The organism is Pseudoalteromonas sp. OANN1, from assembly GCF_024124685.1.
Classification (GTDB): domain Bacteria; phylum Pseudomonadota; class Gammaproteobacteria; order Enterobacterales; family Alteromonadaceae; genus Pseudoalteromonas; species Pseudoalteromonas piscicida.
Map to the genome: position 1 here is coordinate 115,344 of NZ_JAMXSE010000003.1, position 57,671 is coordinate 173,014.

48 protein-coding genes (2 of these 48 cut by a window edge) are annotated in these 57,671 nt (G+C 40.8%); 44 read left to right on the top strand and 4 right to left on the bottom strand.

Going from position 1 to position 57,671, the window contains the following annotated elements; translation table 11 throughout:
* The 34 genes from NH462_RS03895 to NH462_RS04060 form a co-directional block, all read left to right on the top strand.
* Positions 1–512, top strand: the final stretch of a protein-coding gene (locus tag NH462_RS03895) for an oligosaccharide flippase family protein (RefSeq protein ID WP_253104218.1). It extends 880 nt beyond the left edge of the window; 512 of the gene's 1,392 nt are visible here — the last part of the coding sequence; its start codon lies off the left edge, out of view; the stop codon is at positions 510–512.
* 2 nt (positions 513–514) lie between these two features.
* The gene (locus tag NH462_RS03900) at positions 515–1,687 is read left to right on the top strand and encodes a glycosyltransferase (RefSeq protein ID WP_253104474.1); all 1,173 of its coding nucleotides are present in this window, start codon (positions 515–517) and stop codon (positions 1,685–1,687) included.
* Positions 1,684–3,258 carry an asparagine synthetase B family protein gene (locus NH462_RS03905; RefSeq protein ID WP_253104221.1) on the top strand — a complete coding sequence of 525 codons (1,575 nt, stop codon included), beginning with the start codon at positions 1,684–1,686 and terminating at the stop codon, positions 3,256–3,258. Before NH462_RS03900 ends, NH462_RS03905 begins: the two co-directional genes overlap by 4 nt.
* 248 nt (positions 3,259–3,506) lie before the next feature.
* Complete coding sequence (gene wecB, locus NH462_RS03910; protein ID WP_045962977.1) at positions 3,507–4,589, top strand: UDP-N-acetylglucosamine 2-epimerase (non-hydrolyzing); 1,083 nt, start codon at positions 3,507–3,509, stop codon at positions 4,587–4,589.
* Positions 4,589–5,665, top strand: a complete 1,077-nt coding sequence (locus NH462_RS03915; RefSeq protein WP_253104224.1) for a glycosyltransferase — start codon at positions 4,589–4,591, stop codon at positions 5,663–5,665. The genes wecB (NH462_RS03910) and NH462_RS03915 overlap by 1 nt, the downstream gene beginning before the upstream one ends.
* Before the next feature lie 19 nt (positions 5,666–5,684).
* Entirely contained in the window at positions 5,685–6,458 is a 774-nt protein-coding gene (locus NH462_RS03920; RefSeq protein WP_253104227.1) for a WecB/TagA/CpsF family glycosyltransferase, read from the top strand.
* Between the two features lie 7 nt (positions 6,459–6,465).
* Positions 6,466–7,746, top strand: a complete 1,281-nt coding sequence (gene tviB / locus NH462_RS03925) for a Vi polysaccharide biosynthesis UDP-N-acetylglucosamine C-6 dehydrogenase TviB (RefSeq protein ID WP_253104230.1) — start codon at positions 6,466–6,468, stop codon at positions 7,744–7,746.
* Between the two features lie 16 nt (positions 7,747–7,762).
* Positions 7,763–8,710 (top strand): Gfo/Idh/MocA family oxidoreductase, encoded by a 948-nt coding sequence (locus NH462_RS03930; RefSeq protein WP_253104233.1) that lies wholly within the window; start codon positions 7,763–7,765, stop codon positions 8,708–8,710.
* Positions 8,710–9,288, top strand: coding sequence for an acyltransferase (locus tag NH462_RS03935; RefSeq protein ID WP_045962981.1), 579 nt, complete (start codon positions 8,710–8,712; stop codon positions 9,286–9,288). Before NH462_RS03930 ends, NH462_RS03935 begins: the two co-directional genes overlap by 1 nt.
* 12 nt (positions 9,289–9,300) lie before the next feature.
* A complete protein-coding gene (locus NH462_RS03940) occupies positions 9,301–10,383 on the top strand; it encodes a DegT/DnrJ/EryC1/StrS family aminotransferase (protein WP_253104236.1) in 1,083 nt (360 codons plus the stop codon).
* Positions 10,384–10,407: 24 nt separating this feature from the next.
* The gene (locus NH462_RS03945; protein ID WP_253104239.1) at positions 10,408–11,337 is read left to right on the top strand and encodes a glycosyltransferase family A protein; all 930 of its coding nucleotides are present in this window, start codon (positions 10,408–10,410) and stop codon (positions 11,335–11,337) included.
* 2 nt (positions 11,338–11,339) lie between these two features.
* A complete protein-coding gene (locus NH462_RS03950) occupies positions 11,340–12,491 on the top strand; it encodes a hypothetical protein (protein WP_253104242.1) in 1,152 nt (383 codons plus the stop codon).
* A 52-nt stretch (positions 12,492–12,543) separates the two neighbouring features.
* A complete protein-coding gene (locus NH462_RS03955) occupies positions 12,544–13,710 on the top strand; it encodes a nucleotide sugar dehydrogenase (RefSeq protein WP_253104245.1) in 1,167 nt (388 codons plus the stop codon).
* Positions 13,711–13,785: 75 nt separating this feature from the next.
* Entirely contained in the window at positions 13,786–14,265 is a 480-nt protein-coding gene (rfaH, locus tag NH462_RS03960; protein ID WP_253104248.1) for a transcription/translation regulatory transformer protein RfaH, read from the top strand.
* Positions 14,266–15,388: 1,123 nt separating this feature from the next.
* On the top strand, positions 15,389–16,504 hold the full coding sequence (locus tag NH462_RS03965) for a polysaccharide export protein (protein ID WP_253104251.1): 1,116 nt from the start codon (positions 15,389–15,391) through the stop codon (positions 16,502–16,504).
* 12 nt (positions 16,505–16,516) lie between these two features.
* The gene (locus NH462_RS03970) at positions 16,517–16,951 is read left to right on the top strand and encodes a low molecular weight protein-tyrosine-phosphatase (RefSeq protein ID WP_253104254.1); all 435 of its coding nucleotides are present in this window, start codon (positions 16,517–16,519) and stop codon (positions 16,949–16,951) included.
* A 14-nt stretch (positions 16,952–16,965) separates the two neighbouring features.
* Positions 16,966–19,188: a polysaccharide biosynthesis tyrosine autokinase gene (locus NH462_RS03975; protein WP_253104257.1), complete on the top strand. Its 2,223-nt coding sequence runs from the start codon at positions 16,966–16,968 to the stop codon at positions 19,186–19,188.
* Positions 19,189–19,213: 25 nt separating this feature from the next.
* Positions 19,214–20,158 carry a polysaccharide pyruvyl transferase family protein gene (locus NH462_RS03980; RefSeq protein ID WP_253104260.1) on the top strand — a complete coding sequence of 315 codons (945 nt, stop codon included), beginning with the start codon at positions 19,214–19,216 and terminating at the stop codon, positions 20,156–20,158.
* Between the two features lie 8 nt (positions 20,159–20,166).
* Positions 20,167–21,387 carry an O-antigen polymerase gene (locus tag NH462_RS03985; RefSeq protein WP_253104263.1) on the top strand — a complete coding sequence of 407 codons (1,221 nt, stop codon included), beginning with the start codon at positions 20,167–20,169 and terminating at the stop codon, positions 21,385–21,387.
* On the top strand, positions 21,380–22,519 hold the full coding sequence (locus NH462_RS03990; protein ID WP_253104266.1) for a hypothetical protein: 1,140 nt from the start codon (positions 21,380–21,382) through the stop codon (positions 22,517–22,519). Before NH462_RS03985 ends, NH462_RS03990 begins: the two co-directional genes overlap by 8 nt.
* Positions 22,516–24,003: a lipid II flippase MurJ gene (locus tag NH462_RS03995; RefSeq protein ID WP_253104269.1), complete on the top strand. Its 1,488-nt coding sequence runs from the start codon at positions 22,516–22,518 to the stop codon at positions 24,001–24,003. Before NH462_RS03990 ends, NH462_RS03995 begins: the two co-directional genes overlap by 4 nt.
* A gap of 61 nt (positions 24,004–24,064) precedes the next feature.
* On the top strand, positions 24,065–25,135 hold the full coding sequence (locus tag NH462_RS04000) for a glycosyltransferase (protein ID WP_253104271.1): 1,071 nt from the start codon (positions 24,065–24,067) through the stop codon (positions 25,133–25,135).
* A 3-nt stretch (positions 25,136–25,138) separates the two neighbouring features.
* Positions 25,139–26,176 (top strand): polysaccharide biosynthesis protein, encoded by a 1,038-nt coding sequence (locus NH462_RS04005; protein WP_253104274.1) that lies wholly within the window; start codon positions 25,139–25,141, stop codon positions 26,174–26,176.
* On the top strand, positions 26,177–27,283 hold the full coding sequence (locus tag NH462_RS04010) for an NAD-dependent epimerase/dehydratase family protein (protein WP_253104277.1): 1,107 nt from the start codon (positions 26,177–26,179) through the stop codon (positions 27,281–27,283).
* Positions 27,284–27,289: 6 nt separating this feature from the next.
* Positions 27,290–28,420 carry a UDP-N-acetylglucosamine 2-epimerase (non-hydrolyzing) gene (gene wecB, locus NH462_RS04015; protein WP_253104280.1) on the top strand — a complete coding sequence of 377 codons (1,131 nt, stop codon included), beginning with the start codon at positions 27,290–27,292 and terminating at the stop codon, positions 28,418–28,420.
* Positions 28,420–29,634, top strand: coding sequence for a glycosyltransferase family 4 protein (locus NH462_RS04020; protein WP_253104282.1), 1,215 nt, complete (start codon positions 28,420–28,422; stop codon positions 29,632–29,634). The genes wecB (NH462_RS04015) and NH462_RS04020 overlap by 1 nt, the downstream gene beginning before the upstream one ends.
* Positions 29,624–30,232 carry a GNAT family N-acetyltransferase gene (locus NH462_RS04025; RefSeq protein WP_253104285.1) on the top strand — a complete coding sequence of 203 codons (609 nt, stop codon included), beginning with the start codon at positions 29,624–29,626 and terminating at the stop codon, positions 30,230–30,232. Before NH462_RS04020 ends, NH462_RS04025 begins: the two co-directional genes overlap by 11 nt.
* A gap of 5 nt (positions 30,233–30,237) precedes the next feature.
* Positions 30,238–31,401, top strand: a complete 1,164-nt coding sequence (locus tag NH462_RS04030) for a DegT/DnrJ/EryC1/StrS family aminotransferase (RefSeq protein ID WP_253104288.1) — start codon at positions 30,238–30,240, stop codon at positions 31,399–31,401.
* Positions 31,394–31,987, top strand: coding sequence for a sugar transferase (locus NH462_RS04035; RefSeq protein ID WP_253104290.1), 594 nt, complete (start codon positions 31,394–31,396; stop codon positions 31,985–31,987). Before NH462_RS04030 ends, NH462_RS04035 begins: the two co-directional genes overlap by 8 nt.
* Positions 31,988–32,276: 289 nt before the next feature.
* Complete coding sequence (locus NH462_RS04040; RefSeq protein ID WP_253104293.1) at positions 32,277–34,238, top strand: nucleoside-diphosphate sugar epimerase/dehydratase; 1,962 nt, start codon at positions 32,277–32,279, stop codon at positions 34,236–34,238.
* A gap of 345 nt (positions 34,239–34,583) precedes the next feature.
* Positions 34,584–36,695 carry a YjbH domain-containing protein gene (locus NH462_RS04045; protein ID WP_253104296.1) on the top strand — a complete coding sequence of 704 codons (2,112 nt, stop codon included), beginning with the start codon at positions 34,584–34,586 and terminating at the stop codon, positions 36,693–36,695.
* A gap of 930 nt (positions 36,696–37,625) precedes the next feature.
* The gene (locus NH462_RS04050) at positions 37,626–39,239 is read left to right on the top strand and encodes a hypothetical protein (RefSeq protein ID WP_253104299.1); all 1,614 of its coding nucleotides are present in this window, start codon (positions 37,626–37,628) and stop codon (positions 39,237–39,239) included.
* Positions 39,240–39,537: 298 nt separating this feature from the next.
* Entirely contained in the window at positions 39,538–41,154 is a 1,617-nt protein-coding gene (locus NH462_RS04055; RefSeq protein WP_253104301.1) for a hypothetical protein, read from the top strand.
* 843 nt (positions 41,155–41,997) lie between these two features.
* Positions 41,998–42,675, top strand: coding sequence for a hypothetical protein (locus tag NH462_RS04060; protein WP_253104306.1), 678 nt, complete (start codon positions 41,998–42,000; stop codon positions 42,673–42,675).
* Between the two features lie 10 nt (positions 42,676–42,685).
* Here the strand turns inward: NH462_RS04060 and NH462_RS04065 are convergent, their stop codons facing one another.
* On the bottom strand, positions 42,686–42,976 hold the full coding sequence (locus tag NH462_RS04065) for a ribbon-helix-helix domain-containing protein (protein WP_017217090.1): 291 nt from the start codon (positions 42,974–42,976) through the stop codon (positions 42,686–42,688).
* A gap of 21 nt (positions 42,977–42,997) precedes the next feature.
* On the opposite strand from NH462_RS04065, the gene NH462_RS04070 reads away from it, so the two are divergent.
* On the top strand, positions 42,998–43,393 hold the full coding sequence (locus NH462_RS04070) for a VOC family protein (RefSeq protein ID WP_253104310.1): 396 nt from the start codon (positions 42,998–43,000) through the stop codon (positions 43,391–43,393).
* 521 nt (positions 43,394–43,914) lie between these two features.
* Here the strand turns inward: NH462_RS04070 and galU are convergent.
* Together galU and NH462_RS04080 are read right to left on the bottom strand one after the other, a co-directional pair.
* Positions 43,915–44,811, bottom strand: a complete 897-nt coding sequence (gene galU / locus NH462_RS04075) for a UTP--glucose-1-phosphate uridylyltransferase GalU (protein ID WP_253104313.1) — start codon at positions 44,809–44,811, stop codon at positions 43,915–43,917.
* 584 nt (positions 44,812–45,395) lie between these two features.
* Positions 45,396–47,894 (bottom strand): S8 family serine peptidase, encoded by a 2,499-nt coding sequence (locus tag NH462_RS04080; protein ID WP_290442352.1) that lies wholly within the window; start codon positions 47,892–47,894, stop codon positions 45,396–45,398.
* A gap of 627 nt (positions 47,895–48,521) precedes the next feature.
* Here NH462_RS04080 and NH462_RS04085 point away from each other — a divergent pair.
* The 9 genes from NH462_RS04085 (at position 48,522) to NH462_RS04125 (ending at position 56,462) form a co-directional block, all read left to right on the top strand.
* Positions 48,522–50,045 (top strand): curlin, encoded by a 1,524-nt coding sequence (locus tag NH462_RS04085; RefSeq protein ID WP_010368513.1) that lies wholly within the window; start codon positions 48,522–48,524, stop codon positions 50,043–50,045.
* Positions 50,046–50,161: 116 nt separating this feature from the next.
* Positions 50,162–50,551, top strand: coding sequence for a CsgE family curli-type amyloid fiber assembly protein (locus NH462_RS04090; RefSeq protein WP_290442353.1), 390 nt, complete (start codon positions 50,162–50,164; stop codon positions 50,549–50,551).
* A gap of 1 nt (position 50,552) precedes the next feature.
* The gene (locus NH462_RS04095) at positions 50,553–51,002 is read left to right on the top strand and encodes a curli assembly protein CsgF (protein ID WP_253104319.1); all 450 of its coding nucleotides are present in this window, start codon (positions 50,553–50,555) and stop codon (positions 51,000–51,002) included.
* A complete protein-coding gene (locus tag NH462_RS04100; protein WP_253104320.1) occupies positions 51,003–51,776 on the top strand; it encodes a CsgG/HfaB family protein in 774 nt (257 codons plus the stop codon).
* Between the two features lie 246 nt (positions 51,777–52,022).
* Positions 52,023–53,366 carry a UDP-N-acetylmuramate:L-alanyl-gamma-D-glutamyl-meso-diaminopimelate ligase gene (gene mpl / locus NH462_RS04105; RefSeq protein ID WP_253104321.1) on the top strand — a complete coding sequence of 448 codons (1,344 nt, stop codon included), beginning with the start codon at positions 52,023–52,025 and terminating at the stop codon, positions 53,364–53,366.
* Positions 53,367–53,371: 5 nt separating this feature from the next.
* Positions 53,372–53,995, top strand: a complete 624-nt coding sequence (locus NH462_RS04110; RefSeq protein WP_010368503.1) for a flavin prenyltransferase UbiX — start codon at positions 53,372–53,374, stop codon at positions 53,993–53,995.
* 6 nt (positions 53,996–54,001) lie between these two features.
* Positions 54,002–54,922, top strand: coding sequence for an ABC transporter ATP-binding protein (locus NH462_RS04115; protein ID WP_010605732.1), 921 nt, complete (start codon positions 54,002–54,004; stop codon positions 54,920–54,922).
* A gap of 2 nt (positions 54,923–54,924) precedes the next feature.
* The gene (locus NH462_RS04120) at positions 54,925–55,692 is read left to right on the top strand and encodes an ABC transporter permease (protein ID WP_039494290.1); all 768 of its coding nucleotides are present in this window, start codon (positions 54,925–54,927) and stop codon (positions 55,690–55,692) included.
* A gap of 104 nt (positions 55,693–55,796) precedes the next feature.
* Positions 55,797–56,462 carry a methyltransferase domain-containing protein gene (locus tag NH462_RS04125; protein WP_069020868.1) on the top strand — a complete coding sequence of 222 codons (666 nt, stop codon included), beginning with the start codon at positions 55,797–55,799 and terminating at the stop codon, positions 56,460–56,462.
* 43 nt (positions 56,463–56,505) lie between these two features.
* Here the strand turns inward: NH462_RS04125 and NH462_RS04130 are convergent, their stop codons facing one another.
* Positions 56,506–57,671: the 3' portion of an EAL domain-containing protein gene (locus NH462_RS04130; protein ID WP_253104322.1), read on the bottom strand. Its footprint extends 757 nt past the window's final position; 1,166 of the gene's 1,923 nt are visible here — the last part of the coding sequence; its start codon lies beyond the right edge, outside the window — the gene reads right to left on this strand; the stop codon is at positions 56,506–56,508.

A 57,671-nucleotide genomic window follows, 5' to 3' on the forward strand; every position in this document is an offset into this window, starting at 1 on the left:
TGATACTGATTGCTATGCCTATTATGGCCTTAACTTTGCCGTTTTTACCTGAGATATTCGCAGTGGTTTTCGGGGAAAAGTGGACTGAAGCGGGGGAGATTGCTCAGTTTATTGCTATATGGATTTACTTTGTATTTACTGCGTCTCCAATTAGTACCGTTTTGGTTGCAATGGAAAAGCAAAAGCTAGCGGCTTATTTCGATTTTGGTTCTTGTATCGTTCGTCTGGGTAGCGTAGTGCTGTTATCTTCCATGGCTTTTAAAGATGCAATTATGTACTTTTCAATTATCAATGCACTTGTAGTAAGTGCCTTCATCTTATTGGTTTTTTCTCAGCTCAATATTTCGATAGTAGACTTGATTGCGCCGCATTTAAAAGCGTTTGCTGTTTTATGTTTGCCAAGTTTTGTGATTATTCGTTTACTTGCCGAGCAAAGTGATTTCATTGGTTTTCTCAGTGCAATGTTTGTCGTGTTGCCATTAACATTACTGATGATAAGGAAAAAGATTTGAAAGTGCTCGTTTTACCTTCTTGGTATCCACCGTACAAAGGGGAGTTTATTCAGCAACAGGCGGAAGCGCTGGCTGAACAGGGACATGATGTCATAGTGCAAAGCGTAGAGCGTGTTTCACCAAGAGAGCTACTGCGATGGTTGAGTGCTTGGTGTTGGTTGTTTTCCGGTCGTTATACGTTATCGCAAGAAGGTCCGTTGACTGTCGCACGGGCGCCATTACCTGGTATTCCAAAGTTTTATGCATTATATGCTGAGCTGTTTGCATTTAAATCTAAGCAGTTATTTAAACGTTACAAAAAGGCGATGCAGTACCAGCCAGATGTGATCCACGCACATAGTTTAATATGGGCCGGATATGCAGCGAGCAAAATCGCCAAAATGTTTCCGGTTAATTATGTGGTCACAGAGCATCGAGGGAGATTTATTAATAATCAGTACGTAAATGAGAGTGAAAAAAAGGAAATGTCACTGGTGCAGGTTAAAAAAGCGCTGCAAGGGGCAAGTAAAGTCCTATGCGTCTCATCTAAGCTTATTCCTTACCTACAGAAAGTGTGTCCTGAGGCTCAGCTTGAAGTGCTTGCCAACATGGTAGATGTGGATCGTTTTACAATGAAACGTTCAACAGTACACCAAGCTTGTCAGTTTATCTGTGTTGCGCATGTTACGCCCCTAAAAGGTCATGAAACTTTGCTTCAAGCCTTCGCGAGCTTAGCATCCAAAGATAAAGATGTCTCATTAACGATAGTTGGTGATGGTTGGTATTTAAACCGAGTCAAAGAGTTGGCTGTAGAGTTGAACCTAGAGAACCGAGTCAACTTTACGGGTAACTTGACGGCGAGTGAGGTTGTGAATGCGCTTCAGCAGGCAGATGTTTTTGTTCTTCCAAGTCAATACGAGGCCTTTGGGGTGGTATATATCGAAGCAATGAGTGCAGGCTTACCGGTTATCGCCACGAATACTGGTGGGGCTGTGGACTTTGTAAATAAAGAAAATGGCATTTTGGTTGAACCAAATAATATCGAGTTACTTGCAAATACGATGCAGTATATGAGGGATAACAGAGCACAATACTGCAGCCAAACTATTGCAAAGCAAACTAAGCAGCGTTTCTCAACTGTTCACATTGCCAGTCAACTTAGTAAGCACTTACAGAGAGTATCGGAAGTCAAATGATGTATAGCGTAATAACAAACCATGTAAAAGCATTTGATGTCCTCGGAAGTCCCTACTTAGAGCAAAAAGGGCTCGATAGTAGTGAGTTTGGTCGTGAGCTTTTCGAACGACACTCCCTTTCTTCATTATCTGGCTTTTTTGCATTGCTCAGCCATGAAGATGAGTTTGTGAGGCTTGTAGTTGATAGAGTCCGCTCGATTCCATTATTTTATACAGTAATAAATGACAAAATATTGTTCTCCTCTGATTATGCTTGGCTGCATTCGGAGTTACAGCAAAATGAAGAGTGTGAGCAGGGCAAGGCTGAGTTCGCATTAACTGGCTATGTGTGTGCAGATAGAACGCTATCTAAGCAAATAAAGCAAGTTGAGGCGGGCCAAGAAGTCATCATTTGTAAGCGCACTGGGAAAGTTAGTAAATCAAACTATTTCCTATTCCAACATCATGAGCCTGAGGTTCAGGCTGAGTCTCTATATGTTGAACAGTTAGACATGGCTGTGAGGGCTGTATTCAAACGGCTTATAGAATTTGCCGCTGGACGCCAAATTGTGCTGCCGCTTTCTGGTGGGTTTGACTCTCGACTCATCGCTTCAACGATAAAACAGCTTGGCTATCAAAATGTCGTCTGTTTTTCCTATGGCTTAACAGGAAATAAAGAAGCAACGCTGAGCAAGCAAATTGCTACTGGGCTGGGCTTTCAATGGTACTTTGTTGAGTATAACGAAGATAAATGGCGCAATGCTTGGTTTAGTGACGAAGCCGATGAGTTTCGAGAGATGGCCTCTAATGGTGTGTCTTTACCACATATACAGGATTGGTTGGCGGTCAGAGAATTAAAAGACAAACAGTTAATTTCAAGCGATGCCGTTTTTGTACCTGGCCACAGTGGCGATTTTGTCGCAGGCTCTCATATCCCAGACATTGTTTTTGAACAACAGCAGTTCTCAAAGTCTGACCTAACCTCACAATTGCTCACGGATCACTATAAGAATGTGCCAAGGCGACTTATTGAAACGCAGACATTTAATCGAATAAAGGTAAGCCTGCAGCAGCAATTATCAGATGGCGATGTTCTTAATGCAGAAGCGTTTGCAAATCAATATGAACTTTGGGATTGGCGAGAAAGACAGGCAAAATACATTATCAATTCGGTTCGTGTGTACGAGTTTTTTGGCATGCAGTGGTGGTTGCCCTTATGGGATAAGGAGTTTGTTGAGTTTTGGTGTGAAATGCCACTGCAATACAGGAAAAAACGCCTTTGGTATAACGCCTATGTTGCTGACAGATTCAAATCTGTAGTTGGCGCCCAAAGTGAAATAGCGGATAAAAATGCGGCGGATTTCAGCTTTGCTCGTAAGTTAGCGCATAGGCTTTATCGAGTGATGCCTACACCGCTCAAACAGTTTATCTATGGTAAAAAACTCAGAAAAGACTTTGATAATCACTTTTTGGCATTTGGGGCGTTACTTTCTGATGAGCAAAAAGATGCATATGCCAAGTTTGGTTACACTATGATTGGAGTTTATTCCTTACTGTTCTTACAATCGCGCTGGGGAAATAAAGAGAGCTAGCAGAAAGTATTGTTGATTGCATTCTTTAACAGTTTTATTTCTGATACATGTTATATTCGCTCAACTTTATAAGCAGATTGTGACTTTTGTAGGCAATTAACAGCCTACCGGTTGTATCATTGCTTGGTAATAAGGTAAAATCCGTCGGTTCACGGGCTGTGTAAAACGCGGTTTTGTAGGAAAAGTAGAAGGCCTTATGAAATAGGTCTCCTACGAGGAATATTCTCAACTAATTTGGCTACATATTTATGAAAGTTGTAACAGTAATTGGGGCAAGGCCGCAATTTGTCAAAGCCGCTACATTTAGTCGCGCAGTCAGAGAGCACAATCAAACCAGCCAAAAAGCAGTGCAAGAAGTGATAGTTCATACGGGGCAACATTACGACGCCAATATGAGCGATATCTTTTTTGAAGAGATGCAAATTCCCAAGCCAGATTACAGCCTCGGAATTGGTGGTGGCACCCATGGGCAAATGACCGGCCGTCAGTTGGAAGAGATTGAGAAGGTACTATTAGAAGAAAAGCCTGACTGGGTTTTGGTTTATGGTGATACCAATTCGACACTAGCTGGTGCATTAGCTGCAGCAAAGCTTCATATTCCGGTTGCTCACGTTGAAGCTGGGCTACGTAGTTTTAATATGAGGATGCCTGAAGAGATTAATCGCATCCTAACTGACCAAATCAGCAAAATTCTATTCTGTCCTACAGATACCGCTGTGCAAAACTTAGTACGAGAAGGTTTTAAAGACAAAAGCTGTCAGGTACGCAATGTCGGTGATGTGATGCTTGATGCTGCTAGTTTCTATACACAAAGTGCAAAGCGGCCAGCTATCCCAGAATATGACAGTTTCTATCTGTGTACAATCCACCGAGCAGAAAACACCGATGATGAAAATCGTCTCAAAAGCATCATTACAGCACTAAATGAATTATCGGAAACTCAACCTGTTATTTGCCCTATTCACCCTAGAACACAAAAATTAGCTGAATGCTTGGGTCTTGAGATTAAGTTTGACGTGATACCGCCGGTGAGTTATTTCGAAATGGTATGGCTGTTAGAGCATTGCGAGATAGTACTAACGGATAGTGGTGGCCTTCAAAAAGAAGCGTATTTTTTCTCAAAGCCATGTATTACAATGCGAGATCAAACTGAGTGGGTTGAACTGGTTAATACAGGCGTGAATCAACTAGTTGGTGCTGATAAACAGGCAATTTTAAATGCGGTTGACGCTGCAAAAACAACGAACTTTGCTCAAGCTGAGAGCTTATATGGTAATGGTGAAGCCGCGAAGGCGATATTGGCAGCTCTTCTGGAGTTTGAAAGCGCCTAATGAAACATCAGTTTGAATATATCGCTTTTGTAGATGCCGAGAAGACGCCCGGTGTCGCGAAGAAAATAGAGAGTACAGTTGCTTCTGCGCAAAAGTTGGGCTTGAATGCCAAGTCTACATTGCTTGCGCCAACGATGTCGGGAGCGTGGGGGTTTATCAAGGCCCTGTTGAGCACCAACACAGAAGTATTGTTTGTTCGTTTTTCTAGTTTATTGTTTCCATTTTTGTTTTTTCCTTTTTTGCTCGCGCGACTAAGAGGAACAAAAATAGTAGTGGATGTGCCAACACCACGAAAGTCGGTGCTGGTAGAGCTTAAAACATCAGAGCCAAGAACGCTTGTAAGAATGTTTAAACAGAGTATCTCATTACTTTCTGCCAGTTGGGTACTAATGCCTGCAAATCTAATAGTGCAATATGCGCAAGAATCTGCATGGTATTTATTCGGCGTTAAGCATAAAACACTTAAAATTGGTAACGGTATTAATATACCTGAAGATTTGCCAGTCGCACTGTCATCCTGGCAAGCCGATGATACCTTGAATTTAATTGCGGTAGCGCAACTCGCAGATTGGCATGGGTATGATAGATTGTTGAAAGCAATCGCAGAGTTAGCAAATAAACCTGATGCGCCGAAAGTCAGTTTGACTATTGTAGGCGAAGGGGAAGCGTTTCAACCTTTGAAGAAACTGGCAAAATCATTAAAAATTGACTCGCAAGTTGAGTTTACGGGATTTTTATCGGGCGCTAGGTTAGATGCACAGTTTAACAATGCACATATAGGCATTGCGAGTCTTGGCTTGTATCGCATTGGGCTTGATGAAGCTTCAGTGTTGAAAGCCAGAGAGTATGTGGCAAGAGGGTTAAGTGTTATTGGTGCTGCCAATGATCCAGACTTCCCCGCGAATTCTGATATTCGCTTGATGGTGAGTAATAGTGATAGCACGAATGACATCACGACGCTGATTTGTGAGTTACCGACTAAAACACTAATGTCACCAAGTGAGTTAAGAAAGTATGCGGAAGAAAACCTGAGCATGGAGAGTAAGCTCAAGCGTATTTTAGATAAGTTAAATTAACAGATAGTGTAGGCGTAATTTGATTCATTCAAAAGTGTTAGATAACAAACTGTCCTCTAAAACAGTATTTGATAAATTATTAGATGAGAGTACAAAAGGGCTGTCGCGTAGTATCGCTGTGACTTTTGTAAATCCATTTTCATACTCTCTATTGAGTAAAAATGCTCGCCTATTATCGGGACTGGACGTTATTTTTTCAGATGGTTCGTTGCATACAAAATTACATAACACTTTTAACCAAAATAAAATTCAGCGATTAAGCTTCGATTTTTCTTCGATAGCAGTCGATGTTTTACGCTTTGCCAATCAAACAGGAAAACGCATCGCCTTTATTGGCGCAAAACCGACCTTAGTTGATGTCGCCGTCAAAAATTACGTCAGCATGTTTCCAGACCTCAATGTCGTTTATAAGCATCATGGTTATGTAAATGATGCGGCACTTAAGTCACAAGTCATCGCTGATCTTAATCAGCAGCAGCCAGAAATTATTGTTTGTGGCATGGGGACTCCAAAGCAAGATGAATTTATTGTTGAATTAAAAAATGCTTTAGATACTCCTGCGTTACTGTTCACTTGTGGCGGATTTATTGAGCAGTCAGCAATTAAAGCTGACTATTATCACCCTTTAGTAAAAAAACTTGGATTACGTTGGTTGCAAAGAGCGGTATTGCACAAGCATGTTCGTCAAAGGCTTGTAAAAGAATACCCAAAGTTTGTTGTTAGCTATCTGCGCGCACAAATGAAAAATAAACGCACTCAGTCAATCGAAGAAGCCAACCCTCGCGAGAAATAGGAAAAGTATGTTTTCTCCTTCACCAACAAAAAAAATAGGCATTATTGGCCTTGGTTATGTAGGTCTGCCGTTAGCAGCTGAATTTGGTAAATATTTTGACGTTGTTGGGTTTGACATCAATAAACGTCGAATTGAGCAATTACGTGACGGGTTTGATGCAACGTTAGAAGTGAATAAGACACAACTAACTGAAGCGGCTAAGCTTTCTTACTCCTGTGACGAAAATGACTTAACCTCATGTAACATTTTTATCGTTACTGTGCCTACGCCGATTGATGATACACATGCACCGGATCTTAATCCTCTTCGTAAAGCGTCGGAATTGGTGGCTCGTCATATCAGCAGTAACGACATCGTCATTTTCGAAAGCACAGTATATCCAGGCGCAACAGAAGAAGTCTGTATTCCTATCATTGAGAAGATCTCAGGCCTTAAGTTTAATCAAGACTTCTTTGCTGGATATTCACCAGAGCGGATCAATCCAGGTGACAAAGTTAATACTTTAACAAAGATTACTAAGATCACTTCAGGTTCGACACCTGAGGTCGCCGACTTTATCGACGAGATGTACCGCTCAATTATCACCGTGGGTACGCATAAAGCATCTTCAATTAAGGTTGCAGAAGCTGCGAAAGTGATAGAGAACACCCAGCGTGACTTAAACATTGCTGTGATTAACGAGTTTGCAAAAATATTCAATCGCTTGAATATTGATACGGAAGAAGTACTAAACGCAGCTGGCACAAAGTGGAACTTTTTGAAATTTAAGCCTGGACTGGTCGGCGGTCACTGTATCAGTGTCGACCCTTATTATCTGACTTTTAAAGCTGAAGAAGTTGGTTATCGTCCAGAGGTCATACTTGCCGGACGTCGCATCAATGATGGTATGGGCGAATACGTCGCGACACAGCTAGTTAAGAAGCTTTCAAGCCGTAAAATTCATATAGATGAAGCTAAAGTACTCGTACTTGGGTTTACCTTTAAGGGCGACTGCCCTGACGTGAGAAACACTAAAATCATTGACGTAGTGCGTGAACTTCAAGATTTCAATATGTCAGTTGATGTCTACGATGGCTGGGCGAGTGCAGAAGAAGTAGACAAAGAATACGGTATACAACTTGTCAATCAGATACAGCACGGTCAATACGATGGTATTATCCTCGCGGTCGATCACTCTGAGTTTAAAGAGTGGGGCGTGGAAAAGATCAGAGCATTCGGTAAAGAAGATCATGTTTTATACGATGTTAAACATGTGTTAAACCCACAAGATGCAGACATAAGGCTATAACAGAGCAATGGAAAAGATGAAGAATTTCGCATTAATTGGTGCGGCGGGTTATATCGCACCTCGTCATATGAAAGCCATTAAAGAAACTGGTAATCTGCTGTCGGTTGCCTATGACATCAATGATTCTGTGGGTATCATCGATAGTATTTCACCGCAAAGTGAGTTTTTCACAGAGTTTGAGTGCTTCTATGACCATGCACATCGATTGAAGCGCGATGAAGCGACTAAGCTTGACTATGTTTCTGTTTGCTCACCTAACTATCTACACCACTCGCACATTACCGCTGGTCTGCGTTTGGGCTGTGATGTGATATGCGAAAAGCCTTTAGTACCGACGCTCGCTGAACTTGATGACCTAATTCAGGTTGAGCAAGAAACCGGCAAGAGAGTATTCAACATATTACAGCTAAGACATCACCAAGCTATCTTAGATCTGAAAGATAAAGTCGCAAGTTCGTCAAATACCGACAAGCATGAAGTGGAGTTAACATACATTACTTCTCGTGGTAAGTGGTACATGCAAAGCTGGAAAGGCGATCCTAGAAAGTCTTTTGGCGTGGCGACGAATATCGGTGTTCACTTTTTTGACATGCTGCACTTTATTTTTGGTGACTTACAGCGCAACGAATTGCATTTCATGAACAATGACAAAGCGGCTGGTTATTTAGAGTATGAAAATGCCAGAGTAAAATGGTTTTTGTCTATTGATGCTGAAGATTTACCAGAAGTCGTTAAAGGTAAGCAACCGACTTATCGCTCAATCACTTGTGATGGTGAAGAGCTAGAGTTTTCGGGCGGCTTTACCGATCTTCATACTGTTTCTTATCAAGAAATTTTAGCTGGCAGAGGCTATGGCTTAGAAGACGCACGTCACTGTATCGAAACCGTAAATGCAATCCGTCAAGGTAAAGTGCATATCGAATCACAAGCGGATGTTCATCCGTTTTTACTAGGTAAGCTCTAATGGCCTACCAAAAACATGAAAGCGCGATTGTGGATGACGGTGCTCAGATAGGTGAAGGCTCTCGAGTTTGGCATTTTGCACATGTTTGTGGCGGAGCCAAAATTGGAGCCGGCTGTTCGCTCGGACAAAATGTTTTTGTCGGTAATAAAGTAGAGATTGGTAATAACGTTAAAATCCAGAACAATGTGTCAGTGTATGACAACGTTTATCTAGAAGACGATGTATTTTGTGGTCCGAGCATGGTATTCACCAACGTCTATAATCCGAGGTCGTTTATAGAGCGCAAAACTGAATACCGAGATACTCGCGTTCAGCAAGGCGCAACGCTTGGTGCAAATTGCACAATCGTGTGTGGCGTTACAATCGGCTCGTATGCGTTGATTGGTGCCGGCGCTGTAGTTAATAAAGACGTTCCCCCTTTTGCGCTTATGGTCGGAGTACCAGCGAAGCAAATCGGTTGGATCAGTAAATATGGCGAGCAATTAGACTTGCCCCTTGAAGGTGAAGGTCGTTGTGTTTGTCCGCATACTGGCGAGCAGTATGTACTAAACGGAAACCAACTTAGTCATCAATTTTAATGGAATGATGTAATGCAATTTATCGACTTAGCTGCACAGTATCAGCATTTAAAAACAAAAATAGATACACGGATCGCAGCGGTATTAGAACATGGTCAGTACATTATGGGGCCAGAAGTACAAGAGCTAGAAGCCGCATTGTCTGATTATGTAGGTGTAAAGCATACTATCACCTGTGCTAACGGTACTGACGCGCTGTCTTTAGCTCTAATGGCATTAGGTGTAAAGGCTGGAGACGCCGTCTTTTGTCCAACTTTTACATTTTTCGCTTCTGCTGAGACTATCGCTTTTGCGGGGGCGACTCCTGTATTTGTCGATTCTGATGCAAAAACATTCAATATTTGTCCAATCGATCTTGAAAACCGAATTAAGCAGGTAATAGACGCTGGTGAATTGACACCTAAAGTGATTATGGCTGTGGACTTATTCGGCTTGCCTGCTGATTATCCTGCGATTAAAGAAATTGCGGATAAATATCAACTAAAGATTATTGAAGATGCAGCGCAAGGGTTTGGTGGTGAGATTGATGGCAAACGTGCAGGCTCTTTTGCCGATATAGCTACAACCAGCTTTTTCCCTGCTAAGCCATTAGGATGCTATGGTGATGGTGGGGCGCTATTTACCGATAACGATGAATATGCTGCATTATTACAATCATTACGAGTGCATGGTAAAGGTAAAGACAAATACGATAATGTTCGCATCGGCATGAATAGCCGATTAGATACAATTCAAGCAGCTATTTTATTGGAGAAGCTTGCTGCTTTTCCTACCGAATTGGAGAATCGTAACTGCGCCGCCAAGAACTATACCAATGATCTTCAGTCGCAGTTTGTTACGCCTTTTGTGCCTGAGGGATATTTAAGTTCATGGGCGCAATACACTATCCAAGTAGATAATCGTGAACAGGTAATGCAATCATATAAAGAACAAGGCATTCCGACCATGATTTACTATGGCACCTGTATGCATCAGCAAAGTGCTTTTGAGCATTTAGGTCATAAGGAAGGTGATTTTCCGATTGCTGAAAAACTGGCTAAGTCAGTACTGAGTCTGCCTATGCATGGATATTTATGCGCCGACAGTGCCGAATAATTTTGCTTGTGAGTGCTTAAAAGAATGAATATTTCTGTAGTTATTCCGCTTTTTAATAAAGCCGAATATATTGAACGAGCTGTTCATTCTGTACTATCTCAAAAACATCCAGCGAGTGAGATCATTGTCGTAGATGATGGCTCCACCGATGCTGGAGCGAGTGTAGTTGAGAAAATAAACAGTAGTAAGGTGAGATTATTACAGCAGGCTAACAAAGGCGTTTCTGCTGCAAGAAATGTTGGTGTTCGTGCTGCTAACGCTGAGTTCGTTGCATTCTTGGATGCTGATGATGTTTGGCATGAAGACTTTTTGTCTAATATTCAATCTCTTTATCAAACCTTTCCAGATGCACGTATTTTTTGTACTGGCTATGAGTTCAATACAGTGGAAGGGAAGCGAGCGGCCAAAAACCAACATTTAGTAGAAAATAGAGGGTTGCTGCAAGATTATTTTTTAGCGTGTTGTAATGCTGATTTACCAATAACTTCGTCGTCTGTTTGCATTGCAAAAGATAGCTTGCTAAAAGTCGGTGGGTTTAAAGAAGGATTAAGCCTAGGTGAAGATCAGGCCGTATGGGGTAGCGTTGCTTGTCAGTGGCCAATTGCTTATGACAAGTCTGTGTCTGTGATGTATGATTTAACGGCTTCTAGTGTTGGGCAGTCGCCGTCGGATTTTGAACAGCCATCTCCACATATTTTTGAATTTCAGCGTTTGCTGGATGATGGTATTGTGCCTACTGAGCTTATTGGAAGTGTTAAATACCTACAACATCTTACCGTGATGAGCAGTGTAAAAAGTAATTTACTCATTGGTAATCGCATGAAAGCATTAAAACTTCTGCTAACCCATCCTTTATTGCAATGGGATAGGTATCGCGTAGCTGCTTTTTTCTTACTAATAATGCCAAAGAGCTGGATCGCTCGTAGCTATATGGCTTTAAAGCATCGGAGATAAGCATGGTTAGAAAGCAGTTTCTGTTTTTCTTTCTAACATTAGCAATCATGAGTATTGGTATTATTGGTCAATACCATGTGCTGCCAACTAATGCTATTTTCGAATTGCTGGTTTTATGTACTTTTTTGTTTGTTGCTAAGCGCATGTGCCCAAGCGCATGGCTAGTGTTCAGTTGTAGCCTGCTTTATTTAATTATTACGTTAGCCTTAGCTAAGGCTCGCGGTATCCATCCTGTAGATTACTTTATTGCCTATAAAACTTTTTTTTATCTCGCTTTATTGTCATTTTTTTCCTCTAAAGTGTTATTCGAAGAAAAGCTACTGCGACGTTTTTGGCATATTCTTCTGCTACTATTTTTCATCAAGTATGTCATCTGGATTGGCCTTGGGCAAGAAGGTCGGCCAGGTATTTTTACCGAAAATAACTATGAAATTATGTTTGTATTGCTATTAGGGTGTGCAATATGGGGCTTTAATCGCTCTTTGTCATTATTCGACTGGATGGCATTAGGTATGGTTACTTTTCTTTCAGGTTCTCGTTCTGGTGTGATCTGCTTTCTTGCAATGTTCACCATTTTCTATATTAAGGATTTTGGTTGGAAGACCATCATTAAGTTGCTTGTTGTTGCTATAATTGCAGCCGGTGTCGCAGCAACCTTTATTAGTCGTTTGTCGGGCGGTGATATTGAAGCAATCGATAGGGTGGTTTTTTTCCAAGGCTTTTTGAAAGCGATCTCAAGTTGGGGGTGGCAAGAATATTTGATTGGTTCGCAAACACTTACAGCAATGCCCGAAAGTGTGTGCACAAGGCTGCAGTATTACCAATCACTATTTAGTGCAGGTAAGCCAGGAGTGTGTTACTCAGTTATATTACATACTTATCTCACTAGAGCGGTATTTGACCATGGCTTTTTAGGATTGTTATTTATCTTTTTGGCAGTGAATCAGCTACTCAAATTGAGCGATGTTTCGCCGCGAGCAAGACTTGCCTGCATCAGTATTTTATTTTTAAATGGAGCATCAGTCAGCTCGATGAATAGTGTATATGCTATTGTTGGACTGATTATTGTTATGACCGCGTTGTATCCGGAGCGGTTGAAATATTATGGTTCTTCAAGTGCAAAGTCAGCTAGAGAGCTAAATGCGTCCACTTAACTGTCATCTTCTTTACTTATAGTAAGCTGAGAGTTGAAAAGAGGCTAAAACTATGAAGATAACAGTTGTTGGTGCAGGTTATGTTGGGCTTTCCAACGCAATTCTTCTCGCGCAGCATAATCAAGTTACATTGCTAGATATAAACGAGTCCAAGGTGCGCTTGGTGAATGATAAGATTTCGCCTTTCTATGACCCTGAGATTTCAGAGTATCTGCTTTCGAAAGAGCTCGAATTAGTAGCCACAACATGTGCAAAGAGTGCTTTTGGTAACGCTGAGCTTGTTATAATCGCTACACCAACTGATTATGATCCAAAGACGAACTTTTTTAATACAAGTAGTGTAGAAAATGTAATCGGTGAATTGCTGTCTATCAATTCTCAGGCGAAGATCGTAATAAAGTCTACAGTTCCTGTGGGTTTCACTCGTAAAGCTAGGGAGCAGTTTAGCTATGAGAGTATTATATTTTCTCCTGAATTCTTAAGAGAAGGTAAAGCGCTCCACGATAATTTATATCCATCACGGATCATAATTGGTGCTAAATCAGAATATGCACAAGTTATAGCTAACCTTTTTCAACAGGGGGCATTAAAAGCGGATATAGATGTGCTTTTTAGTGGGTCAACAGAAGCCGAAGCGATCAAATTATTCTCGAACACTTATTTGGCGATGCGCGTAGCCTACTTTAATGAGTTAGATAGCTACGCAGAGTCTCATGGTTTAAACACAAAGCAAATTATCGAAGGGGTGTGCTTAGACCCAAGAATTGGTGATCATTATAATAACCCGTCTTTCGGATATGGCGGATATTGCCTACCTAAGGACACCAAGCAGCTACTAGCGAACTACAAAGACGTACCAAACAACATCATTCAAGCGATTGTTGATGCAAACACAACAAGAAAGGATTTTATCGCTGAGTCCATTCTAAAGCGTAATCCCAAAACTGTAGGGATTTATCGCCTGATCATGAAGGCAGGATCCGACAATTTTAGAGCCTCATCTATTCAAGGGGTGATGAAGCGCATAAAAGCGAAAGGTGTTGAAGTCGTTGTTTATGAGCCAGTACTGAAAGAGGCAACTTTCTTTAATTCGAGAGTAGAAAATAACCTAGATGTATTCAAACGTAGCTGTGATGTAATCATCTCTAATCGTATGGTCGAAGAGTTACAAGACGTTACCGAAAAAGTCTACACAAGAGACCTTTTTGGCAGTGACTAGGCTAGACCTAATTGAGAATATACGTATAATAGTAGGCCTAATTCGTTAGGCTTATTTTTTTAGGGAACGCAACGCATGGAATGCTGGTATTTGCTCTACTGTAAACCAAAACAAGAACACAGAGCACAGTCAAATCTTCAAAATCAAGGGATAGAGTCTTGCTTCCCAACTTTCGTAAAAAGAAAAACCTCTAGCTCAAAGGCGGTGAAGCAACCGCTGTTTCCACGATATTTATTTGTTAAGCTAGATCCACATTCTTCACACTTTTCTGCGGTAAAAAACACTCGCGGTGTTTCTGACTTTATTCGTTATGGTACCGATCTGCAAATGGTGCCAGATGAACTCGTCGCTCAACTAATGAATAAAAATGAAATCGCGGACGAGCTCGACCTTCAAGAAGGCGATTTGGTTCAGTTAACAGACGGCTGTTACAAAGACATTCACGCCATATATCAACAACCTGATGGAGAACTACGTAGCATTTTATTAATTAAACTGCTTAACCATTACGCACAAATCGTTGTTGATAACTGTACAATAAAAAAGGTACAATAAAAACTTCACCCTTTATTCTTATTTAATTGTTATAAAAAAGGTGTACTCTGGTTTGACTGTAAACTTCTTCACGTTGTTAGAGCGATTACATTCACATAGCGGAACGTTAGCAATTTTGTAGCCGTAATTTAAAAGCTCAAACCATTTCGTAGCAGCGACTTTATGTCGCGACAGAATGGTTCAGGCGCGGCTTTACGTCGCAAAGACATAAACACCTAGGGTCAATGTGGTAGTAGCGAGTTCACCTCGCGATCTTTTACGTAAACTAAAACCAGCATTTAGGAGCTGCAACCTAAGGGCGGAAGCGTGCTTAAATGCCGTAGCAGCGGCTTTACGCCGCGACAGAGTGGTTTTACGCCGCGAAGATATAAACACCTTGGGCCAATGTGGTAGGAGCGAGTTTACCTCGCGATCTTTTACCAAAACTAAAACCAGCATTTAGGAGCTACAACCTAAGGGTGGAAGCGTGTCTGAATGCCGTAGCAGCGACTTTATGTCGCGACAAAATGGTTCTAGTGCGGCTTTACGCCGCGAAGACATAAATACCTTAGGTCAATGTGGTAGGAGCGAGTTCACCTCGCGATCTCTTACTTAAACCGAAACCAGCATTAAGGAGCTACAACCTAAGGGCGGAAGCGTGCCTGAATGCCGTAGCAGCGGCTTTACGCCGCGAATACATAAACACCTTAGGTCAACGTGGTAGGAGCGAGTTCACCTCGCGATCTTTTACGTAAACTAAAACCAGCATTTAGGAGCTACAACCTAAGGGCGGAAGCGTGCTTAAATACCGTAGCAGCGACTTTATGTCGCGACAAAATGGTTCAAACTCAGACGTAGCAGATTTACGCCGCGACCAAGGACCAAGGATTAAATTGCAAATTAAGAAACAACAAAAACAACAATCTAAAAAATAAACTCAAACTTGATAAAGGCTTTTAACCACATCTCTAGGTAAAAACATAGAATATAGAGTGAGATCTTGCGCAAAACTTAGTACTCACTTGCGATTAACAATCGTGCATGCTTTAATTAGCCCACGAAATTTTTATTGTCTCTCTACTATTTAATAAAGGGCAATAAAAGTAATGAAAAGAAAAGATTACAACACTTTTGGGAAGAAACAATGGCGCTACGCTGTAAAACTATCATTGCTTCAGCCGTTCTGATGACAATGAGCGGCTGTACACTTGTTCCTGGTGGCCATTTTGAAGGGATCGGCTCTGGTGAACAAACCGCAAATCTAGAACGCGACTTAGAAAAAGTAAATATTCACATCATCGATTCTCAGTTAGTTCAAGAGCACAAAATCAAACAAGCCAAAAAAATTGACCGTTCGTCACTTGCTGGTATCGATGTCTCAAACTACGAATATCGTTTAGGTGTTGGGGATGTCATTACGATTGGTGTTTGGGATCACCCTGAACTTACAATCCCGGCAGCGGTACAAAGAACAGCCGAGTTTGATGGTTTCCGTGTTCAAGCCGACGGCACTATTAATTTTGCCTACGCCCCAAAAGTTCCAGCAGCAGGTAGAACAGTAAATGAGTTACGTGAAGATCTTACTAAACGCTTAAGTCGTGTTATCGAAGAGCCCCAAATCGATGTCAAAGTGGTTGGCTTTAGAAGCCAAAAAACATACGTAACCGGTGAAGTAACAAAACCGGGTGTATACCCAATTACAGAAACGCCAGTTACGCTAATCGATGCAATAAACCAAGCTGGCGGCCTGACTGAAAGTGCAGATTGGGAAACCGTAACATTTACTCGCGGAGAGAAAACAGAGGTTATTCAACTCGATGACTTCTATGCCGAGGGCGATATTTCACAAAACCGCTTGTTACAACACGGTGATATCATTCATATCAGCCGCAACGACAAACGTAACGTGTATGTGCTAGGCGACGTAATTAAAGCAGGCAAAGTAGACGTAAATCGCTATGGCTTAAGTCTGGCTGAAGCACTCACAGATGTTGGTGGATTTAATGAACGCACAGCTGATGCTAATGGTGTTTTTGTACTGCGTAAACGCGACCTACAAAAAGATGGTGTACTTGCAGATGTATATCAACTACATGCTAAAAACGTAGCTTCTCTAGTACTTGCTGAACAGTTTGAACTTGAGCCGCAAGATATTGTGTATGTTACTAGCGCGCCACTTGCTCGCTGGAACAAAGTTATCAGTCTATTATTGCCGTCACTGTCTACAGTAGACGCGATTAAAGATATAGAAAATCAGTAATTGTGAGTACTCATGTTTGATAGTGTTTTAATGGTTTGTGCGGGTAATATCTGTCGTAGCCCTACGGCAGAGTATCAGCTAAAGAACAAACTAAGTGGTAAAAATGTAGCTGTTTCGTCAGCTGGATTAACCGCCCTAGAAGGAAAAGCCGCTGATATGTTAGCGCAGGAGTTGGCGAAAGAACAAGGAATCGACATGAGTGAGCACCGAGGTCGCCAGTTAACTGGTACCTTGGTCGCACAAAATAGTCTCATCCTCGTAATGGAACAAAGGCATTTAACTGACCTTTGCAGCCGTTACCCTCACGCTCGTGGCAAAACCTTTTTGCTTGGCAAATGGATTGGCGATAAAGAAATTCCAGATCCCTATCGCCAATCACGTGAAGCGTTTGAGCATGTTTATGAGCTTATCGATAGCGCCTGTGGCGCTTGGCAACAGTATTTATAAGGATCCGTGAGTATATGAATGCTCAGCCAAATTTTATCTCAAGTCAAAAGTCTTCAAAAGAAGAGGCAAAAGAAATCGATTTAATGGCGCTCGTTGGCACATTATTAGATGCAAAGTTCTTTATTGCAGGTATTACCGCGTTATTTATGTTGCTAGGTATAGCCTACGCAATATTTAGCACACCAATCTACCAAGCAACTGCAATGGTACAGGTTGAGGAAAAAGGAGGGGCGGTGCCTGGTTTTGACGACATGTCTGGTATGTTTGAAAGCACCTCAGCCGCGGTAACCGAAATCGAGCTGCTAAAATCCAGAAGTGTCATTGGTGAGGCTGTTGATGCATTAAACTTAGATATCGTTGTTGAACCAAAACTATTTCCGCTATTTGGCAGCCTCAGCTTCCGTAAATTTGTTGCACAAAGCGAAGGCGAAGTCGCAGAGCCAAGCCTCGGCGCGAGCTCTTATGCATGGGGTGGTGAGCAAGTTGAAATACACCGATTTAAAGTGCCAATTAGCGCAATCGGTGAAGTATTCGTTTTGCAAGCGATATCGGAAGAGTCTTTTGCATTGTTAACAAGTGATGGCGATGAAGTACTCACGGGTAAAGTCGGTGCAGAAGTAAAACAAGGCCAATTTGAGCTGACCATTAAGACCTTGATTGCACGTCCAGAAACCGAGTTTTCAATCGTTAAACGTAATCGACTCCAGACGATTTTAGATCTACAAAGCGCAATTTCAGCATCTGAAAAGGGCAAAGACTCAGGTATTATTAATCTTGCGCTGCAAGATGCAAGTCCTGAATATGCAGAAAAAGTGCTAGACAAAGTGGCTGGTATTTATGTACGTCGCAACGTAGAGCGTAACAGCGCTGAGGCACAGCAGTCTCTCGAGTTTTTAGAGGTGCAGCTTCCAGAAGTTAAACGCAACCTAGAACGCGCTGAAAAAGCCTTTAACGATTACCAGATTCGCCAAGAGTCTATTGATATTAGCCTAGAAACACAGGGGGTTTTAGAGCAAATTGTAAAACTAGAAACTAAACTGCAAGAATTAGAACTAAAACGTTTAGAACTTGGTCGTAAATTTAAACGTGAACATCCCTCTTACCGTGGTGTGGTAGAGCAAATTGATACCGTAAAGCGCCAACGCAATGAACTAGCTGGTGAAGTTCAGGGGTTGCCAGAGACTCAGCGGGAGCTGTTACGCTTAAAGCGTGATGTAGAGGTAAATAATGAAATCTACACGCTGCTCCTAGGTAAAACTCAAGAGCTAGATATTGTGCGTGCAGGTACGGTAGGTAATGTTCGTATAGTAGATTATGCAGAGGTAAATACCACCCAGCCAGTTAAGCCGAAAAAAGCATTAATCGTTGTAATGGCAACTATGCTGGGAGGTATGTTAGCTATTGCTATTGTATTTGTTCAAAAAGCGCTGCATAAAGGGATTGAAGACCCTGCGGAAATTGAAGCGTTAGGCTTACCTGTATACGCCAGCGTTCCTTTCTCGGATTATCAAGTGAAACTTACAGGCTTTGCCAAAGCGCGTAAGGGCAAAACAGCAAAAGCCAAATCTATTTTGGCAATAGACAACCCAGCAGACCTTTCGGTCGAAGCTCTCAGAAGTCTGCGTACAAGTTTGCACTTTGCCATGCTTGAGGCAAAAAACAACGTTATTGCGGTTTCAGGCCCGAGCCCAGGTGTTGGTAAGTCGTTTATTACTGTCAACTTAGCAACAGTCTTAGCACAAAGTGGTAAAAAAGTGCTTGTAATAGACGGAGATATGCGTAAAGGATACCTGCAAACTCAGTTTGGTATGAATTGGGATGAGGGGTTAAGCGATTATCTATCGGGTCGTTTGAGCTTAGCCCAAGTCATTAAGTCAAGCCAAGTCGAAGGCTTGCAGGTAATGACCCGAGGCCAAATTCCACCTAACCCTTCAGAGCTATTAATGCATAAAAATTTTAGTAAATTGATTGGTGAAGTGAGCAAAATGTACGACTTAATTATTGTTGATACACCACCAATTTTAGCGGTAACAGATCCTGCTATTGTGAGTGCACATGCTGGTACAACATTACTAGTAACCCGTTTTGGTCAAAACCACGCAAAAGAGCTAGAAATTACGCGTAACCGTTTTGAGCAAAATGGTATTGACGTAAAAGGGGTAGTATTCAACGGTGTAGTCAAGAAATACAATAACAAATATGGATATTATGGTTACTATAACTATGAATATCGCTAGAAGTTGAGTTTTTTGGATAGAATTAATGAAAAAAGTTACGTTATATAGCCCTGGATTAGCATCGTATAATGTGGGTGATAAAATAATTGCTGATGCAGCAAAGAAAGAAATGTCGTATATTTTGGATAATGCATTTGTTACGGAAATACCAACGCATACACCCCATAGTTTTTACTATATGCGCCCTTTAATCCAAAATGACCTTAAGTTTGTATTGGGAAGTAATTTATTAAAGTCCACATTTTTTGGATTCAAACGACAGTGGGATATTACACTTCTAAAGTCATGGATAACAGGACCTTGCGTTTTAGTTGGGGTTGGTTGGTGGCAGTATAAAAATAACCCTAATTTCTACACAAAGCTATTGTTGAATAGCGTCTTAGATAAAAATTATGTTCATAGTGTACGAGATGATTACACTAAAAGTATACTCGAAGGTATTGGAATTAAGAATGTCATAAATACTTCTTGTCCGACAATGTGGGCTCTTAATCAAGAGCATTGTTATGAGGTCAATAAAAAGACTTCTGAGAATGTTGTCTTTACACTTACTGATTATAATAAAGATGTAAGTAGAGATTTGGATTTTATTGACTTAATTAAAAGAAAATATAAGAATGTTTATTTTTGGCCTCAAGGTATTGGTGATTTTGAATATATTACGCAGTTGGGTTTGGAGGGGGTTGATATTATACCGCCTTCACTTGAAGCGTTTGACCATGCATTAGAAAATCTAAACGTTGATTATATTGGAACTAGATTGCATGGTGGTGTTCGAGCCCTCCAGAAGAAAGTAAAAACATTAATATTGGCAATAGACAATAGAGCTAGAGAAAAAAGTAAATCATTTGGCCTACCTGTAGCTGAAAGGGGGGACTTGATGTCGGTATCAAATTTTATTGCTAAAGATTATCAGCTAAACATACGTATTCCTGAAAAGAATATATTGGAGTGGAAGTCTCAATTCTAGGTGGGAATATGGTAAAGGTTTACTTTTATTATATATTTTTTGGTATTGTTGTTTTTTATTTTGGACCGTTAAAATATCCAAGTGAAAATCAAATGGAAACTTTCCTTTTTTTAGCTGTTTATTATGGAGCTTTGAGTTTTGGTTTTTTAGTTGGAAGTAAACTCTTTTATACTAAACCTAGGTATTCAATACGCTCTAAAGAACCTGTGTTTTTATTTTTATCATCAATAATATTGTCGATGGCGGCTGTTTTATCAATGCTTTCTAATGTTGATGGGAGCCTTTATCAGAGTATTAAAGAGGGAATATTCGATTCGGGTAACGCATATTACGGTAATATTGAAAAAGAGAAAGTGGGTTCAATATATAACCAGATTTATGTTTTTTTGTTTCCTCTGTTTTTTATTATTGTTTGCGTTGGAGTACAAAAATTTAAAGAATTGTCTTTTCTGAATAAGTCGTTGTTGGTAGCTATAATTTTGATAAATGCTTTCTCATATATAATTAAAGGTACCAACTTTGGCGTGTTCATGACTATAGTTCCTATAGTAGTTTCTATTTTTATGAAAAGTCAAAAGATAAGTAAGGCTAAGTTACTAACTAGTGTAGCTGTAACTTCTATTTTTATTACTTATTTCCTAGTTGCAATTACAAGTAGATTGAATTTCGATTATGTTCCCGGAAGTATTTCGGGAATTGAGGTTGATAAAGAACACTTTATTTTTTCATTTTTTCCTGTGAAGTTAGCAGTTGCTATTTCTGTAGCTTGTTCTTACATCTCTCAGGGATATTATGGTTTGTCGCTTTCTTTTTCTTATCCATTTGACTCTACCTTTGGTTTTGGCTCTGGTTATTTTATTATGTCCAAGTCAACTATGTTTGGTGCGAACGAAATTGAACTTTGGTTAAAAACATATCAACAAAAAATGGCTGTGTACTGGGATCCTAGAATACAGTGGCATACAGGATTTGTTTGGTTAGCTAATGATGTTAGTCATTATGGTGTTCCAGTACTAATGGGCTTTTTTGGGTTCTTATCTTCACTAGTCTATAAAAGTGCGAAAGAAGAAGGGGCTAGTGTTTCTGTAGCATTATTTTCAGTTATAGTTATCATACTTTTTTTTATTCCTGCGAATAATATATTAATGAGTAATCCGTTTATATTTTTTTCATTCTTTACCTTGTTGATTGTTTGGTTATGTAGCCGGAGGTATTATCTTAATGTCTAAAAAGTATTTATTTGTAGTAAGGGGCTACTATCCGGAACTATCTGCGTCGGGTAATTTAATAAAGCCTTTATTGGAGAGGCTTGCTGTTGATAATGAGATACATGTTTTATGCTTTAGCTCGAGAATATCGGAACCAACGTGTTCTGAAAATATTAAGGTTTTCAGGATTCCACTTCCCAGCTCAAATAGATTCAAAGATTTCATTACTAATCGACTTTCGGCTAAAAGTGAAAAATATAGCTTGGTTGTTGCAGCAAAGAGAGAGATCGAGAGACTGGATTCGATAGAAGTGTATGAGCACATAGTTTCTGTAACATTTGAGGAGTCATGTGCTTTATTAAATTCAAATATTGATAAAAGTAAAAAAATTGCACTTTTCTTGGAAAAACCACCAAATAGTGGTCTTTTTGGGATTATTAGGAAGCTAAAAGATCACTCAAACAAACAAGTATTTTTATCTATGTTAAAGAACATGGAGTCGGTTATTTGTTTACCAATTTTGCGCAAATATCTAGAAAGAAATAACTTTAATCCTGAGCGTGTAGACTTTATTGAACACCCAATGGTTTCAAACCGCTGTAAAGAGAGGGAGGGAGGTTCAAACCCTAGAGCTTTATTATTGTATGCTGGGGGAATCGACAGAACTCAACGAAATCCTTTGATGGCTCTCAACTTTCTTTGCGGCTTAGAGCAAGATTTAAATATTGAATTTTATTCTTATGGAAATATCTTAACTTCATTAAAAAAGAAAAAACTCAAGAATGTTAGTTTTAATGAACCCGTCGACTCTAGCGAATTAGAGCATTATTACCAACAAGCAGACTTCCTAATTACTATAGGTAATGTACAGGTAGATATTATGCCCAGTAAGATTTTTGACTGTATCTCTACTGGAATACCGATTATACACTTTTCTAAATCCAAAGATGACCCTTGTTTAGAGTATTTGGCCAAATATAAATTTGCGCTGACATTACAAGAGTCAGAGTTAAGTTTGAGAAGAGATAAACTTATTAGTTTTATAGATGAAATGAAAGGGAAGCGTGCCGATTACTCATACATTCAAAATACGTTTTCTCATTGTACGGCTGAGACAAATGCACTACTTCTTGAGAAGTATATAAAGAAATGAAAATAATCACATTATATGTCTTTTTTGCATCTATTGTATCTCAGTTATTGGCATTTGTTAGGGAAGTGATGATGGCTGCCAATTTTGGCGCATCGAAGATAACAGATGCTTATGTCATATCTATGCTAGCTCCTACTATTATAATTGGCTTTATTGCATCAGGTATTAGTGCTGTATATTCCCCCTCATATGCAAGAATAGCGGCGCAGTTTAACAAGGTAACAGCAAACCTTTATACTAAAAGCTTTTGCTTCTTACTTTTCTTTGTAGGCGTAGGATTGTCTTTCCTATCTTTAGTACTCTACAAATTGTTAGGAAGTGATCTTTTTTATGGTTTCAATAGTAGCCCAATATATTTTCAGTTTTTTGCTATTACTGTTTTTTCAATGCCATTCCTTCTAGCCTCTAACATATTGGCTTCCTATTTGAATATAAGAGGCCATTATGTTCTTTCTGCTTTTTCTGTTCTGCCTATAAATGTTATATCAATAACATTTATTCTGCTTTCGGTTGTATATGAAGATGTTGCTTTAATTGCATATGGGTATCTTTTCGGTGTAATTTGTACGTTTCTAATACAGTTTTTTTCCGTGAAAACGGATGTCTTTAATAGTTATAAACTGGGAACAGCGAAGGAAATTAGGAAAAGTGTCGCATTGGCGTGTCCTGTAATATTTGGTGTTGTTTTTAATCAATTGAATTTTGTTATAGACAGGGGTATGGCTATTTCTATCGCAGAAGGAGCTCTGTCGACATTAAATTATGCTGTAAGAATAGGATCAATAACGGAGTTTGTTATCGTTGCAACGTTACTTTCTTTATTTTTTCCTATAATGAATCAGAAATATTCTGTCAGGGATTTTAATAAACTTTCATCCCTAGTGAATGAGCTGGTAATATTGCTGATATTTTTAACTGTACCTATTTCTGGTGTGTTGTATTTTTATTCGTTGGATATTATTAAGTTTATCTTTGAGCGGGGGCAGTTTAATGGCAGTTTGTCATTAGATGTATCAAGAATACTGAGTGTGTACTCTATAGCAATTCCTTTTATCGCCCTGAAACTGGCTAGTTTAAAAGTTTTTTACTGTCGAGGTGAAACTTTTTTACCAATGATCGTGTCAATTATTTTTGTGATTATTAATGTTGTTGGAAATGTTGTATTAATAGAGTTTTATGCCTTGCTTGGTTTAGCTTATTCAACAGTAATCTGCGCTATACTTAGTTCTATATCTCTTTTCTATTTGTCAGTTCGTAATACAGAAATATCTATTGACTTTAGATTTGTTTTGTTTTTTATTTTGTTCGCTTTTTCTGCTTTTTTTATTTCATATTCTTTTGTTGAAGGACTCTTTGAAGCTAACCTTTTTATTGAAGTGGTTTGTTTGTTTTTACTATATTTATCTACTTTAGCCTTGGTGGTATTTAAATCGAAGTTCTTAAAAGGGTTGGTAGTTAATTTTTATATTTTTAAGGGCGTGTGAATTGGAAGTGAGGAATGTTTTAATTAACGCATCTAATCTACATTCTGGAGGTGGGGTCCAGGTGGCTGCATCCTTTATTTATGAGCTGAATAATATATTGGGTGAAGGTGATTCGAGTGGTTTTATATATTATATATTTGCCTCTGAAGCAGTTTTAAAGTCTGTGCCTATTATGGAATATACGCATAAAAATGTTAGATTGCGCGAATGTAATTACTTTGGGAGTAGGGCATTACCTCCTGAGCTCGTCTCAATTTCTAGAAAATGCTGTGTGAGCTTTACTATATTTGGCCCGGTTTATAGAAAGTTGTATTCTAAGGTGAATGTTGTTGGTTTTGCTCAACCATGGATTATTTATCCAAAGAATGAGGTTTATAAGAAGTTAGGGTTTTTCGATGCACTAAAGAGTAAATTGAAATATCGAATTCAAAAAAAGTTCTTTAAAAAAGCAGATTTACTCGTAGTTGAGCATGACCTAGTAAAGCGGAAATTGGTCGAACAAGGTTTTTGTAAAGACGAAATTGAAGTTGTCAGCAATGCGGTTTCAGCACCTTTTTTGAATTCTAATTTAAGAGAAGTTCTTCCAGAAATTGAAATTAAAGAAAGGATAAAGTTAGGCTATATTGGTAGAAACTACATTCATAAAAATCTAGAATTTATTTTGGAGATAAATGATATTCTTATTTCTAAGTATAAAGAAAAGGTTGGTTTTGTTTTTACTTTGTCAAATGAAGAAATGGATGAGCTATCATTTGACGTGAAAGATAACTTTTATTCTTACGGTGCTATAAATAGTATGCAGTGTCCAAGCTTCTATGAAAAAATAGATGGTTTAATATTCCCAAGTCTTTTGGAGTGCTTTTCAGCATCGCCATTAGAAGCTATTATTTCAGGCAAACCAGTTTTTGCTTGTAAATTGCCATTTGTTTCAGAGGTTTATCATGAGTTGAATACGCTTTTTGAACCTGGTGACGCAGAGGTGGCAGCTGATTTAATCTATAGTTACTTTCACCAAAGTAAGGAGGGAGCTGTTAATCATAACGCTCTTGAAAATGTAAATACTGCAAAAGATAGAGCTCAGCAATATTTAAGAATAATAGCTTCAAAAACAAGTCAAAATGAGGTTGATTAATAGATGTTTGAAAATAAGGTTTTACTAATAACCGGTGGGACAGGCTCATTTGGTAATGCGGTTTTAGAACGCTTTTTGAAATCTAGTATTAAAGAAATACGTATATTTTCGCGAGATGAGAAAAAGCAAGATGATATGCGCAAAAAATACAATAGCCATAAACTAAAGTTCTATATCGGTGATGTGAGAGATTATAACTCAATACTTTCTGCAACTCGTGGCGTTGACTATGTATATCACGCAGCAGCGCTTAAACAGGTACCTTCTTGTGAATTCCACCCGATGCAAGCGGTTAATACTAATGTAATTGGAACCGAGAATGTTTTAGAGGCTGCAATCGTAAATGGTGTATCAAGAGTTGTATGTTTAAGTACTGACAAAGCGGTGTATCCTATAAACGCGATGGGGATTTCAAAAGCAATGATGGAAAAAGTCATGGTTGCTAAATCGCGGACTGTTGAGAAAAGTAAAACGGTTATCTGTGGAACTAGATACGGTAATGTCATGGCATCTCGAGGCTCTGTAATTCCGCTATTTATTAGACAAGTGCTTGAACAAAAGCCAATTACAATCACAGATCCGTCAATGACACGTTTTATGATGACTTTGAACGATGCCGTTGATTTGGTTTTACATGCATTTGAATATGGTACAAATGGTGATATTTTTGTTCAAAAGGCACCAGCTGCAACAATTGAGGTATTAACAAAAGCAATACTAGAAATGGTCGGTAAACCAGAACATCAAGTAAATATAATTGGCACAAGACATGGTGAAAAGCTTTTTGAAGCGTTATGTAGTCGTGAAGAAATGTTCGTTGCAGAAGATCAAGGCGGTTATTACCGAATACCGGCCGATAACAGAGATCTAAACTACTCACAATATGTTGAAGAAGGTCAAGAAGACCTTTCAAAGATTGAAGATTATAACTCGCATAATACCGAACGTTTAAACGTAGAAGAAATGAAGCAATTGCTACGTAAACTTGACTTTATGAATGAAATTGAGTCTGGCAATCTATTTGTTCCAGAAGGTGTTTAAATGAATATTTTAGTGACCGGTGCCGATGGCTTCATAGGTAAAAACTTAATCGTCAGCCTTAAGCGCAACACAAATGTCGAAATTTTAAAGTTTACACGCCAAAATAGCTTAGATGAATTAGGCTCATTGATTGAAAAGTCAGATTTTATTTTTCATTTAGCTGGCATAAATAGACCCGAAACAGAAGACGAGTTTAAATTTGGCAATGCAGATTTAACTTTAGCGATTTGTGAGCAAGTAAAAGCGACAGGGCGTAATATACCAATTGTTCTGAGTTCTTCTATTCAAGCTGAGCGTGAAAACGCGTACGGCCATAGTAAGCTTTTAGCTGAAACATACCTTTTAAACTTACACAATGAAACGGGTAACAGAGTTTACCTTTACCGTCTACCAAATGTCTTTGGTAAGTGGTGTAAGCCAAATTATAACTCTGTTGTTGCGACATTTTGTCATAACATCGCTAATGGCTTACCTATTCAAATAAATGATGAAAACGCATCGCTCAATTTAGTGCATATTGGTGCAGTTATAACCTCGTTTATTGATGTGCTTTATAATCAGCCTACAGACAAGATACATGTTGATGTTGAGCCTGTTTACAAAGTGACTTTGGGCGAATTAGCTGCAAAAATTTATGACTATAAAAACAGCCGTGAGACTTTAATCACCGAACGCGTTGGTGATGGTTTTGAGCGCGTTCTATATGCGACCTATATAAGTTATATAAAGCCAGATGATTTCGGTTATGAAGTTGTACAACACGAAGACCCTAGGGGGCGCTTTGTTGAGATGCTTAAAACGAAAGATTCTGGTCAATTTTCATTCTTTACAGCGCACCCAGGGGTAACCCGTGGTGGCCATTATCACCACTGCAAGACTGAAAAGTTTTTGGTTATTAAAGGTAAAGCACGTTTTGGTTTTAGGCATATAGTGACAGACGAAGTATGCGAATTAATCACAACTGGGGATGAGGCTAAAATTGTTGAAACCGTTCCTGGTTGGTCTCACGATATTACGAATATTGGTGAAGAAGAGTTAATTGTTATGTTGTGGGCGAATGAGAATTTTGATCCTCAAGCGCCTGACACGGTTGCTTACAAGGTATAAATAAAAATGAAAAAGCTAAAAGTTGTAAGTGTTGTAGGCACTAGACCAGAAATTATTCGCTTATCTCGCGTTCTTTCCAAACTCGATAAGTATTGCGAACACATTCTTGTTCATACAGGTCAAAATTATGATTTTGAGTTGAATGAAGTTTTCTTTAATGATTTAGGTGTAAGAAAACCAGATTACTTCTTGAATGCAGCGGGCAAAAATGCTGCTGAAACTATCGGACAAGTCATTATTAAAGTTGATGAAGTGCTTGAAGAAGTTCAGCCTGAAGCAATGCTTATTTTAGGCGATACAAACTCTTGTATTTCTGCTATTCCTGCTAAACGCAGAAAGATCCCTATTTTCCATATGGAAGCCGGTAACCGCTGCTTTGATCAGCGTGTGCCAGAAGAAACTAACCGTCGAATTGTTGATCATACAGCAGATATCAATCTTACCTATAGCAGTATTGCTCGCGATTATTTATTAGCAGAAGGTTTACCAGCAGACCGTGTTATAAAAACGGGTAGCCCTATGTTTGAAGTTTTAAATCATTATATGGAGCAAATTGATTCTTCAGATGTTTTAGAGCGCTTATCTCTTAAAAAAGGTCAATTTTTTGTTGTAAGTGCCCACAGAGAAGAAAACGTAGATTCTCCGAAGCAATTAGCTAAGCTTGCTGAAACGCTTAATGCGGTTGCTGAAAAATATAACTTGCCTGTTATTGTGTCTACTCACCCTCGAACACGCAATAGAATTGAAGCACAGGGTTTGACGTTCCATAAAAACATACAATTGTTAAAACCATTAGGTTTCCACGATTACAATCACTTGCAAAAAAATGCTAAAGCAGTGCTTTCTGATAGCGGTACGATTAACGAAGAATCTTCAATCCTCAACTTCCCTGCATTAAACTTGCGCGAAGCCCATGAACGTCCTGAAGGTATGGAAGAAGCTTTTGTCATGATGGTTGGGCTAGGTGTTGAGCGTGTAATGCAAGCGCTAGAAGTGCTTGAAGAGCAACCATCTGGAGATGAGCGACTTTTACGACCTGTTTATGACTACAGTATGCCTAACGTGTCAGACAAGGTTGTACGTATTATTCTCTCTTACACTGACTATGTAAAACGCGTTGTTTGGAAAGAGTATTAATGCGAATTCTTTTCGTCAGTCAGCTTTTTGATCCTGAATACTCAATAAAAGGCCTTGAGCTAATGAAATATTGGGTATCTCAAGGTCATGAAGTCGAGGTAATTACAACATTTCCTAACTATCCGACAGGAAAAGTGTTTGATGGCTATAAAATGTCAACTAAACAGGTTGAGGTAATTGATGGTGTTAGAATTATTCGGCTTTGGTCTCATGTGAGCCACTCTAAATCCAAGCTATCAAGAGCGTTTAGTTATCTTTCTTTTACTTTCATGGCATTAATTGAGTGTTTAAAAAAGAAAGATGTCGATTTATTGTATACATATCACCCTCAGTCTACGACAGGTCTTATTGGTTTGCTTTTTAAATATTTTAAGAAAAAGCCATTTATTACAGATGTACAAGACTTATGGCCTGATGCATTGTATGCAACGGGGTTTAAACGCGACGGGCTCTTGATAAAAGCCATTGATAGGTGGTGTAAGCTACTTTACAAAAATGCTGATAAAATAGTCACCTTATCTGAAGGTTTTAAGGCTCAAATCGTGAGCCGAGGAATCGATGCAAGTAAAGTCCATGTTGTTTATAATTGGTGCCCTGAAGAGCCTGTTATAGCCAAAATACTGCAAAGCCCTAAAAGTAAACACACTTACAATAATAAACTTAAGCTTGTGTATGCTGGCAATATTGGGGCTGCTCAATCTCTTAAAACGATAATTGATGCTGCTTCTAAATTCCCTGACTCCATTGATTTATTGCTCTATGGTGGCGGTTTGGAAAAAGATGAATTGCAAAGTTATGTAGCTGTCGCTGCGATTAGTAATGTGACTTTTGGCGGATATGTACCTGCGTCTGAAATTTTTTCTAAACTTGTTGAGGCTGATGCCTTAGTAGTTCATCTTAAAGATGAAGACCTGTTTAAAATTACGATCCCATCTAAAACACAATCTTCAATGGCTATGGGTAAAGCTATTTTGATGGCAGTTGGGGGCGAAGCGAATAACTTAGTTGAAAATGCCTTAGGTGGTATAGTTGCCAATCCTGGAAATGTTGATTCCATCGCGTTAGCTATGGAACAATTACTTGATAGACGTGCAGAGCTTGAAAAAATGGGAGCTAATAGTAGAGCTTTTTATTTGGATAATCTCTCTACCAATAGTAACTATAAGAAGTTAGATGATGTTATTTTAAAGGTAGGGGGATCTGGTGTTAATTAGAGATGCTGTTATCGGTGATCTGGAAGAAATCGTTGAAGTACATAAGTTGTCATTTAAAGGTTTTTTTCTTACGAATATGGGGAAACCTTTTTTAAGGTTGCTTTATCACGGTTTTTTAAGCATTGAAACTGGAGTTTTGAGAGTTGTTGAGAAAGACAATAAAATAGTCGCTTTTTCTGCTGGTACCACATCACCCGATACATTTTTTTCTGAAATGAAAAAAACAAAATGGCCTTCATTTTTTCTTGCGTCTTTGTATGGCATTTTAAAGAATCCGCTTATGACCTTTAAGAAATTATATAGTGCGTTATTTTATAAAGGTGACACTATCCCTTCTCTTGAAAATGCGGCTTTGCTGAGTAGTATTGCTGTGTTACCTAGCTACATTGGTAATTCTATTGGAGCAAAGTTACTTAAAGATTATGAGAACTATATCATTTCACTTAATAAGAATAATAAGTTGTACCTTACCACTGACAAAAATAATAATGAGCGTGTTTTGAGATTTTATCAAAATGCTGGTTTTAAAGCTGACTCTGAGTTTTCGCAGTCAGGTAATAGAGTTATGTATCGTTTTGTTAAAGATTTACAGAGATAATCAGAATGTCAGACAGTTTTTTACCATTTGCTTTACCTGAAATAGGTGAAGCAGAAATTAATGAAGTTGTTGATTCACTTAGGTCTGGGTGGATTACTACTGGCCCAAAAGCAAAGCGTTTTGAAGAGGATTTCAGTCGCTTTCTAGGTGATGAAGCTTTGCACTCAATAGCTGTTAATTCAGCTACATCTGGCTTGCATCTTGCCCTTGAGGCGCTTGGGGTTGGGCCTAATGATGAAGTTATCATTCCTTCTTATACGTTTACAGCTACAGCTGAAGTTGTTCGCTACCTCGGTGCTACTCCTGTGTTTGTTGATGTAGAAGAGCAGAGTTTTAATATAGACCCCAGTGCTTTCGAAAAAGCAATCACAGAAAACACGAAAGTTGTTATGCCTGTACACTTTGCTGGGTTAGCTTGTAACATGACTGAGATTTTAGCAATCGCAAAAAAACACGGTATCAAAGTTGTGGAAGATGCTGCGCATGCTCTGCCATGTTCACATAGAGGTGAAATGATCGGCACCCTTGAAAGTGATGCCACAGTATTTAGTTTTTATGCTAACAAGACAATGACTACTGCAGAAGGTGGGATGTTAGTAACAGCAAATGATGAAGTTGCGAAGAGAGCGAAAATCATGAGGTTACATGGTATTAGTCGCGATGCGTTCGATCGTTATACTTCTAATAAGCCTAGTTGGTCTTATGAAATAGTTGCACCAGGTTGCAAATATAATATGCCAGACATTTGTGCTGCTATTGGTATTCATCAGTTAAAAAAATTGCCTGACTTTTTGAAAAAGCGTGAATTATTAGCCGAAAACTACAACGAAGCACTGGCAAATTTACCCGTTATTTTGCCACCTAAAGCTGACTTTGGTTCAACTCACTCATGGCACTTATATCCGATTAGATTGCAGGAAAATTGTGGAATTACCCGTGATATGTTTATTGAGCGCATGGCTGAACTGGGAGTAGGTTGCTCGGTTCACTTTATTCCTCTGCATTTACAACCTTACTGGAAAGAAACTTTTGATCTGAAAGAAGAGGATTTTCCTATTTCTCAAAGGTTATTTGAAAATGAAGTTTCTTTACCTCTTTACACAAAAATGACTCTCGAAGATCAGCGTAGGGTAATTGCTGCGGTTAATATGGTTTTTGAAAATGCTTAAAAGACTGTTTGATTTATTCAGCTCTTTTCTAGGGCTGCTCCTTCTAGGGCCTTTGTTGGTTCTAATTGCTTTTTGGATTAAGATAGGTTCAAAGGGACCTATATTCTTCAGACAAGAAAGAGTAGGACTTAATGGTCGGATTTTTAGAATTCACAAGTTTAGAAGCATGCGTGTTGACTCTGAGAGTTCAGGTCGCTTAACTGTTGGTGCAGATTCAAGAATCACTAAAGAAGGGGCTGTTTTACGGAAGCTCAAGCTTGATGAACTTCCTCAATTAATCGATGTATTAATTGGTAATATGAGTTTAGTTGGTCCAAGACCAGAAGTACCTGAGTTTATTGATTGTTATCCTGAAGAAGTCAGGGCCAGGATTTTAAGTGTAAAGCCTGGAATTACTGACAGGGCATCGATTGAAATGATTGATGAAAACGAAATACTATCTAAATATGATGATGCGAAAAAAGCATATATAGAGGTTATTCTTCCGAAGAAGCAATACTATTATTTAGATTATGTAGGTAACCACTCAGTATTAGGGGATGTTAAAATTATTCTTGATACAGTTAAGAAAATTGTAAAGAGATAGTGGTTTTACGATTGAACCTAAAAGCTATACTAAATGTTACTTTTACTAACTATTATTCTGTAGCTAAAAATACATATCAAATTTTCTATTATTGGCGTGATCACTAGTGAATAGTAAAGAATAGCATTTCTAATTTTTGTTTTATGTAATCAAACTAGAGTTAGAAGGCTTAGGTCAACGTATACAATTTTAAAGTTTCAGCCTAACTTATTCATTGTACATCTAGAATGTTAGACTAAACTTACTTTTTAAGTAGCATTCAATTGGATAAAAGTAAAAAGGGAATACAATGGATACTTGGTTTCGTACCTTGTTAGGGGCTTCTCGTAGACAAAAACGCCTCATTACTTTAGCATTAGACTCTGTTTTTATTATCTCTGCTTTTTGGTTAGCACTCATTGTTAGGCTCGATAGTATTGAGCCTATAACTGTTATTAAAAACTGGATGTTATTGACAATTTTGTTACCTGTTAGCTTGTTTGTTTTTGTTCGTTTAGGGCTTTATCGTGCGGTGCTGCGCTATGTTGGCGCCAATGCAGTTGGTGCGGTAGTACTAGGTACTGTTATTAGCACCATGGTGTTGGTTATAGTGGCGTTTTTTACTCAAACCGCAATCCCTCGTACTATGCCATTTATTTATGCATGGTTAATGATACTTTCTGTGGGTGGTTCGCGTATTTTAGTCCGAGCACTTATTTGGCGCTTGAGTTCATTTACTAAAACTCCTGTAGTAATTTATGGCGCAGGAGATGCAGGCAGGCAGTTAGCTACTGCACTAGCAACAGGACCTGACTATTATGTTACGGCATATCTGGACGACGACTCAACTAAGCATAACGCTATTATTCAAGGAATCCCCGTTGTCGCCTTTGATGAAATTTATAATTTGATAGATAAAAAGCAGGTTAGTAAAGTTTTACTTGCACTACCTAGTGTTCCTCGCTCTCGCCGTAAAGAAATACTCACTAAGTTAGAAAAACTGCCACTCGAGGTGATGACAGTGCCTGGCATGGCAGATGTCATTGACGGTAAAGCGCAGCTAAATGAGATAAAAGAAGTCGAAATCGAAGACCTATTGGGTAGAGACCCAGTAGCACCGCAATCAGAGCTGATGGCTGCCAATATAGAAGATAAAGTCATTATGGTAACCGGTGCAGGTGGTTCTATCGGCTCCGAACTATGCAGGCAAATCATATTAAATGGACCTAAAAAACTGGTGCTTTTTGAAGTGTCTGAATTTGGTTTATATAGCATTGAAAAGGAACTGAATCAGCTAGCATTGAATAAAGGCGTATCATTGGAAATAGTACCAGTGATGGGATCTGTGCAACGTATCAACCGTATTGAAACTTGCATGAAAGCTTTTAGAGTGCAAACTGTCTATCATGCCGCGGCCTACAAACACGTACCGCTCGTAGAGCAAAATGTTGTTGAGGGTGTTCGTAATAATGTATTTGGTACTTATTACACAGCTAAAGCCGCTATTAACGCGGGAGTAGAGACTTTTGTATTGATCTCTACGGATAAAGCGGTGCGCCCTACCAATGTAATGGGTGCAACCAAGCGTATGGCAGAGTTAGTGTTACAAGCCTTGGCTGAAAGTAAAGCAACGTCTAAAAATACCCGTTTTTGCATGGTACGTTTTGGTAATGTGCTTGGTTCTAGTGGTTCAGTTGTGCCTCTATTCCGTAAGCAGATTAAAGAAGGTGGACCAATTACCTTAACGCATAAAGATATCACCCGGTTTTTTATGACCATACCGGAAGCTGCGCAGTTAGTTATTCAGGCGGGTGCCATGGGTAAGGGTGGTGACGTATTTGTGTTAGATATGGGTGAATCAGTTAAGATCAAAGACTTAGCGACCAAAATGGTGCATCTTTCTGGCTTAGAAGTTAAATCAGAGTCAAACCCTCATGGCGATATTGAAATTGAATGCACAGGATTGCGCCCAGGCGAAAAGTTATATGAAGAGTTATTGATTGGTGACAATGTAGAAGAAACCTCTCATCCACGGATCATGACGGCCAACGAGGTAAAACTACCAATGGCAGAGTTAGAAGACTTTATGAGTGCAATGGATACAGCTTGTCATAATTTTGATCATGAGCTTATTCGTAAATTGTTGTTGGAAGCGCCTACAGGATTTAATCCTACAGACGGTATTTGTGACTTGGTGTGGAATGAAAAACACCAAGTGCTTGAAGTCGAACGAGAGTCCGAGCAGAAAGTGGTTAATTTTAGGAGCGTGTAACGCTCTTGTGGTGGGGTTATGTATTTGTAGCAGCGACTTTATGTCGCGATGCGCTTATCTCGGGGTAAATCCACGGTTTCGGGGATGGCGTTTGGAACCCTTGTCGCGGGATAAACCCGCTGCTACGGGGTTGGTGTTTGGTGTTTCTATCGCAAGGTTATGTATTTGTAGCAGCGACTTTATGTCGCGAAGCTCTTATCTTGGGATAAACCCGCTGCTACGAGGTTGGGTTGTTCTATACTTCATTGTACGATATCTACATAATACTTATAACGGTGGCTGAGTTGGTTAACTTACTCTTTCACATTTAATTCAAGAATTGAAAATAAAAATCGGTCTGCGCACATGTCAAAAATAAATACGATTCTTGCAGGTAGTATTACACTTGCAAGCATGCCTGTTTTAGCTGATACCCAAATAAAAAACTACACCGCATTTGCAGGTTATACTGGCCTGTTCAACACGCCAAATGCTGAAGTTCTAGAAAAAGGCGTGATTGATATTGGCTATAACAACCAGCTTGATGTCCGAGGTCAAGCGTATGTTGATGGGCATAATTATATCTTCTCTGCAGGTGTGTTTGATGGCCTTGAAGTTAGCGGTGTGATTGCGTCAAACACTATGCATGACAATATGTTTGCAGAGGGTAGAGGCCAGCTTCGAGATCTATCGTTTAACTTAAAATATCAAATCCCCTATATTCCTAAAGAGTGGTTTAATCTTGCTATCGGCGGTAAAGACTTAGGTGGAGCGGCAAATAACTATGAGACCTATTATTTAGCTGGCTCACGTGAGTGGAACGACTTTAGGTTTTCTGCTGGTTTTGCGGTAAGCGATCGCGCAACAGGACAAATGGATGGCGCATTTGCGGGTATTGAGTGGCAGCCACTAGACTGGCTAGCTGTGCAAGTGGAACATGATGCTGATGCGGTTAATGCCGGTTTGCGTCTAACAGTACCAAAAGCATGGATTTATGATGTGGGTACTTTAACGCTTACCAGTAAGTTTTACAGTAATACTGATCATGCAGAAAAGGATACCTTTTGGGGAGTTAACTTTTCGATGCCGCTTTTTGAGCAGGCAAAGCTAAATGATCCAACAGAAGCAGCACCAGCACCGATTTTAGATAACCATAAAAAGCGTGAGGCTGCATTTGAAGCGCACTATCAACAGCAACGAGAGTTGGCTCAAAAGCCGCTAGAAGAGGCCAAGCAAGAAGTAACGGAGCGTGATGAATACAGAAAGTCACTTACGCTGCAAACTCGGGAACTTAAAAATGCACTAATCGACGATGGCTTAGAGGCGATTAGTGTGGGCTTTAATCGTGATCCGCATATTGTTGTAAGTTTTGAGAACTATGTATTTAATCGTAATGATATAGACGCTATTGGTCTTGTGCTTGGTCGTATCGCTGAACATATAGATGAGCCAGAGGCTAAATATACGATTCAGTTATTAAACCGTGGTATTCCAATGCTTTCTGTGCGTGGTGATATCGATAATTACCGTGAGTTTATCAATACTAGCAGTACGCCAGATATGGATATTCGCCGCGGTGAAATGGATCCGATTGGCAGTGTGTCTTGGGTGGGAATGCCTAAAGCCAACAGTCCTTACTTTAAGCCGCGCGTAACAGTTGGGCCTTCGCTCGATTCACACTTTGCGACTGAGATAGGTGTTTATGACTTTTCACTCGCAATTAAAGCTGATGTGGATGTGCCGATGTGGTATGGCGGTGGTATAAGCGTTAGCGCTGAAACCGAAGTTGCCAAAACAGATGACTACGAAACAGGCAAAGCATTTGGCCGTTTTGCAAAAGACAGTGGTGTTACGCAAGCGACAATTTATCAAACGTTAGATTTACCGTATGGTATTTATAACCAAACCCATATTGGTTTCTTTAAAGAGTTTAACGACTATACGGGTATCAAAAACGAAACGACTTGGCTTAGTGAAAACGGTCGTCACCAGCTTAATGCTGAAATTGGTTATTTAGAATATGATGACTATGACTTGGACAGAGATTATCAAACTTTGTCTTATCGTTATAACTGGGTTGAGCAGGATGTGAGTTTTCACGCAACAGCAGGTCGATTCTTTTATGAAGATAGCGGTGTAAAACTAGAAACTCGCTTCTGGTTTGGCGACAGCTATATTTCAATCTTTGCCCAAGATACGGATGTGCAGGTCGCAGGTATTGCATTTAGTATCCCGCTTACTCCACGTAAAGATATGGCACCAATTCGTTATGGACAAATTAAAGGTAATGAAGCTTGGCGACATGAAGTGAGTACACGTATTGGTGAGTCAACAAATGCATTGGTGATTGGCCGTGGACATTCAGTTAAAACGCCTGTGAATTTGGATAAGACATTCCTTAATCAAGGACGCTTGTCGAGTAGTTATATTTACAGCAATTTGGCAAGATTACGAGAAGCGTACCTAACTTACAGATAACAGTAACAGCGACTTTGTGTCGCGATGCTCTGTCGCGGGGATATGTATTTGTAGCAGCGACTTTATGTCGCGATGCTCCTGTCGTGGTGTTATGGATTCGTAGCAGCGACTTTACGTCGCGATGTGCTTGTCGCGGGATAACCCCGCAGCTACGGGAGAGATGCTTCGATGCACTTGCCGTAGGCTTATGGATTTGTAGCAACGACTTTACATCGCGATGCTCCTGTCGCGAGATAAACCCGCTGCTACGGGAGAGATGCTTCGATGCACTTGCCGCGGGTTATGGTTTCGTAGCAGCGACTTTACGTCGCGATGTTCTTGTCGAGGGATAAACCCGCTGCTACGGGAGAGATGCTTCGATGCACTTGCCGCGGATTATGGTTTCGTAGCAGCGACTTTACGCCGGGATGCACTTGTCGCGGGATAAACCCGCTGCTACGGGAGAGGCGCTTCGATGCACTTGCCGTAGGGTTATGTATTCGTAGCAGCGACATTGTGTCGCGATGCGCTTGTCGCGGGATAAACCCGCAGCTACTAAAACCTGCGGGAATCATACAAGCATCTCATTCACACTCTTAAATTTATATACCTTGTTAATAAATAAGCACTATATTGCAACTTTTTGCTATAAATTTGACTTCATTCATTGTCTATTTAGTGTTCTAAAGGTATCCTACTTTCAACTTATTACAGGCGGTTGGAACTACCGCTTTTCTGTGATAAATTAAGGCAGCTAACTCCGACTATATGGTTGTTTTTCCGCTAGATTGGTAGAATAACTGAGTTGGCTTTAGTCAGGGAGCGACTTAGTCCCTGTCTGTCTTATTAAGTGATTTAAAACTTAAGCTTATATTGTTCGCAATATGGCTTTTTTTATGAGTTAACGCGTCAAATCGACGTAAGTTAACAGAAGGAAAACAAGGACTAATCATGATTGCAAATAAAAAATCTCTTCTTGCGCTCTCTGTAGCGTCTGCGCTAACGCTTTCTGGCTGTTTTAGCGATGACGATAACAACGTAACTATCACGCCTCCACCAGAGCCTACTGATCCAGTAGTCGTTGCTCCGGATGCACCAGATGCACTTTCTCTAGTTGTAAATGGTAGTGTGATTGATAAAAAATCAACTAACGTTGTTCCTGCGACAATCGCTTTCCTTGAAAACGGTGAAGCGTCTGCAAACATCGTAAATACTAAAGGCGAAGCAATCGCAACAGTAGAAACTGGTGAAGCAGGTAACTTTGTATTTTCTGTAAAAGAAGGCGCAGAGCTTTCTCAAATTACAGCTGTTGTAACAGCTGACGGTTACTTCTCAAAGAGCTTTAATATTGACCTAACAACAGAAGCAGATACCGCTGAGCTTGCAGTTCAGTTGGCCCTTGTTTCTAAAGATCTAGATACAGTTGTTGAAGAAGTTGTTGAAGTGGCAGTTGAAGGCGGTGCAGTAGCAGAAGCAATCACAGCTGAAGCTGCAAAAGGCAAAGCTGGTGCTGATGTAACAATCCCTGCAGGTGTTGTATTACGCGATGCAAGTGGTGCGGCTATCACTGGTACTGATATTTCTCTAAATGTTGGTTCTGCAGATCCAACTTCATCAGATGCAGGTGCTGTACTTCCTGAAGGTCTAAACGCTGATAGCGCTGCAACTTTAGCGGCTCCTGTAGGTGTTGCTAACGTAACTATGACTGACGAGAATGGCGTTAAGATCAAACAGTTCAGCAACCCAATCTCTATCTCTATCTCAATTCCAAAAGAAACAGTACTAGCATCTGAAGGCCGTGCTGTTCAAACTGGTGACGTACTAGGTCTGTCTTCTCATAACGAAGACACTGGCGTATGGACAAAAGAAGTAGACAATCAAGTAACGGTTGGCGCACTAAACGAAGCTGGCACTGCTTATAAAGCTTCTTTCATGACTGATCACCTTACATTCTTCACCGCAACTGATGAAGTTGCAGTATGTAATGCGGATGTATCAGTTAACATTAATGGTGACGTACCAGCTGGTGGCCTATTCGTAGATGTTCAATCTTCAGACATCAACGCAACACGTTCTATCGCTGCTGGTTCAACTTCTAAAGTGATTTACACAGCTGCAAATGCGGGTAAAAACAACGTAAGTGCTGATGCAACTGCACGCATCGTTTTACGTGACGCTGAAGGTACCGTTTGGTTCGACTCGGTAGACGAAGTAGCGGTATGTGGTGAGCCAGTAAATGCAACTCTTGTGGCTCCTGAAGTTGAATACACAACTACGTCATTTGCACTGACTGGTGTGTGTTCGAACGAAGCTGACACAGCTGTTCCTGTAGAAAACTCGGTAGTAACTTACCGTCGTGCTGGTAAGGCAACTTACCAAGCTGCAAATGCTACAGGTACATACACACTAAACAACTTAGTTGTTGGTGAAACATACACTGTTAACATCGATACGCTAACACTTGAAGTAGCATCGGGACAAGCAACTTCATTTACATTTGAAGCGGGTACTGATGCAGCAGATCAGCAGTTACAAATGGTTTGTGAAACTGTAACTGGTGCATAATAGCCTCTAGCAAGACTTAATTTGCTTAAAAGCCGCACTTTGATGCGGCTTTTTTATACCTACCGTTTATCTGCCATTATTTGTTTTGTGGGGACGAGATCCTGTAGCTGCAACTTTATGTAGTGATTTTTTGTTGCAAAGAGCGTTAACAGATAAAGTAATTTACCAAAAAATCACCAAAAAATATTTTAATTACTAGCTGGACAATCTTTGAACTTTCTCTATATTTAAGTTTCGATGTAATAAAACGCGCGTTAGTGCCGCTTGGCACTTTCAAAAAAGGGAACAAGGACCAATCATGATTTCGAACAAAAAATCTTTACTCGCTTTATCTGTAGCTTCAGCTTTAGCACTTTCGGGCTGTTTTAGCGATGACGATAACAATGTGGTGATCACTCCGCCACCTGAGCCAACAGATCCGGTAGTTGTTGCACCAGAAACGCCAGCAGCTTTAGCATTTGCTGTAAGTGGTAACGTAGTTGATGTTGATACTATTGATATCGTTGCACCGGCGACAATTACCTTTTTTGAAGATGGAGAGCCAACCTCAAATTTGGTTAATGTCAATGGCGACGCAATCACTCAGATCACAACAGAAGATGGTAGCTTCACCTTTACTGTAAAAGAAGGTGCGAATGTCGGGATTGTAACTGCTGTAGTCGCTGCTGATGGCTATTTTTCAAAAAGCTTTGACATCGACTTAAGTAATGAAGATTCTGCAGCAACGCTAGAAGCAGAATTGGCACTTGTGTCAAAAGGCGGTGACGAAGTTGTTGAAGCAAGCGTTTCTGAAAGTGTGACTAACGCAACAACAGCTTCTCCTGTAACAGCTGCGGCTGCAAAAGGTAAAGCAGGTTCTGATGTAACGGTTCCGGCAGGCGTACAACTAAGAGATGCAAGTGGTAATGCCGTTACAGGTACTTCTGTATCATTAACTGTTGGCTCCGCAGATCCTACTTCTAGCAAGATTTCAGCTGTTTTGCCAGCTGGGTTGAGTGCTGGTAGTACAACCAGCATTAAAAAGCCAGTTGGTGTAAGTAACATCGTTATGCAAGATAACAATGGAACTAAGATCAAACAATTTAGCCAAGAGATCGATGTTTCTGTTTCACTTCCTGTCGCAACCTTAGCACCATCTGGTGATAGAACAATTCAAACAGGAGACCAGTTTGATGTTTCTTCAAATAACGAAGATACTGGTAAATGGCAGTCAGAAACGAATAAAGCAACTGTTGGTGCGTTAAACGCTGAAGGCACGGCTTACAAAGCATCTTTTAAAACCGATCACCTTACGTTTTTTACACTGTCTCGTTCAGTTCCAATCTGTACGCAAGGTATTACTGTTAATGTGACTGGCGATACTGTGCCGAGTTCAGGGCTATATGTGAGTATGACCTCTGCTGATGCGAGCGTATCAAGTTATTTACGCGGCGGTACTACGTCAAAAACAGTTGTTTCAGCTAGCACTTCAGCGCGTTATGGTATTAGCTCATCAGCAACAGCACGTGTAGTTATCCGTGACGCAGCAGGTAACGTGTGGGGGAATGCTTCATCAACAAATGCTGAAGTTCAGGTATGTAATGGCCCAGTTTCGATCACGCTAGCAAATCCAATTCAAACCACTGTTAACGAAAATGTGACTGTTAGAGCTGTGTGTTCTAACGATACAACGGTAACAGAAGTTATCCCAGGTGCGATTGTAAAGTATAGATCAAGTACGACTAAGCCATTCCGCACAGCAGCGAACAATGGTGACGGTACTTTTGCACTGTCAGCACTAAACGGTGATGTCGCGTCATATGCCGTTAGTGTAGATCCTCGAATTTCAGCTCCATTTACAACGTCTATTACGCCAGATGGAACAGATGAAACTATCGATGTTTCAGTAGCTTGTGACACTGTAACGGGTAGTTAAGTACAGAATGATTAGTCCAATCAGTTAAGCCGCGGAGACGCGGCTTTTTTCTTGCCTAAATCTTAAATATTTTTATTCATAAAATCATATTGTCAAAATTAACCTTTCTTTCGTAGCAGCGACTTTATGTCTCGACTGTTTTCATGCCTTTATGCCGAGGGGCTTATGTTACGGTCTTTTTTATTGTGAATAATATGGCCGTTATTGGTTTTCTCTCGCGGGATAAACCCGCTGCTACGAGTTTGGCGTAGCAGCGACTTTAGGTTGCGACTCTTTTCATGACTTTATGCCGAGGTTCTTTCTGTAGGCTTATATCACGGTCTTTTTATTGTGAAGATCCTGCCGCCGTTATTGGTTTTCTATCGCGGGATACACCCGCAGCTACGAGTTTGGCGTAGCTGCGGCTTTAGGTCGCGATTATTTTCATACCTTTATGTTACGGTCTTTTTTATTGTGAAGGACTTGTCGCGTTATTGGCTTTCTATCGCGGGATAAACCCGCTGCTACAAGTTTGGCGTAGCAGCGACTTTAGGTTGCGACTGTTTTTAAGCTTTTATGTCACAGGATTCTTTCTGTGAGTTTATGTCACGGTCTTTTTTATTGTGAAGATCCTGTCGCCGATATTGGCTTTCTATCGCGGGATAAACCCGCTGCTACGGATTAGGCGTAGCAGCGACTTTATGTCGCGACTGTTTCTACAATTTTATGTAAAGGCGACCCCATGACGCTTCTGCTGACGGACAAGCTCGCGGCTTAAGCGGTAAGGTGACTATCAAACTTCCGAAAAAGACTAAAAACCGTTAAACTTAAGATCTTTAGTATACTCAATACGTTGACTACAGTATGAAATCTCATTTAGGCCGAAGAGCATTTTCCACTATGGAGCTTCATACCTTGTTTAACGGTTATATCTACTCAGATGAAAAACTAAAGCGTGAACAGCCTAAACATTGGCATTTTTGGCTACCTTTACTGAGTTATTACACCGGTGCGTATAGTGATGAAATTGGCTCACTCACACTTGATGATGTTTACTACAAAGACCACGTTTATGTATTTCACTTTAACACCCATGGTAAAATTCAACCGCGAGTGGTGCCTATTCATCCTGCATTATGGCAAGCAGGTTTGGAGCAATATCTAGCATTGGTAAAACAACAAGGATATCGACGTCTTATGTTTGATTTACCTGCAAAAACTGGTCGTTATAGCGAGAAAGTTAGAATATGGTTTTCTGGAGAGGGGGAAAGACAAGGGTATCTACAAAAATGTGGTTTACCCAATGTTGATCAGCAAGGAATGAAAACGGCGATCAGCAGTTTACGACTAAACTTCGAGCAACAAATCAGAATATCAGCTATTCAGCTCGGGACTAAAGACAGTTTTCAATATTTGTTGGGTTTAAAGCAAGATGGACATGAAGTTACGTGCCCACCTTTCCACTTGCTCAAGCAGGTTATTTCTCCGATCCGAGTTATTAATCCCAATATCACATGGCAACGCTTTTTGGAGCGGCACTAAAACGTAGTACTCAGTTACTACCACTTCTTACGTCAAGCGCATTATTATTTGCAAGATAAGTTAAGCAAGTAACACGCAGCATAGACGCCAAGTTTTTAATCTCACCATGACGTTCAATCACTTCTTGGTAAAGTAAAGAAATAAACTCGGCAAGGCCCAGATCTTCCCGTTGAGCTATGGTTTCTAATACTTGCCATATTTCATTTTCTAACGCGAGGCTAGTAACAGCTCCTTGAATACGAATAGAGCGTTTGGCTACTTCGTAACGATGAGGCTCAGTTGATGCGTAGAGTTCACACATATAAATTCCGTAGGTAAAGTAATGGCAAAAATGATCCACTCAATGATCAGAGTGAAAGACGCTGATCGCTCAATTAAATTTTATCATGATGTATTTGCGTTGGTAGTGAAACGACGTATCGACTTTAATGATTTTTCTCTTATCTACCTTGGCAACAATGAAACTTCGTTTGAACTGGAGCTAACTTGGAATCATGACACCACTGTAGATTATACAATCGGTAATGGCTATGGGCATTTGGCTTTCGCCACGGATAGCTTGCAGGCTGTCTACAACAAGGCTCAAAAGAATAGTTATTGCCCTAAAGAAATCAAAGATTTTTATAATCAAAATGTATTAATAGCAAGATTCTTTTTTATTAAAGATCCTGATGGTTATGATATTGAAGTAATTGAAAAAAGCGATGTGTATCGGTAGTAACGGGTTTATCCCGTGACCAAGGTTGGTGAGTTGTGACGTCAAATCTTACAGGATTCGTGACACAAAGGCGTAAAAACAATCGCGACCTAAAGTCGCTGCTACGAATGTGGATAAACCCGTATCTGGGGGGGATCCCGCGACCAAGGTTGGTAATTTCGATATAAAATCGTTAAAGATGCCACGACGTAAAGGTATGAAAACAGTCGCGACCTAAAGTCGCTGCTACGAATGTATACAAACCTGTAGCAGCGAGTTTACCCCGCGACCGAGGTTGGTAATTTCGATATAAAATCGTTAAAGGATTCGTGACGCAAGGGCGTGAAAACAGTCGCGACCTAAAGTTGTTGCTACGAATATGGATAAACCTGTAGCAGCGGGTTTACCCCGCGACCAAGGTTGGTAATTTCGATATAAAATCGTTAAAGATGCCGCGATGTGAAGGCGTGAAACAGTCGCGACGTAAAGTCGCTGCTACGAATGTGGATAAACCTGTAGCAGCGGGTTTATCCCGCGACAAATTAGGAAGCTAGGCTTAATTGATGAAAGCGTTTCAAAAATTGCGAAAACTCTTCACCTAATTGCTCATCACGAATAGCATATTCAACGATGGCTTTAAGGTAACCAAGCTTGTCGCCACAATCGTGCGAACGACCGCTCATATGAAAAGCCTCAACGGTTTCCTGTTCCATCAGCATATCGATAGCATCGGTTAACTGGATTTCTCCACCAGCACCGACTGGTGTTTTTCTCAGAAGTGGCCAAATATTTTTAGAAAGCACATAGCGACCAACAACTGCTAGATTAGAAGGAGCTTCTTCTATGGCTGGCTTTTCTACCATATGCTTTATTGCACTGCTTTCACCTGGACGTAGCGACACACCGTTGATATCAGCAATACCATACTTGCAGACATCCTGCTGTGGTACAGGCTCTAACATAATTTGGCTAGCTTTCGTTTGGTTGAAACGAGATAGCATTGCGGCTAAATTTTCATTTCCCTGATCGGCTGTGTATTCATCCAAAATAACATCGGGCAGTACAACAACAAAATCATTATCCCCAACGATAGGTTGTGCGCATAAAACAGCATGGCCAAGACCTTTGGCTTCACCCTGACGAACATGCATAATCGTAACATCTTCAGGACAAATCGAGCGCACTTCATCTAAAAGTTTACGTTTTACACGTTTTTCAAGCGTTGCTTCCAATTCAAAGCTGGTATCAAAATGGTTTTCAATTGCATTTTTTGACGAGTGAGTCACTAACACAATTTCTTTAATACCCGCAGCAACACACTCTTTGACAATATATTGAATGAGTGGCTTATCTACCAAAGGCAACATTTCTTTAGGAATGGCTTTGGTCATTGGGAGCATGCGAGTACCAAGGCCCGCGACAGGAATAACTGCTTTCATAAAAAATCCATATTTTGACTGGTTTCCAATTTTCACCCGTATTGTAACGCGTCATACAAAAGTTGCAAACCAGATTAAGTTGCAATTTCTTCAATAGTATTTAGGAGTATACTCTAATACTTCATTTTATGCCGTTGCTTCGCTTTTCCGCTATTTTGGAGCTATTTGTTCAAGCCATTAGGCGAATGAAAACATCATGAACGACGAGAGCTGAATGAGCACTGATTTTGGAGATTACAGCTTTGATCTTTCTACGCTTTTCCATATTTCAATTGAGAGTTACTGTGCATAAGAAGCCAAACTGATTTTATCTTGCACATTAGTGGCTCTATCTAGTGACACACAAAATTCGAATCAATTTTTTATTGAGTGTACTTTACGGTAGGAATGTGGGTTGAATGTGAACGCTTAGCATAGTTATCTCACCAAAGCGATGTTAGCTTGCATTACAACTGTTTTTTATCGTGATCTGTAAAAATATCATATCTATTTTATTCGGCTATTTTTAAGCTGTACTTTAAATTGGATAGTAGGAATAAAAAAGCCCCTTTCGGGGCTTAAATTAACCTTTAGATATGGAATAATTAAAAGTTAACTGTGATTTCGTTTGAGCAGATTTCACCAGATTGACACACTTTATATGTGTAGCTGGTGGCTTCTAAATCACGTGAGAAGTCTCTGAATTTACCAGTGTTTGCAACCGTTTCAAGTGCTTGACCATCACGATAAATCGTTACTTCATCAGCACTGCTGCCTTGCCATGAAAGCTCTACGCGGATAAAGCCTAAGCGAGACTTATTAGCGCGAACCAGCGATAGCTCAACCTCATCAGTGCTAACCGCAACAGACTGAGTGGTTGTGTGGCTGTTGCCTTCACTATCAGTCACCGTTAGAGCAACGCTGTACTCACCAGATGCTGCAAATTCATGAATTGGGCTTGCGTCAGTACTGATGCTGCCATCACCAAAGTCCCATGCCCAGCTAACGATATCATCATTCGGATCACGGCTTTCATCAGTGAATGTCACGGTAAGGCCTGAAGCTGCAAAGCTAAAGCCCGCAACAGGAGGTTGAGGTGATGCCTCGCCTAGGCCTGTTAAGTTTAGTGTCCAGCTGTTTAATGTACCTGTATCGATACCTGCATTATCTGAGACAGACAATGTCCAATCACCCGTTGCAACCTCACCATTAAATGCCGCAGAGTTAAAGGTTTGGTTAATGTCATCAGCACCGCCACCCTGACGGTTGTGCAGTGTTGCCACTGTACCCGCAGGAGAGGTAAGCGTAACAATTAAGTCGCCGATGTAGGTGTGTGTAATATCCACTATAGTATTGCTATCAAATACAGTAACAGTGTCAGCTACAGTGATCACGGAAGTAATACCTGAAGCATCGTTATCTGGAATGTCTACCGCGGTAGTATTTTCATAGCTGAAATCACTTAACCCTTGAGGTAATACATACAGTCCTACTTGCTCTTGATCTGCAAGTTCGCCGGATGTTGCATTAAGCGTGAAACTATATTCACCCCACTGAGTTGAAGCTGTAGTTGGTACTGAAAGAGTTACTGTATCGCCTGGCATTGCAGTAGTCGCAGACAATGTCGCACCTGCAATTGGTGAAGTAACAGACAAGTCAATGGTGCCCTGCCAGTCAGCGACTGAAGCAAAAGTAAATTCGTATGTTGCAGTATCGCCCGCTGTGATTTCTTGATTAGCAGGACGAGCTGATACTCTAAAGCCCGGCTCTGGATCTGCATCAATTACTGCTTGATTCACATTTAAGCGCTTACCAGACACAGTTTTATCTGTAAGATCTGCATTAACATCACCACTTTGCATTAGTAGGTTTTTAAGCTCAACAGCAGTGAGTGTCGGGTTGATAGAAAGTACTAGAGCCGCTGCACCAGCAACATGAGGCGTCGCCATCGAAGTACCTGAGTAGCTTGAGTAACCGCCACCTGGAACGGTAGATAAAATAGCGCTACCTGGTGCACCCATATCTACAGACGTTAGGCCCCATTGTGAAAATGAAGACATCGCGTCAGTGTGTGTTGTACTTGCGATAGAGAATACGCTGTCGTGCTCGTAGCTTGAAGGGTAGTGAGGGTTTACATCGTTATCTACGGCGCTGTTACCTGCAGCGGCAACAAATAAGATGTCCGCATTTTCACTTGCAGTGATCGCATCAGAGAGTGCTTGGCTAAAGCCGCCGCCGCCCCAACTGTTATTAGTAACACGAACGTTATGACCTGCATTTTTAAGCGCAACCATATAATCAATACACTCAATCGCATCAGAGGTTGAGCCCGAGCCAGATGCATCTAGGAATTTACAGCCGACGATAGACACCTCATGGTTTACACCTGCAACGCCCGTCGCATCATTACCAGACGCACCGATAGTACCAGATACGTGCGTGCCGTGACCTTGGTCGTCCATAGGGTCGCCGCTACCTGTAATGGCGTTAATACCGAAAACATCATCAATATAGCCGTTACCATCATTATCAATACCATCTCCAGCGATCTCTCCTGGATTGCGCCATGCGTTTGCTGCAAGATCTGGGTGGGTATAATCAACACCTGTATCGATCACACCGACGATAACATCGCGTGAGCCAACCGTAATATCCCACGCTTCGGGAGCGTCAATATCGGCATCAGCCGTACCACCTGTTTGACCTGTGTTATGCATGCCCCAAAGCTCATCAAAGCGACTATCGTCAGGAATGCCAAGTGCTTTTACTTGATAGTCAGGTTCGACATATTCAATGGCCGGGTGGTTAGCTAGTTTTTCAATTGCTTGCTTTGCTGTGATGCTATCTAGTTTAAAGTTTGCTAGGCGACCTTTTAAAACATTGCGATATTTGTCGTCTACGCCATCAGCGTTCAAATCCGCCATCTTGGCTTTTACAAGGTTTCTTGCATTGGCACGAAGTGCAGCAGAAGTGTTTTCTTTAAACACAACTAAGATGCTGTCATCTGCGGTTGCTGTTGTAGTTTCGATTTGAACAGCTGCTTGAGAAGTGAAAGCAAGTACAGGAAGCAAAGCCAAAGACAATGCAGAAAGTTTAGATCTCATATTAATAACCTTTTTAATTTCAAGCGTATCCATCAATACACAATTTTTGGGTTGGTAGTTTTTCTGGTAGTGGCTGTGGTCTTTTTGGCAACGTCTTAAAACCTAGACCCAGATATTGAGCAGTGCAATGTAAAAAAAGAGTTAATTAATAAAATCAGTTTTTTTTACTGATTTTTTATTTTTGGAATAGATTATTTGGTTCTTTTTTATGGGGTGAGTGGATATGGGTACGATTGAACTTTAGTCATACTTTTTTTGTACCTCCATATTTTATTCGTAATTTTATGTGAGTTTACCCCTGTACTTTATTGAAAATAATGGAGTATTTTTTTCATAAAATCTTCTTATTTATCTTCGGTTGTTCCCATCTTAGAGTTAAAGGTGACAAGACGTAATAAAATATATTATTTCAACATATGAATTTGCTGACTTTGATATAGATTATGTTTTTCACTAAAAATGTAACACTCTGGTAACTGGCACAGGTGGGAGCGACTCAGGAGTAATGAGTCATAACAGGACGTTAGTTAAGTGAAAAGTTGCAGTTGGCTGAGTTCGGCAACAACTCGATGCCTGCACCGATCACTTAATTGCAAAATAATATAATAAATCTCTAAGGAGAACAGTGTGAAGTTTTCAAAATCAATCGTGAGTTGCGCTATCGCGCTTGCACTAACACATTCAGTTACAGCACATGCTGAGGCAAAATCAGATAATAAACCACTTTCAACTTCTGCACTTTCACAAGTGGAGCGTGCAAGTGGAACAAGTAACGAACTCAAACTTTCACAAACGTCAGGTAGCCAAGGTGGTAACGAGTTAGCTTCGGTGCAACTGGGTACTTCTAACCTGACAGATGTGACTACGATTGGCGACAACAATATTACTGAGGCCGATCAGAATGGTACTGGTAACGTCGCTATTATTACGACCACCGGCAATAACAATAACCAAGTATATAGCCAAGATGGTGAATCTAACGGCGCATTAACCGAGGTTACTGGTGATGATAACGCGATTGACATTCAGCAATCAGGTAGCGGGATCCTTGGGATTAACAACGAAGCCATCAATGTGATTAATGGCGATCAAAATACGATTACAGTATCTCAAGGTTCTGGCGGCCAATGGTTCTACAACCTAAATATGCAAGGTAGCCAAAACGAAGTAACAGCGACACAAACAGGTACGTGGAACGAAGCGACGCTTGAGTCAGTACAAGGTGACATGAACCAAATCACCTTAGATCAAGATGGTGTGTACAACCAATATAAAGTGGTTAGTCTACAGGGTAATGAAAACGAAATTGAATCGAGCCAAAGTGGCAACTTCAATGTTATCTCTGTAGAGACTGTGATTGGTGATGACAACCAAGTTGAGATCGAGCAATCGGAAGGTGATAGCAATACGGTTAACGTATTTGAAATTACTGGAGACAATAACGAGCTTAGTATCGATCAGGAAGGTTCAACTAACACCTTCGCGTCAGATTTATTAGTTGGTAACGACAACGAAGTGATGACTGAACAACGTGGCGACGAGAACAAAGCCCAAGCAGACGTTATTGGTGATAATAACGAATTTACTGCGATGCAAATCGGTAATGGTAACGAGATGTATCTTGGTGTTGCTGGCGAGAACAATGAATTCTCAGCAACTCAAGTAGGTGATGCGAACATCGCACACATTGCGAACTTCAACGGTAGTGATAATGATGTTGATGTTACCCAAACGGGTGATGAAAACGAGGCAGTGGTGCAGTCATCTTATCCAGACGTGAGCCTTGCAAGTAATGATAACGCAGTTGATATTTCACAAAGTGGCACAGGCAATGGTGTTGTTGTGACAATGAGCAGCGTATTTGATAGTAGCTCAAACCAAGTAGATATTGCGCAGTCTGGCGAGTTCAACGCGATTGATCTGATGCTTGAAGGCAGCCGCAATATGCTAGACATCACACAAAATGGTAGTAATAACTTTGTGATGGGTATGGGCTCAGAAGCATTCATTATCAACGGTGATGATAATGCATTTACAGTAAGCCAAATTGGTGATGGCAACTTAGTCCAAGGTGGAATTACAGGTAGTGGTCAAAACATTACCGTAACTCAGGTTGGAGACAACAACGTTGCGACTATCACTCAGCAATAACTAAGTAATTTAGATAGGGGGCAAAACCGGCCCCCATATTTTGTACTATTCAGCTAACCAAAACACCAATGTGAATCTCGTCAGCAAAGACATTCTACGCCGTGAGTAAACAAATAATGATAAGAATAATAACACTCTTAAGCGCTATGCTCGTTTCTACGTTTTCACTGAGTGCACAAGAAGATGTAGAAATTGATGGTTTAGTGATTGATCAGAGTATTAGCCGGTTTGGTCACCAGTTTTACTTTCAATTTTCACAGTTGTGGAGAGATGTTCCTAACTCCTCGGGAATTAATATCACGGTTAAAGAAACGGTTTTGCCAAGAGCAGGCACTCGGTTAGAGGTATTAATGAACAGTCGCGCAGTGTACGCAACAGCAATGGGAAGAAGAGGCGGCTCCGTTGATGAACGAGTCGAGACTGCCATTTTCACCATTATGGATGCGATGGCGAGAGAACAATATCAACAGAATGGCTCTGAAGATCTAGCTGCGAGCGGGTGGTAAAATGACAACAATAAAAACAACAATCGTGTGCGCTGGTTTAATACTACTTGGTAGTGCTCATGTGACAGCGACTGAGCTTGTATATAAACCAATTAACCCTGCATTTGGCGGTAATCCGTTAAATGCCAATATGTTACTGAGTAAAGCACAATCTCAAAATAAGCACAGAGCACCAATCATAGAAAAAACCTATGACGAAAAGTTTCAAGAGTCGCTTGAGCGTACGTATCTCAACCGTTTGGTTAGAGAAATCACGGATGTTGCGTTTGGTGAAGATATTCAAGACAGTATCTTTAACCAAGACGCGACCTTTATGAGTGGTGACTATCAAATTCAAGTGATCACCAGTACACCCGACACCATCACGGTTAGGATCACGAATACAGCATCGGGTGAAGAAACCATTCTAGAGGTACCCAGATTTGCCTCATCAGCTGGTGGAGGATATTAAATGCTCCGCGTAACGTTATTGGTATTTTTATTACTGCTAGGCGGTTGTTCTAGCATGTCTCGCGTTTTGCCACCTTCGCAAAGTGTAGCAATTGAGCTGACTGACACAGAAACCTTTGCAGAACTAAAAAGCTTACCTACACCGAAAGGGCGAATTCCTGTCTCTGTTTATTCATTTCGGGATCAAACAGGGCAATACAAACCACAAGATAATGTAAGTTCATTTTCAACAGCGGTGACTCAAGGCGCTAACTCTATTTTAATGCAGGCACTACACGAAACGGATTGGTTTATTCCGGTAGAACGTGAAGGACTGCAAAACTTGCTGACTGAGCGCAAGATTATTCGTGCAGCAAGTGATGATAATGACACAAACGCTTTGCCACCTTTAATGACTGCAAAGATCATTTTAGAAGGTGGGATCATCAGCTATGACTCTAATATCCGCACAGGCGGTTTGGGTATGGAATATTTTGGCATAGGTGCATCTGAGCTTTATCGTGAGGATGTTATCTCTATTTATATGCGCGCAGTTGATGTTCGTACCGGGCAAGTATTGCTTTCCGTCGCGAGTAGCAAAAAGGTGCTATCCATGGAGGTTCGGGCAGGGTTTTTCCGCTATGTGAGTTATAAACGGTTGGCTGAAGCCGAAGCGGGGTTTAGCGATAACGAACCGATGCACATTTGTGTAACCCAAGCGATAGAAAAAGCGCTGACTTTGATGGTACAACAAGGCATTGAAAAAGGCGTGTGGTCGGCCGCTACCGCATCGTAGGTCGCGCTTTAGCGCGACAAACCTTTACCACAACGCTCCATTTTACATGGCACGCACATACCAGCCGTAGGTCGCGCTTTAGCGCGACACATCGTTAAGCACGACACAACCTTGAGCACGTGCTCACACCACCCACTTTAAAATAAAGAATAATACTGGTGCATGAGATTCAACAATAAAGTCAGCCACCAATAAGCTGAGTATGTTAATCTAAACAGCAATGAAATAATAAAGAACGCTAACATCATGCACGTACATATTTTAGGGATTTGCGGTACCTTTATGGGCGGGATCGCAGCCATCGCTCAATCATTGGGGCACAAAGTCACAGGTTCAGATCTCAATGTTTACCCGCCGATGAGTACACAACTTGAATCACTCGGTATTGAACTAACTCAAGGGTACGACCCTAAGCAGCTCATCGATGTTGAGCCTGATGTGGTGATCATCGGCAATGCCATGAGCCGTGGTAATCCGTGCGTTGAATATGTTTTAGAAAAAGGTATGCGTTATACCTCAGGCCCTGAATGGTTAAAAGACCATGTTTTACGCCAGTCATGGGTGTTGGCTGTGGCCGGTACGCATGGCAAAACAACCACTGCAAGCATGTTAGCGTGGTTACTCGAATACGCAGGATTGCGTCCGGGCTTTTTGATTGGTGGCATAGTGCAAAACTTTGGTGTGTCGGCGCGCACGTCAGATACGCCATTCTTTGTTATCGAAGCCGACGAATACGATACGGCGTTTTTCGATAAACGCAGCAAGTTTGTCCATTACTTACCTCGCACGTTAATACTTAATAATCTTGAATATGATCATGCTGATATTTTTCCAGATTTAAATGCCATTCAAACCCAGTTTCATCATTTAATTCGCACGCTACCCAGCCAAGGTAAAGTCGTATATCCAGCGGATGATACTGCGCTACAAAACGTTATTGAACGCGGTTTTTGGAGCGAGCAGGAATCGCTTGGTAAAGAATGGTCGTATAACTTGCTCAAGGCTGACGGCTCTCGCTTTACAGTGTTATTTGAAGGCGAAGAAAAAGGCGAAGTAAATTGGCAAGCGATTGGTTTGCATAATGTCAAAAATGCCATGATGGCGATTGCGGCGGCAAGACATGTGGGCATTCCAATCGAGGTGAGTATCGAAGCGCTAGGGCAATTTATTTCTCCCAAACGCCGGATGGAAGTCAAAGGGGAGGTCAATGGCGTTACTGTCTATGATGACTTTGCGCATCACCCCACGGCAATAGCAACGACCCTAGCAGGGCTTAGAGCCAAAGTTGGAGATGCACCTATCATTGCTATTTTAGAGCCGCGCTCAAATACGATGAAGCTGGGCATTCATCAAGAAACCTTATTGCAATCACTTGATGTTGCAGATGAAGTGTATCTATTCGAACCAGATGGCTTATCTTGGTCTCTTAAAGCACAAGCCGAAGCCGCGGGTCGTCAGTGTTTTGCAAGCGTAGATGAGATTGTCGCACAGGTTGTGACAAATCAAGCACCAAACCAACATGTACTGATCATGAGTAATGGTGGTTTTGGTGGCATCCACGACAAACTTTTAACTGCATTGAAAAAGTAATCATTATGTCAGAACAAACATTTAATGGGCCAATTACGCTGGCCTTTAGTGGTGCGTCGGGTGCCCCTTACGGACTGAGATTACTCGAGGTATTGGTGTCGTTAAACTATCAAGTTTACGTGCTAATCTCGAGCGCAGCCAGAGTGGTGCTGGATACTGAGTCCAATCTAAAACTTTCTGGTAATGAACAAAAAGCAACGGAGCAACTACAGGCGCTTTTCTGTGCCAAAGAGAAGCAAATTCAGGTATTTGGTAAAGATAACTGGTTTAGCCCTGTGGCATCTGGCTCGGCGGCACCCAAGCAGATGGTGGTGTGTCCGTGTAGCGCGGGAAGCGTGTCAGCCATTGCACTTGGAGCATCTGATAATTTGCTTGAGCGTGCAGCAGATGTGGTGATCAAAGAACGTGGCCAATTAATATTAGTGCCGCGCGAGACTCCCTTTAGTCCAATTCATCTTGAAAACATGCTCAAGCTTAGCCGCTTGGGGGTGACTATCATGCCTGCAGCGCCTGGTTTTTATCATCAGCCACAAAGTATCGACGATTTGGTCGACTTTATGGTGGCCCGTATTTTAGATCATCTACACATCGAGCATACCTTAGCTAAGCGCTGGGGTTATGGAGAATAATAAAATATGACAATAGCACTGAACATCAAAGGGTTAAAGAAAGTTTATAGTAACGGCGTTGAAGCCGTTAAAGGCATTGATCTCGAAGTTCAAGAAGGGGATTTCTTCGCGTTGCTTGGTCCAAACGGGGCGGGTAAATCTACCACAATAGGGGTTATTGCCTCACTGGTAAATAAAACCCAAGGCAGTGTAGAAGTTTTTGGCCATAGTATTGATACTCATTTGGAAGACGCTAAATCGAACTTAGGTTTAGTACCACAGGAGTTCAACTTTAGCCAATTCGAGACGCTAAACCAAATTCTAGTGACTCAGGCGGGCTATTATGGTGTGCCAAGAGACGTTGCCCATCAGCGAGCTGAGAAGTATCTCAAGCAGCTGGGATTATTTGATAAAAAAGATAAGCAAGCTCGCACGTTATCCGGCGGTATGAAACGTCGCTTGATGATTGCAAGAGCATTGATGCATGAGCCTAAGCTCCTTATTTTGGATGAACCTACCGCTGGTGTGGACATTGAACTACGCCGTTCTATGTGGGACTTTTTACGTGAAATTAATAAGCAAGGCGTAACGATCATACTCACAACGCATTACTTAGAAGAGGCAGAGCTGTTGTGCCGTAATATTGCGATTATCGATAAAGGCACGATTGTTGAGCACACGACCATCAAGGCATTACTCGCAAAGTTAGACAAAGAAACGTTTGTACTTGATCTTAAGCCGCCCATGCAGCCTGTGGCACTCGATGGTTACCAATTTACCACCGTCGACGACCATACTATTGAGGTAGAAGTAGCTAAGTCGCAAGGGCTCAATGGGGTATTCACACAACTCACAGAGCAAGGTAATCAAGTATTAAGTATGCGTAACAAAGCTAACCGTTTGGAAGAGTTGTTTGTTGGCTTATTGGAGCAGGGGAGAGGGGCATAATCGTGTTGAAATATGGCGTCGCGTTAAAAAGTATTTGGATAAAAGAGTGTATTCGGTTTTTACGTATTTGGGTGCAAACCTTAGTACCACCAGCGATCACCATGACACTTTATTTTGTGATATTTGGCAGTTTAATCGGCTCGCGCATTGGTGATATGGGTGGCTTTAGCTACATGGAGTTTATTGTACCTGGCTTAATCATGATGTCGGTGATCACCAACTCCTATTCTAATGTTGCCTCGAGTTTTTATTCCACCAAGTTTCAAAAGAGCATTGAAGAACTACTCGTTGCACCTGTGCCTAACTATATTATTGTACTTGGCTATATGGGCGGTGGTATGGCGCGAGGCATGCTGGTCGGGCTTATTGTTACTATCGTCAGTCTGTTTTTTGTGGATATTCAAATTCACAATCTTGCAGTTATCGTTATTACGGTTATTTTAACGTCAGCCGTGTTTGCATTGGGCGGTTTGATCAATGCGGTGTTTGCCAACAGTTTCGACGATATTAGTATAATTCCGACCTTTGTGCTGACACCTCTGACTTATCTAGGTGGTGTATTTTACTCAATCACATTACTACCGGAGTTTTGGCAAGGTGTGTCGCAGGTAAATCCAATCATTTATATGGTAAATGCCTTCCGTTTTGGCTTTTTAGGTGTTTCGGACGTTGATATTGGCGTCGCCTTTACGGTATTAGGTGTATTTATATGTGGTCTATTTTGGTTGTCACTGTACTTAATTAAACGCGGTGTTGGACTAAGACACTAACGTAAATAGCATTAATTTGGAAACGTGGGCGCTGTCATCAATTGCGGCGCTCTTGCGTTATTTCAGGTAAAATCCTTACCATTCCCCCTTAATAATGACTGGTTATGACAGAAGCAAACTCTCGTAGTATCACCACTAATCAACAAGGGCTACACGAAAAGCTCGATGAAATCGTTACCAAGCATCTAACCGCTGAGTTTAAAAAACCCATTGCGGCACATACACAAAGTGCTTTCGATGAGGTTAACGCACGAGTGCAGGCCTTTAATGGACCGATTATTTTGGACTCATGTTGTGGTGTTGGTGAAAGTACTGCAAATTTGGCGAAGCGACATCCTGATGCCTTGGTAATTGGCATCGACAAGTCTGCGCATCGACTAGATAAACACGATGTTGAATATAAACAAACGGAACAAGGCCAATATATTTTGGTGCAAGCCGATCTCAATGACTTTTGGCGATTAGCGTTGGAAGCCGATTGGCAGCCAACTCACCATTATTTGCTGTATCCTAATCCGTGGCCGAAAGCTAAACATATTCAAAGACGCTGGCATGGTAGCGCGGTGTTCCCTTTTATCGTCAAGCTAGGCGGTAAGTTGGAGCTGCGCAGTAATTGGGATATTTATGTAAAAGAGTTTGCCAGAGCTTTGGCGCTTAGCGGTGTTGATGTTGAAGTGGAAGCCTACGAAAGTGATGAGGCTATTACACCCTTTGAGCGTAAGTATTGGGCAAGTGGTCAATCAAGTACCCGGTTAGTCGTAACGCTTTAATTTAACCCATTGTAGACTTGCACTTCAAATTGATAAAAGCGGCTTAAAGATGGCCGCTTGCTTTTCCTATCCAGCTACCTTCTAATCTTGCAACGCCTGCTGCTTCCAATTGTTTTGCCTGTTTGCTGGTGGCAACACAGGGTACAATCAAGTCGATCCGCTTGGCATTACAATGACTTGCAAGATATTCAATAGAGCTCAGCAGCATCTCATCTTCATCCAAGTTTTCACAAATACTGGCTTCTAAACAAATGGCATCTAGTGGGAGTTTTAAGATCCGGTTGATGGTAAGAAAACCGCTATTCACACCCGTTACCGCAACATTTGCACCTTTTGCTTTTAACGACTGCATCATTAAGCTCATATCGCTAAAGTTTTTGAGCACATCTGTTTCATTAAACTCAAATGTGATGAGCTGCGGCTGCGGGTAACGGCGTAGGATCTGGCTGATATATTCAAAATATTCCGCATCCGAGATTTCACTGTGGCTTAATTGCATGCTCCAAGCATGGTTTGATTTACGAAAACGGGTGACGCATAACTCAAGTAGCTTCATGCTAATTTGGGCGCGGAGTTTTGGTTGCTTCATCACTGGGTAAAAATGTTCGGCGTCGATGATAGCGCCACGCTCGTTAAGGACGCGTGCCGTGCAATGGTACTGAATGTCAGCATGATCATGACAAGCTTTACGCGGCGTAAAGAAAGGAATGATGCGGTCTGATTCACACGCGCTTTGCAGTAACCGGGTGAGGTGGAGATTTTTTGATTGTTGCTGAGGATTTATTTGTAGCTGAGAATCAAAATAACACACTTGGGTATTTTGCTGTTGAGCCTGACGTAGCGCGAGAAAGGCATTTTCAAGTAACAGCGAGCAATTGCCTTTAGCAACACCCGCACACAAATTAACGTATAAATGCGGCGCGTCGTATATGGGTTTTGCACAAGGGAATGACTCGGTTAAGTTCGCCAAATAATGCTCACCATTTTCGATGCTGGTAACTAGCGCAATTTTAGAGGTGGTAAGGCGATAAACTTCAAACGGATGGGTAAACTCGCTAAAGTAGCTCATGACTTTTGCCATCACGTTATCGCCGACTTCCGTGCCATAGAAGCTAATGATATCCTCAAGTTCTTTAACCCATACCACGCTTAAGCATAGGTGTTGCGATTTAGAATATTTAAGTGCTTGCTCAAGGGCGATTCGGTTGC

Bases quoted from the DNA above. Each gene is read 5' to 3' on its own strand.
- NH462_RS04030 (WP_253104288.1), top strand. From the start codon at position 30,238: ATGTCAGACAGTTTTTTACCATTTGCTTTACCTGAAATAGGTGAAGCA.
- NH462_RS04100 (WP_253104320.1), top strand. From the start codon at position 51,003: ATGCTCCGCGTAACGTTATTGGTATTTTTATTACTGCTAGGCGGTTGT.
- NH462_RS03985 (WP_253104263.1), top strand. From the start codon at position 20,167: ATGGTAAAGGTTTACTTTTATTATATATTTTTTGGTATTGTTGTTTTT.
- NH462_RS04115 (WP_010605732.1), top strand. From the start codon at position 54,002: ATGACAATAGCACTGAACATCAAAGGGTTAAAGAAAGTTTATAGTAAC.
- NH462_RS03955 (WP_253104245.1), top strand. From the start codon at position 12,544: ATGAAGATAACAGTTGTTGGTGCAGGTTATGTTGGGCTTTCCAACGCA.
- NH462_RS04065 (WP_017217090.1), bottom strand. From the start codon at position 42,976: ATGTGTGAACTCTACGCATCAACTGAGCCTCATCGTTACGAAGTAGCC.
- NH462_RS03940 (WP_253104236.1), top strand. From the start codon at position 9,301: ATGCAATTTATCGACTTAGCTGCACAGTATCAGCATTTAAAAACAAAA.
- NH462_RS03975 (WP_253104257.1), top strand. From the start codon at position 16,966: ATGAATGCTCAGCCAAATTTTATCTCAAGTCAAAAGTCTTCAAAAGAA.
- NH462_RS04095 (WP_253104319.1), top strand. From the start codon at position 50,553: ATGACAACAATAAAAACAACAATCGTGTGCGCTGGTTTAATACTACTT.
- NH462_RS04050 (WP_253104299.1), top strand. From the start codon at position 37,626: ATGATTGCAAATAAAAAATCTCTTCTTGCGCTCTCTGTAGCGTCTGCG.
- NH462_RS04035 (WP_253104290.1), top strand. From the start codon at position 31,394: ATGCTTAAAAGACTGTTTGATTTATTCAGCTCTTTTCTAGGGCTGCTC.
- NH462_RS04005 (WP_253104274.1), top strand. From the start codon at position 25,139: ATGTTTGAAAATAAGGTTTTACTAATAACCGGTGGGACAGGCTCATTT.
- NH462_RS03905 (WP_253104221.1), top strand. From the start codon at position 1,684: ATGATGTATAGCGTAATAACAAACCATGTAAAAGCATTTGATGTCCTC.
- NH462_RS03915 (WP_253104224.1), top strand. From the start codon at position 4,589: ATGAAACATCAGTTTGAATATATCGCTTTTGTAGATGCCGAGAAGACG.
- NH462_RS04090 (WP_290442353.1), top strand. From the start codon at position 50,162: ATGATAAGAATAATAACACTCTTAAGCGCTATGCTCGTTTCTACGTTT.
- NH462_RS03970 (WP_253104254.1), top strand. From the start codon at position 16,517: ATGTTTGATAGTGTTTTAATGGTTTGTGCGGGTAATATCTGTCGTAGC.
- rfaH (WP_253104248.1), top strand. From the start codon at position 13,786: ATGGAATGCTGGTATTTGCTCTACTGTAAACCAAAACAAGAACACAGA.
- tviB (WP_253104230.1), top strand. From the start codon at position 6,466: ATGTTTTCTCCTTCACCAACAAAAAAAATAGGCATTATTGGCCTTGGT.
- NH462_RS03965 (WP_253104251.1), top strand. From the start codon at position 15,389: ATGGCGCTACGCTGTAAAACTATCATTGCTTCAGCCGTTCTGATGACA.
- NH462_RS03950 (WP_253104242.1), top strand. From the start codon at position 11,340: ATGGTTAGAAAGCAGTTTCTGTTTTTCTTTCTAACATTAGCAATCATG.
- wecB (WP_253104280.1), top strand. From the start codon at position 27,290: ATGAAAAAGCTAAAAGTTGTAAGTGTTGTAGGCACTAGACCAGAAATT.
- NH462_RS04125 (WP_069020868.1), top strand. From the start codon at position 55,797: ATGACAGAAGCAAACTCTCGTAGTATCACCACTAATCAACAAGGGCTA.
- galU (WP_253104313.1), bottom strand. From the start codon at position 44,811: ATGAAAGCAGTTATTCCTGTCGCGGGCCTTGGTACTCGCATGCTCCCA.
- NH462_RS03980 (WP_253104260.1), top strand. From the start codon at position 19,214: ATGAAAAAAGTTACGTTATATAGCCCTGGATTAGCATCGTATAATGTG.
- NH462_RS04010 (WP_253104277.1), top strand. From the start codon at position 26,177: ATGAATATTTTAGTGACCGGTGCCGATGGCTTCATAGGTAAAAACTTA.
- NH462_RS03930 (WP_253104233.1), top strand. From the start codon at position 7,763: ATGAAGAATTTCGCATTAATTGGTGCGGCGGGTTATATCGCACCTCGT.
- mpl (WP_253104321.1), top strand. From the start codon at position 52,023: ATGCACGTACATATTTTAGGGATTTGCGGTACCTTTATGGGCGGGATC.
- NH462_RS03945 (WP_253104239.1), top strand. From the start codon at position 10,408: ATGAATATTTCTGTAGTTATTCCGCTTTTTAATAAAGCCGAATATATT.
- NH462_RS04045 (WP_253104296.1), top strand. From the start codon at position 34,584: ATGTCAAAAATAAATACGATTCTTGCAGGTAGTATTACACTTGCAAGC.
- NH462_RS03935 (WP_045962981.1), top strand. From the start codon at position 8,710: ATGGCCTACCAAAAACATGAAAGCGCGATTGTGGATGACGGTGCTCAG.
- NH462_RS03990 (WP_253104266.1), top strand. From the start codon at position 21,380: ATGTCTAAAAAGTATTTATTTGTAGTAAGGGGCTACTATCCGGAACTA.
- NH462_RS04040 (WP_253104293.1), top strand. From the start codon at position 32,277: ATGGATACTTGGTTTCGTACCTTGTTAGGGGCTTCTCGTAGACAAAAA.
- NH462_RS04020 (WP_253104282.1), top strand. From the start codon at position 28,420: ATGCGAATTCTTTTCGTCAGTCAGCTTTTTGATCCTGAATACTCAATA.
- NH462_RS04110 (WP_010368503.1), top strand. From the start codon at position 53,372: ATGTCAGAACAAACATTTAATGGGCCAATTACGCTGGCCTTTAGTGGT.
- NH462_RS04070 (WP_253104310.1), top strand. From the start codon at position 42,998: ATGGCAAAAATGATCCACTCAATGATCAGAGTGAAAGACGCTGATCGC.
- NH462_RS03995 (WP_253104269.1), top strand. From the start codon at position 22,516: ATGAAAATAATCACATTATATGTCTTTTTTGCATCTATTGTATCTCAG.
- wecB (WP_045962977.1), top strand. From the start codon at position 3,507: ATGAAAGTTGTAACAGTAATTGGGGCAAGGCCGCAATTTGTCAAAGCC.
- NH462_RS04080 (WP_290442352.1), bottom strand. From the start codon at position 47,894: ATGAGATCTAAACTTTCTGCATTGTCTTTGGCTTTGCTTCCTGTACTT.
- NH462_RS04055 (WP_253104301.1), top strand. From the start codon at position 39,538: ATGATTTCGAACAAAAAATCTTTACTCGCTTTATCTGTAGCTTCAGCT.
- NH462_RS04060 (WP_253104306.1), top strand. From the start codon at position 41,998: ATGAAATCTCATTTAGGCCGAAGAGCATTTTCCACTATGGAGCTTCAT.